Genomic DNA, 57,671 nt, shown 5'->3' with positions numbered 1-57,671 from the left:
TAATCTTGAATCCCGCCCTGCACCCGCAGGCGAAATGACCGTCGTTTTGGGCAACGGCTGGCCGGGTGTGTTGTTGCACGAAGCCGTCGGACATGGCTTGGAAGGCGATTTCAACCGCAAAGAAACCAGCGTCTTCTCAGGTAGGATCGGCGAGCGCGTTGCCGCCAAAGGCGTTACCGTCGTTGACCAAGGCGACATTGCTGACAGGCGCGGCTCGCTCAATATCGACGACGAAGGCAACGAAACGCGCCGCACCGTATTGATTGAAGACGGCATCTTGGTCGGTTATATGCAGGACGAAACCAATGCCCGCCTGATGGGTACGCAATCCACCGGCAACGGTCGCCGCGAAAGTTACGCCTCCGCCCCTATGCCGCGCATGACCAATACTTTTATGGAAAACGGCGGCTACGAACCCGACGAAATCATCGCGTCCATCGATAAAGGCATTTACGCCGTCAACTTCGGCGGCGGACAGGTGGACATCACCAGCGGCAAATTCGTCTTCAGCGCATCCGAAGCGTGGTGGGTCGAAGGTGGCAAACTGCAATATCCCGTCAAAGGCGCAACCATCATCGGCAACGGCCCTGAAGTGTTGAAACATGTTTCCATGATAGGCAACGATACTGCGTTGGATAGCGGTGTCGGCGTGTGCGGTAAAGACGGGCAGAGCGTTCCTGTCGGCGTCGGACAACCGACCTTGCGGATTGATTCGGGACTGACCGTCGGTGGTAGCGAGATTTAAGGCAGGCAGAAAAGTCAAACGTCGTCTGAAAACTGTATTGAGGGTTTTCAGACGACGTTTTGTTTTCAGAAGGTTCAGGACTAAGCTTCATATTCAAAACACAATCTTCGCCTCCGCCCTCCTCTGCCATTGATATAATAATCACTTTTTCAGACGACCTTTCCCCATGAACATCACCCAAATCCTTTCTCAAGAACTCTCCGCCACCGCCGCGCAAATCACCGCAGCCGTTTCTCTTTTGGACGACGGCGCGACTGTGCCGTTTATCGCGCGTTACCGTAAAGAAGCTACAGGCGGGTTGGACGATACGCAGCTGCGTCAGCTTGCCGAGCGGCTGCAATATCTGCGCGAGTTGGAAGAGCGTAAAGCCGTTGTTTTAAAAAGCATTGAAGAGCAAGGCAAGCTTTCAGACGACCTCAGGGCGCAAATCGAAGCCGCCGACAACAAAACCGCGCTGGAAGACCTGTATCTGCCCTACAAGCCCAAACGCCGCACCAAAGCACAAATCGCGCGCGAACACGGTTTGCAGCCGCTGGCGGACGCGCTGCTTGCCGAGCAGCCGCAGGACGTGGAAGCCGCCGCGCAATGCTACCTGAACGAAAACATTCCCGACGCCCAAACCGCATTGGACGGCGCGCGCGCGATTCTGATGGAGCAGTTTGCCGAAGACGCGGAACTCATCGGCACGCTGCGCGACAAGTTGTGGAACGAAGCCGAAATCCACGCGCAAGTCGTTGAAGGCAAAGAAACCGAAGGCGAAAAATTCAGCGATTATTTCGACCACCGCGAACCTATCCGCGCCATGCCCAGCCACCGCGCGCTGGCGGTTTTGCGCGGCCGCAACGAAGGCGTGTTGAACATCGCGCTCAAATACCAGCCCGACGACACGCCGATTACGCAGCAAAGCGAATACGAGCAACTCATCGCTCGCCGCTTCAAGGTTTCAGACGACCACAAATGGCTGCGCGACACCGTGCGCCTGACTTGGCGCGCAAAAATCTTTTTGTCGCTGGAACTCGAAGCCTTAGGCCGTCTGAAAGAAGCCGCCGACACCGACGCCATTACCGTGTTCGCCCGCAATCTCAAAGACTTGCTGCTCGCCGCGCCCGCCGGACGGCTGACCACTTTGGGTCTCGACCCCGGCTACCGCAACGGCGTGAAATGCGCCGTGGTGGACGACACGGGCAAGCTGCTGGATACGGTCATCGTCTATTTGCATCAAGAAAACAATATGTTGGCAACGCTGTCGCGCCTGATTAAACAACACGGCGTGAAGCTCATCGCCATCGGTAACGGCACCGCCAGCCGCGAAACCGACAAAATCGCGGGCGAACTGGTGCGCGGAATGCCCGAAAGCAGCCTGCACAAAATCGTCGTTTCCGAAGCCGGCGCGTCGATTTATTCCGCGTCCGAACTGGCGGCGCGCGAGTTCCCCGACTTGGACGTTTCCCTGCGCGGCGCGGTATCCATCGCCCGCAGGCTGCAAGACCCGCTTGCCGAGTTGGTCAAAATCGACCCCAAATCCATCGGCGTGGGCCAGTATCAGCACGACGTGAACCAAAGCCAGCTCGCCAAATCGCTGGACGCGGTGGTCGAAGACTGCGTGAACGCCGTCGGCGTGGACGTGAACACCGCTTCCGCCCCTCTCTTGGCGCGGATTTCCGGTTTGAATCAGACCCTTGCCCAAAACATCGTTGCCTACCGCGATGAAAACGGCGCGTTCGACAGCCGCAAAAAATTGCTGAAAGTACCGCGTTTGGGCGAAAAAACCTTCGAGCAGGCGGCAGGCTTTTTGCGGATTAACGGAGGCAAAGAGCCGCTGGACGCGAGTGCCGTCCACCCCGAGGCCTATCCCGTCGTCGCCAAAATGCTGGCTCAACAAGGCATTACCGCCGCCGAACTCATCGGCAACCGCGAGCGCGTGAAGCAAATCAAAGCGTCCGACTTCACCGACGAACGCTTCGGCCTGCCGACCATTCTGGACATCCTGTCCGAGCTGGAAAAACCAGGCCGCGACCCGCGCGGCGAGTTTCAGACGGCCTCATTTGCCGAAGGCATCCACGAAATCAGCGACTTGCAAGTCGGCATGATACTCGAAGGCGTGGTTTCCAACGTCGCCAACTTCGGCGCGTTCGTGGACATCGGCGTCCATCAGGACGGCTTGGTACACATCTCCGCACTGTCCAACAAGTTCGTCCAAGACCCGCGCGAAGTGGTGAAAGCCGGCGACGTGGTGAAAGTGAAAGTGCTGGAAGTCGATGCCGCACGCAAACGCATCGCGCTGACCATGCGGCTGGATGACGAGGCTCGCGGCGCAAGCAAAAGCAACAGGTCGTCTGAAGGCAAACATTCCGAACGCCGCGACCGCAAACCCCAACGCAACGAGCGTGCCCCGACCAATTCGGCGATGGCGGATGCGTTTGCGAAGTTGAAACGGTAAGTTTGGCTTTTTGAGACTCATATTAAAGGTCGTCTGAAAAAGGGATTTTCAGACGACTTTTCTTACCACTGAAATCACCAAAACAGAAATATCCGGCATTTAGAAAATGGCTCCTTCTCTTTCTAACAGAACAGAAAACAAGGCTGCCGTTTCAATAAAAAGAGGTCGTCTGAAACTTAATTCCCGACAGTAAATAGAATTAAACTTACAGGATTTCCGCACTTCCGTCTGACGTGAAGCGCGGCATTACCTACCACTATTCAAATGGCGCAAACACATTTTGTAGTAGACACATACAAACAGGCGTATAGTTCCAAATATTACAAACCCATCATCACCATCCAAGGAGTCCAAACCATGAAACCTGTTTTGTTTGCCGCGCTGATTTCCTGTTTTTCCGTTGCTGCCTATGCGGCCTGTACCGACAGTCAGCAGCAATGCGTGATTTATAAAAATGGTAATGTCGCGGCTGAAGGCGGCTGTTCGATCAACAAGTGTCAGAATGCCGATGCGCAGGTATTGAAATGGAAGCTGAAAAACGGTAAAGGCGTAACCGTGGAGATTGGGAAAAACGGCAAGGTTTTGGTGAACAAAAAACCGGGAGCGAAGGCGAACAACAGCAACGCGGCGGGAATGGGCTTGACGTGTTATGCCGCCGATGCAGACAAGCGTGAGCAGTTCTGCTCGACCAATTATTGATAAAAGCGACATAAAAAAGGTCGTCTGAACATTTTTCAGACGACCTTTCATATTTATACGGACACGCCGACTGCGCGGGCAATTGCCAACCCCTCTTCCGCGCTCATGTAAACAGGGCTTTCAGGGCGGTCGCTGCGGACAATATCACCGTCTCGAAACATAACTAATTCATCAACAGCTAATTGCGACCAAGTTTCGTCTCGGGTCAAGGGCAGTGTGGCGATAACTGAGACTTTGTCATTCGGGGTGGTAACTGCGGAAAAATCAATCATCACGTCATCGTCCAAAAGCCGTGCCTTGCCGAAAGGAGCTTTACGCACGATATAGTGCAGCAGCGTACTGGCATGGGCAAACAGGCAGTCGCCGTTGGACATCACAAAATTGAACAATCCGAAGCGGCGAATTTCGTGAGTTAGCGCGGCAACGGCATCAAACAAAGTATCGGAATCAGGTTTCTCAGCAAAGCGGCTGCGAAGCCGGTTGAGAATATAACAAAATGAGCGTTCGGAGTCGGTCGTACCGACAGCATGGTAATACTCGCCTTGTTCCGGATAAAAATCAATCAAATGCCCGTTATGCGCGAAGAGCCAATATTCGCCCCACATTTCACGCATAAAAGGATGGGTATTGGCCAAAGAGGTCTGCCCTTGCGAGGCTTTACGGATGTGGGCAATGACGTTTTCAGATTTAATTTGATAGGCGCGAACCAGGTCGGCAACCGGAGAATCGGCGCTGGGCTTGTCATCGTGGAACAAGCGTACACCCTTTCCTTCAAAGAAACCGATACCGAATCCATCTGCATGATGGTCGGTAATGCCGCCGCGGCGGCGGAAGCCTTCGAAGGAAAACATGATGTCCGTTGGGGTATTACAGTTCATGCCGAGCAGTTGGCACATGATTTTGACCTTTATTGTTTTAATAGGAATGGAACAATCGGATTATGGTACATTGGACAGTCCGTTTCAATAGACACGATACAGCATCCTCATAAAATCAATATATAGTGGATTAAATTTAAATCAGGACAAGGCGACGAAGCCGCAGACAGTACAGATAGTACGGCAAGGCGAGGCAACGCCGTACTGGTTTAAAGTTAATCCACTATAACTCTTCATAGCAGGACATCCCAATAATAAAAACCGGATTTCAAAATGAAATCCGGCCTACGATATATTCAAATTTAAAAGCATTCATCAAAGGTATTTGGCTGCCAAATATCCCGCCGCCACCAAGCCGAACATAGCCAACACACCCAAAACAGAAACTAGAACAATCATGTTGCGCTTGGAAGTAAGAGCCTCCAGTCTAGGATCCTGTCCCAACTCCTGCCTCAATTTGCTTTCAAGTTCGGCACGGATTTCTTTCCGCATCAACTTCTCTTCCCGCTCTTTTTCAAGTTGCAATTTGTGAGCGATTTCAGCTTGTTTTTTATGTTCGAACGCAACCTTTTCCTGCCATTCTATGCGTTTGCGTTGGATAATTTGTTCGGTTGCACTGGCAAAATGGAAATGGCAGACGGCACATTCATCCGCTGCCACATCCTCAGTAATCGTCATACAAACGGGACATTGCTTTAAAGAGACTTCCTCGTTTTCATCTTCGTCCTCACTTACCTGCAACTCCATGGATTGACGCACAATAACATCAAGTCCCAAGTAGTTGAAATACTGCTGCGCATTCTCGCGCTCGTCCTGTGTACAATTCTCGGCAATAATCGCTTGCGGACGTTCAGAAAGTGCCTGAACCAAATCTTCTGCTTCTTTTTCCGGCAAGTTATCATATAGGCATGCATTGATACGCTCATGATCGACATCTGGCGGATAAGAAACATAAACATCGTAAAGTTTGTCAGAGTTTTTCATTGTTATCCTAGAACAAACCGAACTTTTAATCCCACTCACGGAAACCGGCTTGATTTTCCTATACCATAATACACGGCAGCGATCCGTCAACTTATCATCTGACTTAGACACTACTCCCGAAATTTATTAAATTACTCAAATATCTGATAGTTATCTCTTTAGATAAACATCCTTATCGGCACAAAACCAGATGCAAATCAAGTAACAGACAACATAATAGTACATGAGTAAATATTCCCAAAGGGAATTATAGATTATAAGATAGATGATTTTTATTGAAAAGCAATTACAAACGAAAGGCCGTTTGTATAAACAAACGGCCTTTTTTTATCTCTATGCTACTCAAACTGAGAAGGATGATCCGCAACCGCAAGTCGTTTCCGCATTCGGATTACGAATAACAAATTGCGATCCTTGCAAACTTTCGGTGTAATCAATTTCCGCACCAACCAAATATTGGTAGCTCATCGGATCTACTAAGAAAGTCAGGCCGTTTTTTTGAATTTCAAAATCGTCATCATTTTTGATTTCGTCAAAAGTAAAACCATACTGAAATCCCGAACAACCTCCGCCATTAACAAACACGCGCAGTTTCAAATCGGGATTGTTTTCTTCTGCAATCAAATCGGCAACCTTGGTACAGCAGCTATCAGTGAAAATAATTGGACTTTCGTCTGACATGATGTGTTTCCTTTTATATGAATATTTTCGATATTGTCCTGCAAACCTTAACCTAAAGCAAGTCTGCTCTCAGATTGACCGGCATCAAGAGTTGCAGTTTCACGGACTTCTCCACGAGAGATGGAGTCCACTTCTATATTTATCAATAGAGAAAAACACCATAGGCTACTACTTAACAAGTCGTCTGAAAATACAAGGACTAAAACTATTCAAATATTTCGTCCGAACCACTCGACACGTCCGATAATGGCAACATCGTCCGTCAAATTATTCAAATCAATTTCAAAAGTCGGATAAGCCTCATTGGCGGAAATCACATTCACCACCCCGCCGGGCACCAGCTGTAATCGTTTTACCAACAAATTCTCATTAAGTCTCAAAACGTACAGTCCATCCTTCGGCGCAGTCTCAGCATGATTGATTAAAATAGTATCTCCATCATTCAAAACCCCTTCCATAGAATCCCCCTTTACAGAAATAACGGAAAGGTTTTTAGTATCACGGGTAACATAATTTTCTACCCAATACCGACGGAATGCCATGGTAAAAACAGGTTTTTCATCACCTACTAACCGCCCATGTCCGGCGGCAGCCTGAATATCATAACGAGGAACGAAGACAAACTCGTCGATATCAACCGGATTGCCCAATGTATCATAAGCAACTGCAGTAGAAGACGGAACTTGCGCATTAGGGAACGGACTCCCCTCCCCAGTCAACAGCCAGTCAATACTGCAACCTTTCAGTTGTTTGATTTTTTTTAGAGTTTCCGATTTCGGCAATCCACCTTCGTTCCAAATCCTACTAAATCCCGCAATAGTCATATCAATGTCTGCGGCAATTTTGGCTTGACGCGCCTCGTCTTTCCACAAAAACACCAATCTGTCTTTAAATGTATCCATATCAATCCTCAAGCTGAAATGCGCCTCCTACAATGAAGCACTTGAGTTTATTTTACCTTAGTTTTATTAAAAATGTAAGAAAAATATTAGTTGAATTAAGAAAAAGTATTGCATTTTTTGTTTTTGCTTAGTATGATTCTTCCAACGCTTCAAACAAACCAAACCTTCTTCAGCCATAATCAGGTAAAAACATGGCTCGCATTACGATGATTGTAATCAGATTTTCATGAAGCAAAGACTGTTTGACACAAGCAAGTAAGAAAAATCTTAGTTTTATTTGATTGGAGGATATAATGAACCGTTACCGTAAAAATGCATGGCTCGCCGTTGCTGCCTTCGTTTTAGGATTTTTGGCATTTCCTTTCAGTTATTCAGAAGCCCATCAATCTTCCGAACAAAATCTCTCTGCCGAGATGTGCGACCGCCTTAGCGGAATGGCCTCCGACAAAATGGACGGTATCCAATTATCCGTTGCCCAAGAATGCGATACACTCGAAGCCTCACACGATTGGGAACAACAATACGGCGGACTAAACGAACATGAGATAATTGCAGGCATTGTGTACGAATAACTGTTGCATGTTCGAAACTATGCAGGTTTATAGAATACCGACACCTACTTTTTACAACAAACCAAAGCTTTTCAGACGACCTTCTATGTCATCTGAAAATACTTTCTCCAATCCAACAAAGCATTTACATCCAAACATACGGACACGAAGCTAACAAACCGGTTTGACCCGTACTGAAATACTGACTACTACTGTACATTAAGGGTCGTCTGAAAATTTTCAGACGACCCTTAATGTCTAAAATTCTATAAACTTCCCGCCGATACCCAATCAAAACTCAGTACGAACTGTCCTTCTCTAACAGAAACCCCATTTTTATTTTACAATATCGCCCTTTACCTTTATTTCCAGCTTCCTTATGAGCCAACACGTTTCCGTCCCCTCTCCCGTCGGCGAAGACTATCTGCTATTAGGTCAGTACGCCGAACGCGCCTATCTCGAATACGCCATGAGCGTGGTCAAAGGCCGCGCGCTGCCTGAAGTTTCAGACGGTCAAAAGCCCGTGCAGCGGCGCATTTTGTTTGCCATGCGCGATATGGGTTTGGCGGCGGGGGCGAAGCCGGTGAAATCGGCACGCGTGGTCGGTGAGATTTTGGGTAAATACCACCCACACGGCGACAGTTCCGCCTATGAAGCGATGGTACGCATGGCGCAGGATTTTACCTTGCGCTACCCCTTAATCGACGGCATCGGCAACTTCGGTTCGCGCGACGGCGACGGGGCAGCGGCGATGCGTTACACCGAAGCACGGCTGACGCCGATTGCGGAATTGCTGTTGTCCGAAATCAATCAGGGGACGGTGGATTTCGTGCCGAACTACGACGGCGCGTTTGACGAACCGCTGCACCTGCCCGCCCGCCTGCCTATGGTGTTGCTCAACGGTGCGTCAGGCATCGCGGTGGGCATGGCGACCGAAATTCCGTCGCACAATTTGAACGAAGTGACGCAGGCGGCGATTGCGCTGTTGAAAAAGCCGACACTGGAAACCGCCGACCTGATGCAGTACATCCCCGCTCCCGACTTTGCCGGCGGCGGTCAAATTATCACGCCGGCGGACGAATTGCGCCGGATTTACGAAACCGGCAAGGGCAGCGTGCGCGTGCGTGCGCGTTACGAAATCGAGAAGCTGGCGCGCGGGCAATGGCGCGTGATTGTGACCGAGCTGCCGCCGAACGCCAATTCCGCCAAAATCCTTGCCGAAATCGAAGAGCAGACCAACCCGAAACCGAAAGCGGGTAAAAAGCAGCTGAACCAAGACCAGCTTAATACCAAAAAGCTGATGCTGGATTTAATCGACCGCGTGCGCGACGAGTCCGACGGCGAACATCCCGTGCGCCTTGTGTTTGAACCGAAATCCAGCCGCATCGATACGGATACCTTCATCAACACGCTGATGGCACAGACTTCGCTGGAAGGCAATGTGTCCATGAACTTGGTGATGATGGGGCTGGACAACCGCCCCGCGCAGAAAAACCTGAAAACAATTTTGCAGGAATGGCTGGATTTCCGCGTCGTGACCGTCACACGTCGTCTGAAATTCCGTTTGAACCAAGTGGAAAAACGGCTGCACATCCTTGAGGGTCGTCTGAAAGTCTTTCTGCACATCGACGAAGTGATTAAAGTCATCCGCGAATCAGATGACCCGAAAGCCGACCTGATGGCGGCATTCGGGCTGACCGAAATCCAAGCCGAAGACATTTTGGAAATCCGCCTGCGCCAGTTGGCGCGTTTGGAAGGTTTCAAACTTGAAAAAGAATTGAATGAATTGCGCGAAGAACAAGGTCGTCTGAATATCCTTTTGGGCGACGAAAACGAAAAACGCAAGCTGATTATCAAAGAGATGCAGGCGGACATGAAGCAGTTCGGCGACGCGCGCCGGACGCTGGTGGAGGAGGCCGGACGCGCCGTGTTGACACAAACCACCGCCGACGAACCCATTACGCTGATTCTGTCGGAAAAAGGCTGGATACGCAGCCGTGCCGGACATAATCTCGATTTAAGCCAAACCGCGTTCAAAGAAGGCGACCGCCTCAAACAAACCCTTGAAGGCCGCACCGTTTTACCCGTTGTCATCCTTGATTCATTGGGCAGAACCTACACGCTTGATGCCGCCGAAATCCCCGGCGGACGTGGCGACGGCGTGCCAGTTTCATCATTAATCGAGCTGCAAAACGGCGCAAAACCCGTCGCCATGCTCACCGGCCAGCCCGAGCAGCACTACCTGCTCTCAGGCAGCGGCGGCTACGGCTTCATCGCCAAACTGGGCGATATGGTCGGGCGTGTGAAAGCGGGCAAAGTGGTGATGACCGTAGACAGCGGCGAAACCGTCCTGTCGCCCGTTGCCGTCTATGCCTCCTCGCTCATCAATCCCGACTGCAAAATCGTACTGGCAAGCAGCGACCACCGTCTCTTGGCGTTCTCCATCGGCGAACTCAAAGTCATGCCTAAAGGGCGCGGTTTGCAGTTGATGTCGCTGACCGACGGCGCGTCTTTGGAACACGTCCTCGTGACCACGGCTGCGGAATTCATCGTCGAAACCGTCGGTAAGCGCGGTGCGGCGCATCAGGAAAAATTGCGCATTTGCGACATCGACGGCAAGCGCGGCAAAAAAGGGAAGGTTTTGGACGTATCAGGTCGTCTGAAAACCTTGTCCGCTGCCTCCGCATAAACAACAAAAGGCGCGGTAACACATTGAAAACCTAGAAAACACGGTCGTTTTATGTTATGCTGACAAAATTAAAAAAATATTTACGACCGTCTGCAGAAATATCGCAGAACGATTTTAAAAACAGGTACTAATAATGATAAAAATAAACAAAAAGGGTTGCGGATATGAGTAAATCCGGCTTTCAGGAACTGGGAAACCTGAGTGAGCGGATACCCGGTTTAATCAATATCGCCCGCATTGCCATCGTGCTGCCGCTGTTGGTCATGCATGCTTTCGGCGTTTACAGCAATGGTGCCCACGTCGGCATGTCATTCCCGCCCGTCGAATTTTACAGTTGGGCAGCGCTGTACTCCTTCCTTATCTTGTTGTCCGTCGCTCGTCCGGACTGGCAATGGCAGACTATGGAGCTGCCGAATGCCAGCGCAGTCGTCGATATTTCGATGATGATGATACTGGTGTATATCGCCGGCGGAGTCGATTCGGGCTTCGGCATCCTTGTCCTTCCTTTCGTTGCGACGTCCTGTCTCCTCAGCTACGGGCATTACCCCATGCTGTACGCAGGTTACGCGTCCATGCTGTTTTTCTTCAACCTGTTGCTCGACGGCAGCATCCGCCTACATCCGTTTGATTGGGATACACAGCCTCTGATTACTACGGTCCTGCTTAGCGGCGCGTGTTATCTAGTTGCCATGCTGACTTCGTTCGCCGCCCGTTATTTGGAGCAGGCAACCGAATCCGCCAGCCGCCATCAGCTTGCCTACCGCCGCATCAGCGGATTGAACCGCCTCGTTCTCAACCGCGTGCAGGAAGCCGTTATCGTCATCGACAGCACCCAGCGCGTTTGGCTATTCAACAAACAGGCAAAAACCTATTTCCCCGGCTTGGTGGTTGACCAGCAAGAAGTCGTGTTCGGCGAATTGGTGACACGCTGGCAATATCATCCCGACAAACCGTTTGAAACTGATATCCACATCTTCCAACACGCCATGCACGTCCGTGCCGTCCCTCTGATTCAGGAACAGACGGAACTGCTGATGCTGTATGTCCGTTCGTTGCGCGAAGTGGCGGCAGAAGCCATGTCCACCAAGCTCACCTCGCTCGGACAGCTTACCGCCAACCTCGCCCACGAAATCCGCAATCCGATGTCCGCCATCCGTCACGCCAGCGACTTGCTGCAAGAAAGTGATGACGATGCCGAACCCGATCCCGTTAAAGCCAAGCTTTGCGACATCATCGACAGCAACATCCAGCGCATCGACAAAATGTTGGAAGACATCTCCCTGCTCAACAAACGCGACAACATCAGCCGCGAGCCGATCAACTTGATGAAATTCTGGCTCGACTTCAAACAAGAGTTCACGCTCAACAATTCCGAAGCCATCGGCTGCCTGCGTATGAACATGGACGGCAACAACCTTACCGTCCTCGCTGATGTGATGCACATCCAGCAAATCATGTGGAACCTCTGCAATAACGCTTGGCGGCACAGCCGTCAGGACGAGAATGCGATTACCGTCCTGATCCGCCCCAGCGGCAGGATGCACATTTCCATCGTCGTTGCCGATAACGGCAAAGGCATTTCGCCTGAAGTCCGCAACCATCTCTTCGAACCGTTCTACACCACTGAAAAACAAGGTACGGGATTGGGATTGTACGTTGCCCGCGAACTGGCGCACGCCAATATGGGTCAACTCCATTACCACCCCGAAATGAACGGATTCGAACTGATTTTACCGAGAGAACACAATGAGTAAGCTGCAAGACCCAGTATTGGTCGTCGATGACGAGGCAGACATCCGCGACTTGATGGAAATGACACTGATGAAGATGGGGCTGCGCGTGCAGACCGCCGTCGGCGTAGAAGATGCCAAAGACAAGCTCGACAACAACGACTATTCCCTCGTCTTGACCGATATGCGGATGCCCGACGGCTCCGGTCTCGAAGTCGTCCAATACATAGACGAACTCATGCTCGACACGCCCGTCGCCGTCATTACTGCTTTCGGTAATGCCGACCAGGCGGTCGAAGCCCTTAATGCGGGCGCGTTCGACTACCTGCAAAAACCGATTACCCTTTCACAACTGCGCTCGCTGGTTAAATCCGCCGTTTCCGTTTCCAATAGCACGGACGAGATTGCCCAGCCGCCGATAGAAAAACCATCTGCGCCCGTCGCCGCCGCATTCAACAAACCGAAAACGCCCCCCAAACCGCCCAAGCGCGATTTGAGCGGCTCCGTTACCGTTCCTGAAGGTCTGCGTTCCATGAAAGAACGCTTTGCCACCGGCGAAATCGCCATGCGTGCGAACGAAGACGTGCCCGAATTGGGTGGCGAAGAAGATATGCCGCGGCTGCTCGGCAGTTCGCCCCAAATGGTCGAAGTCCGCCATCTGATCCGCCGCCTCGCCCGCAGCGGCGTGCCCGTTTATATTTCCGGCGAATCGGGTACCGGTAAAGAACAGGCTGCGCGTACCATCCACGAATTGTCCGATCGCGCCGACAAGCCCTTTATCGCGGTCAACTGCGGCGCGATTCCTGAAAACCTGATGGAAAGCGAATTCTTCGGCTACAAAAAAGGCAGCTTTACCGGCGCCGACCAAGACCGTCTCGGCTTCTTCCAACACGCCGACGGCGGCACATTGTTCCTCGACGAAGTTGCCGACTTGCCGCTTGCCATGCAAGTCAAACTCCTGCGCGCAATCCAAGAAAAAGCCGTGCGCCGCATCGGTGATGCCCGCGAAACTTTCGTCGATGTCCGTATCATCTGCGCCACCCATAAAAACCTCGAAGCCCTCGTTGACAGCGGCGCGTTCCGCCAAGACTTATATTACCGCCTCAACGTCGTTACCCTGCACATGCCGCCCCTGCGCGAAATGCGTGAAGACTTGGGCGCGCTGATTCTGTACCTGCTCTACAAACACCGCCACGGTACGCAAACCTACAAACTCAGCCCCAAAGCGCAAGAAGCCCTGCTGCATTACAGCTATCCCGGCAACTTCCGCGAACTTGAAAACATCCTCGAACGCGCCGTCGCCCTGACTGTCGGACAAGTCATCCAACTGGATGACCTACAAATCCAAAATACGCCGACGCCGAGAAACGACCATCCAAACCTCGATCTCGACGACATCGCCGATTCCGAAACACAAAAAGGCGAAACTTTGGATCATCAGCCGCTTCCGCCGTTTGACCCGCGCACCATGCAGATTCAAGACTACCTTGACCAAATCGAGCGCGGCATTATCGAACAAGCGTTGCAGCAAACCCGTTACAACCGCACTCAGGCAGCCAAGCTTTTGGGTATCAGCTTCCGCTCCATGCGCTACCGTATGGAACGTTTGGATATCAATTAAGTCGGTGCTTTGCCGTTGGCTGCATGTTTAGGAAGCAAGACCTAAACGTATGTTTTAGATATAGCAGGTTAAGTTTAAATTAGGGCAAAATCGCGGATAGTATAGGCAGTACGAAACCAGTCTACTTGGTACGCTCATACTTAGAGAGCCATTCTCTCTATACTGGGACATTGCAACGCAATCTTGATTTAAACTTAACCTGCTATATATCTCCATTCAAATCACAAGCATTCAAAACCAACCGGCAACAGCGTGGAACAGATAAGCCATACCGCTCCATGCCCATTTACTTACGGCAACCGTTATCCAACCCATCAACACCAGCACAATCAAACCGAAAAAATCAGGCAGATGCAGATACAACCAAGCAGCAACAGGTTTGCGCCAAAAGTCTGATTTTTGTTGCTTCTTCTCCAAAGCCGCGTGCATAAACGGACGCTCCAAATGCAAGTCATAGTCGATGCCATACTCGCTGCGCACATGTTCATTGATGACCTTCAAAGTACGGCGGCTCGGTTGCAAGAAAATATCAATAAGCGTACCGACAACAGGAATCATGCCAAGCACCATATCGGCAAAAGCAAGATATACGGCAGGACGCATTTTATGTTCCGGCACGCCCAACTCCCGCCCCATACGAAAAGCCTTCATCGTCAAAAAAGCCCGGCAATATCCCCGACAAAAGGAATCAGCGACAATATGGCATCAACGCCGATGCCCTGCTTGGTAAAAGGAATGCAAAACAAACTATCCATAGTATTGGCATATTTAGCCAACTCACGTTCACGCCGGATGATTTCCTGACGTTCATAAGGTATAGGTGTGTGTTTCATAATGATTTTATTGTAGTAGGTTAATAAAAGGGTTTTGACAAACAAAATTTATTTTAATAATTTCTTTTTCAATATTGCCAATAGCATTTTATACAAATTTTCATTCAGGCACGATACAAAATTCGATTGTCTTTTAAGGGGAAGACTTAATTACGGATTTAAGATGGCTGGACTGTTGGGATTCATGCTGCTGAAATTAAATTATAGTAAAACGTTTAAGGTACGCCAAAATAATCATAGAAAATATCTTCATGATATTCTTAGAGTTAAATGAGATGATCTACCGAAATATCAAAATAATGCCGTGATATTAATTGATACTCAAGATACAAAAAATATATATACAGTTATAATTCAAGGCTGTACTGTATCTTAGACCCATCCCATGAAAAAAATCCTCGTTACCGGCGGCGCGGGCTTTATCGGCTCGGCAGTCGTCCGCCATATCATCAAAAATACCCAAGATTCCGTCGTCAACCTTGACAAACTGACCTACGCAGGCAATCTCGAATCACTGACCGACGTAGCCGACAGCCCGCGCTACGCTTTTGAGCAAGTGGACATTTGCGATCGTGCCGAACTTGGCCGCGTGTTTGCACAACACCAGCCTGATGCTGTGATGCACTTGGCTGCGGAGAGTCATGTTGACCGCTCTATCGATTCCGCCGGCGAATTCATACAAACCAACATCGTCGGCACATTCAACCTGCTGGAAGCGGCGCGTACCTATTGGCAGCAAATGTCGTCTGAAAAACAGGCGGCGTTCCGTTTCCACCATATTTCCACCGATGAAGTCTATGGCGACTTACACGGCACGGACGATTTGTTTACCGAAACCACGCCCTACGCCCCGTCCAGCCCCTACTCTGCCTCCAAAGCGTCCAGCGACCATCTTGTGCGTGCATGGCTGCGCACCTACGGTCTGCCGACCATCGTAACCAACTGCTCGAACAACTACGGTCCGTACCATTTCCCCGAAAAACTCATCCCGTTAATGATTCTGAACGCGCTCGACGGCAAACCGCTGCCTGTGTACGGCGACGGGATGCAAATCCGCGACTGGCTGTTTGTCGAAGACCACGCCCGCGCGCTGTATCAGGTTGTTACCGAAGGCGTCGTCGGCGAAACCTACAACATTGGCGGACACAATGAAAAAGCCAATATCGAAGTGGTCAAAACCATCTGCGCCCTGCTGGAAGAACTCGTTCCTGAAAAACCTGCCGGCGTAGCACGGTACGAAGATTTGATTACCTTCGTGCAAGACCGCCCTGGTCATGACGTACGCTATGCCATCGACGCCGCCAAAATCGGCAGGGAACTGGGCTGGAAACCGCAGGAAACGTTTGAATCCGGTATCCGCAAAACAGTGCAATGGTATTTGGACAACAAAACCTGGTGGCAAAACGTATTGAACGGCAACTACCGTTTGGAACGTTTAGGTAAGTTGTAAACTATGCAATCCTTCTATTGAAAACATCAGACTTCATCATACAAAGGAATATCCATGTACTCTCCATTCCGCATTTTCTTATTAGCAACTTTGACCTCCGTCTTGTTTGTTTCTACGCCAATTTCAGCCAAAGAAACACGACATCATGTTGCACAAACGACAGTTCAGAAGACAATAAAAGCCGATGGTAGCTCTATCGAAAGGGCAATTGTCATCATTGAAAATGATACTATGCGTGGCATTGCCGCCGAATACTCCTGGATTGAAGAACACATGCCTGAATATCGTGTAGTCGGACAAGCTCTGTTAAAGAAAAATGACAGCGTCTATGACCGTATTGACGTTCAAAATGAAGCTGGTGACATCCGTTCCATTTACTTCGATATCAAAAGCTTCTTCGGCATGAGAAACGGCAAGCCTCTTTAAGACCGAAGGCCGTCTGAAAATCACGCAAACACACACTACTCAGGAGAAAACCCATGAAAGGCATCATCCTTGCCGGCGGCAGCGGCACACGCCTCTACCCCATCACGCGCGGTGTGTCCAAGCAGCTTCTGCCCGTGTACGACAAACCCATGATTTACTATCCCCTGTCCGTATTGATGCTGGCAGGAATACGTGAAATCTTGGTCATCACCACCCCCGAAGACAATCCCTCTTTCAGACGACTGCTGGGTGACGGCAGCGATTTCGGCATCTCCATCAGCTATGCCGAGCAGCCCAGCCCTGACGGCTTGGCACAAGCATTCATCATCGGCGAAGAATTTATCGGCAACGACAACGTCTGTTTGGTTTTGGGCGACAATATTTTCTACGGCCAATCGTTCACCCAAACCCTGAAACAAGCTGCCTCCAAACAACACGGTGCCACCGTGTTCGGCTACCAAGTCAAAGACCCTGAACGTTTCGGCGTCGTTGAATTTGACGAAAACTTCAACGCCTTATCCATCGAAGAAAAACCGAAGCAGCCCAAATCCGACTGGGCGGTAACAGGCTTATATTTCTACGACAACCGCGTCGTAGAATTTGCCAAACAAGTCAAACCCTCCGCACGCGGCGAACTCGAAATCAGCACACTCAACCAAATGTATCTTGACGATGGTTCATTGTCCGTCCAGCTTTTGGGACGCGGCTTTGCATGGTTGGACACCGGTACGCACGAAAGCCTGCACGAAGCCGCTTCATTCGTCCAAACCGTGCAAAACATCCAAGACCTGCAAGTTGCCTGCCTCGAAGAAATCGCTTGGCGTAACGGCTGGCTTTCAGACGAGCGTTTGGAAGAACTCGCCCGCCCGATGGCAAAAAACCAATACGGTCAATATCTGCTGCACCTGTTGAAAAAATAAAAAAAGGTCGTCTGAAATCGTAAGGGGCAATCATGTACCGACTGATTTCAGACGACCTTTACCACGACATCAAAAAGCCAAGCCGGAACACGCGGGACACCGTATCCCTCCCGGGTATTCCGGCTCGGCTTTTCTATAACAATTTATATCATTCAGTCATGCAGTGTAGCCGCGTGCAAGGTATTTTCCAAAAGCGTCGCAATCGTCATCGGGCCGACGCCGCCGGGAACAGGGGTAATCATGCCGGCCCGTTCTTTTGCCACATCAATCTCCACATCACCGCACAAACTGCCATCTTCCAAACGGTTGATACCGACATCAATCACAACCGCACCGGGCTTAATCCAACTGCCTTTAACAAAATTCGGGATACCCACGCCGACGACCAAAATATCCGCCGCAGCCACTTCATCAGCAAGATTCTGCGTCGCGCTGTGGCATACCGTTACCGTCGCGCGTGCCAACAATAGTTCCAAAGCCTGGGGTCTGCCTACAATATTTGAAGCGCCGACAACAACCGCCTTTTTCCCTTTTGGATCGACCCCGTATTCTTCCAAAAGCGTCATTACGCCTTTGGGCGTACATGGCCGCATCAGCGGCATTTTCACTACCAGCCGTCCTATATTGTAAGGATGGAAGCCGTCCACATCCTTATGTGGAACAATATTTTCCAGAACGGCCTGACTGTCGATATGTGCCGGCAACGGAAGCTGCACCAAAATACCGTCCACAGCATCATCTTCATTTAATCGCCCGACCAAATCCAACAACTCTTCTTGGGAAGTCGATTCGGGCAGCTCATAAGACAAAGAACGGATACCGCATTTTTCGCAAGCCAGCTTTTTATTGCGGACATATACCGCACTGGCAGGATCATTACCCACCAAAATGACCGCCAAACAAGGTTCGCGCAAACCATCTTCCTGACGCTTTACCACCGCTTCGGCAACTTTTGCCAGTCTTTTGAACGACACCTCTTTACCGTTGATTAATTGTGCAGCCATAAACCTTCCTTCCCAATCAAAATGAAACAATATCGGCAATTATCGCATTTTTAAACCGGTTTGACACATCCCGTAAAACCACATTCCTGCACATTCAAACCCCTATTCCCATTCCATTTCCTGGCATACCCATAAAAATAAATCTTAATGAAAAATAAAAAGATAGGACAAGAAATAAAAACAAACTTAAAAATACAGTTGACCTTTTACAAACCTATGTGTATAGTTTCATTCTTCAAGTCGGGGCGTAGCGCAGCCCGGTTAGCGCATCTGCTTTGGGAGCAGAGGGTCGTGAGTTCGAATCCCACCGCCCCGACCAATAATGCTTTAGCACGAATCGGCATGAGCGCCCGTAGCTCAACCGGATAGAGCACCGACCTTCTAAGTCGGGGGTTACAGGTTCGATTCCTGTCGGGCGTGCCAAAATTTTAGTTTTACGGTGGCTGTAGCTCAGTTGGTAGAGCCCTGGATTGTGATTCCAGTTGTCGTGGGTTCGAGCCCCATCAGCCACCCCAAAATAAAAGACCTGCATAAAATATGCAGGTCTTTTACTTTTTATATTGTTCCATTATCTATACCCCTATTTTTCTTTCAAATATACAAAGTTCAAACCCAAAAGCCCAAGCTGCCGTTCCCGCTTGTACGGGAAATAACAACATGGGCTTTTCCATTTCAATCCTAAATACAGACCGATATTCCGGCCTGCTTTAATCATCTATATCAGATTAGCGGTTTTTCAAAAACCGTGTATAAACCGCCAAAATGATTACGGCAAAAATGGTTGAGGCAATCCATCCGGCAGGTTCACCCACGTGATACCAACCTAATTTTTGCCCCACAAATCCTGCCAACGCAGACCCGCCAATACCCAACAGAGTCGTCATAATGAATCCGAAATTTTCCTTACCCGGATGCAGGAATTTTGCCAAAGCACCAACGATGAAACCGATAATAATCGTAACGATCCATCCCATAGTATTACCTCCGTGTGATATGTAAGTTGTTTTAATTGGCTCTTCTTATAAGAGCCTTTGTATAATACAGAACAGTTTGACCGACCGTCTTACCTTTCCCACTTGTTTTTCTTAAAATAAACAGACTTTAAGTACTTTTACCGTTTTGATGCAGCATATACACAAACAACCTCTTCCCAAAGTCGTCTGAAAGGAAATCCAAATGAACACGGAAAATACGCTTTGCCTGATTGTCGATATTCAAGAACGCCTGCTGCCCGCATTGCACGGCAGTGAACAAATGGTCGAACATTGCCGCATCCTGCTGCAAGGCTTGTCGGCTCTAAACATACCGTTTGCAGCAACGGAACAATATCCGAAGGGTTTGGGTAAAACGGTTCCCGCCATATCCCTGCTTTTGCACAATACGCCGATATTCGAAAAAACCCGTTTTTCTGCCGCATCACCCGAAGTCATGGCCATTCTGAAAGAGAAACAAATCGAAAACATCATCTTAATCGGTGCGGAAGCGCACATCTGTATGCTTCAGACGACCTTGGACTTGCTCAAGCACAATATCCGCGTCCACATTCCTTACGAATGTACCACCTCCAGAAACCCGCTTAACAAAGACAATGCCTTGCAGCAGATGCTTACTGCCGGAGCTGCCGTATCCAACGTTGAGAGTCTATTATTCAACCTGATGGGTGATGCGAAACATCCTGCCTTTAAAACCATTTCCAAACTCATCCAATAGTCGGCAGGTCGTCTGAAAATGGAATACACGATTACTCTGGCGAAAACAGAAGACCTGCCCGACATTGTCGAAATCTACAACAGTACGATTGAAGCGCGCCAATCCACCGCCGATTTATCGCCCGTCAGCATCGAAACCCGCAAGCCTTGGTTTGAAGCACATTCCGGCAAACGCCCGCTTTATGTCTTGAAAAACCATAGCGGCGAATTGCTGGCATGGGGCAGCTTCAGCGATTATTATCCGCGCCACGCGTATCATATCAGCGCGGAAATCAGTATTTATGTCCGACACAATATGCGCGGGGTCGGCGTCGGTAAAATCCTGCTGCGCAATATGCTGGAGCGTGCACCCTCCTTGGGTATTAAAAACGTTTTGGCCGTGATTTTCGGACACAACCACCCCAGCCTGCATCTTTTTCACTCGTTCGGTTTTCAAGAATGGGGCAGATTGCCCGCAGTGTGCGATTTGGAAACAGCGGATGTGGTCATCTTGGGCAAACGGATAACGTAATCCTCCCCAAAGAACCCAACCTGAAAGATCATGCGTATCAGTAAAAAGGTCGTCTGAAATCTACTTTCAGACGACCTTTCGTTTTATTTGACGAACTTCAATACCTTGCCCGACTTGGCAGGCTCGCCGTCACTCGGCTTATCTGCCGCCGGCTCCTGCTGCGCCTCATTACCGGAAGCATCTGCTTCGTAAGGCTCGACTTCGAACCCCATCCCCTCCCCGCTTTCTCGGGAGAAGATACTGATAACATGGCCGACGGGAATCCAAATATCGTGCGCCACCCCGCCGAAACGGGCGGAAAAGCTGATCCAATCGTTATCGATATTCAGATTATGGCTGGCGGTCGGGCCGATATTCAGTACGATTTCATTGTCGCGGACATATTGCATAGGTACGCGGGTATGTTCGTTAACCCAAACGACCAGATGCGGCGTTTGGCCATTGTCCGTACACCATTCATATAAGGCACGAAGCAGATAGGGTTTGGTCGAAGTCGTCATGGTATCTCCTTTCGGAAGCTTATCGGCGCATGGCTTTCTCGGCGGGCGTCAGCGCTTCGATGAAAGCCTCGCGTTGGAAAATGCGCTCGGCGTATTTCAACAAAGGTGCGGCGGATTTGCCGAGTTTGATGTCGTAATGATCAAGCCGCCACAACAAGGGAGACAGCGCTACGTCAATCATAGAAAAATCTTCGCCGAGGATGTATTTGCTCTTCGCAAAAGCAGGAGCCAGCATTGTCAGCCCGTTACCGATGGCTTCGCGCGCTTTGGCCTGTTCTTTGTTGGTCGCGTTGGGGTTTTCCAAAACATGGACGAAGTTGAACAATTCTTTTTCCATGCGGAACAATACCAAACGCCCGCGTCCGCGCATCACGGGATCGCCGGGCATCAGTTGCGGATGCGGGAAACGTTCGTCGATATACTCGTTGATGATGTTGGACTCGTGCAAGATGAGGTCGCGTTCAACCAAAACAGGTACTTGATTGTACGGATTCATGACGGCAAGGTCTTCGGGTTTGTTGAAAATATCGACATCTTTGATTTCAAAATCCATGCCTTTTTCGTACAACACGAAACGGCAGCGTTGGCTGAACGGGCAGGTAATGCCTGAATATAAGGTCATCATGGTAATTGGGCTCCTGTATCCGGTTTCAGACGGCCTGCGTCTGATACGACCGTTAAACAAATTAATCGCAAAATTATACGCGATTGCATACAACAATTCTAGAAAAACAGGATAATATATTGTTTTAAATTATATTTTTCTACTTCTCCATTTCAAGCCATACAACGCAATATCGCCACATACCGTAAACAAAGAGGTCGTCTGAAAACCCGGAATCCGGTTTTCAGACGACCTCTTTCCATTCAAACAAGGGGAAACCGTTTGCCTGAAGCACATTTATGTTTTGCGCTGTTTCAGACGACCTCTCCCCTTTTTTGTTCTCCGATTAAATACCGCGCAGCAATTCGTTGACGCTGGTTTTGGCGCGGGTTTGCGCGTCCACGCGTTTGACGATGACGGCGCAGTAGAGGCTGTGGCTGCCGTCTTTCGAAGGCATGCTGCCGGACACGACAACCGAGCCTGCCGGTACGCGGCCTTGATAGATTTCGCCGGTGGTGCGGTCGAAGATTTTGGTGGATTGTCCGATGAACACGCCCATAGAAATCACGCTGCCTTCTTCGACAATCACGCCTTCGACGATTTCAGAACGCGCGCCGATGAAGCAGTTGTCTTCAATGATGGTCGGGCTGGCTTGCAGGGGTTCGAGTACGCCGCCGATACCGACGCCGCCGCTCAAGTGGACGTTTTTACCGATTTGCGCGCAAGAGCCGACAGTCGCCCAAGTATCGACCATCGCGCCTTCGTCAACGTATGCGCCGATGTTGACATAAGACGGCATCAATACGACGTTTTTAGCAACAAAGCTGCCGCGGCGCGCAACGGCACCGGGTACGGCGCGGAAACCGGCGGCGCGGAACTCGTCTTCAGACCAATCGGCAAACTTGGTAGGCACTTTGTCGAAGTATTTGTTCACGCCGTCGTTGAGGACTTCGTTGTCTTGGATGCGGAACGACAGCAACACGGCTTTTTTCGCCCATTCGTTGACTTTCCATTCGCCCACGCCCAAACGTTCGGCAACGCGCAGTTTGCCTGAATCGAGTTGGCGGATGGTTTCCAACACTGCTTCTTTAACTTCGGGGGTAACGGTGGTCGGGGTGATGTCCGCACGGTTTTCAAAGGCGGTTTCGATGATGTTTTGCAAAGACATGGGGATTCCTTTTGAAGAGGGTAAAAGGTCGTCTGAAAAATTCGGATGACCTGCAAACAAGCGGTATTTTGCCATGTAAACGCTTTGCCGTCAGCTTTTGCAAAGGTCGTCTGAAAGGTGTTTTGCTGTTTCAGATGACCTCCAAGATTGCTATGATATAGTGCCTTGACTTTAAACCAATACGGCATTGCCTCGCCTCGCCCTGATTTAAAGTTAATCCACTATCCCATTCCCGCCATCCTTCCAAACGGAATCCGAAATGTCCGACAACCGCCTCGACACCGCCCGCCGCCATTCCCTGTTCCTTGCCCGCCAGCTCGACAACGGCAAACTCAAGCCCGAAATTTTCCTGCCCATGCTGGACAAGGTGTTGACCGAAGCGGATTTCCAAGCCTTTGCCGACTGGGACAAAATCCGCGCGGAAGAAAACGAGGAAGAATTGGCGCGGCAGCTGCGCGAGTTGCGCCGTTATGTGGTGTCGCAGATTATCGTGCGCGATATAAACCGCATCAGCGATTTGAACGAAGTAACCCGCACGATTACGCTGTTTGCCGATTTTGCCGTCAATACCGCGCTGGATTTCGCCTACGCCTATTATCGGGACATGTACGGCACGCCGATCGGGCGCTATACGAAATCGCCGCAGCATTTGAGCGTGGTGGCGATGGGCAAGGCGGGCGGCTATGAATTGAACGTATCTTCCGACATCGATTTGATTTTCGTCTATCCCGAATCGGGCGACACCGACGGCAGGCGCGAACGCGGCAATCAGGAGTTTTTCACCAAAGTCGGGCAGAAACTGATTGCGTTGCTGAATGACATTACCGCCGACGGGCAGGTGTTCCGCGTCGATATGCGGCTGCGGCCGGACGGCGATTCCGGCGCGCTGGTATTGAGCGAAACCGCGCTGGAGCAATACCTGATTACGCAGGGGCGCGAATGGGAACGCTACGCATGGTGCAAAGGCCGCGTGGTTACACCGTATCCGAACGACATCAAATCGCTGGTGCGCCCTTTCGTATTCCGCAAATATCTTGATTACAGCGCGTATGAAGCGATGCGTAACCTGCACCGCCAAATCCGCAGCGAAGTCAGCAAAAAAGGCATGGCAGACAACATCAAACTCGGCGCAGGCGGCATCCGCGAAGTCGAATTCATCGCCCAGATTTTCCAGATGATACGCGGCGGACAAATGCGCGCGCTGCAACTGAAAGGCACGCAGGAAACGCTGAAGAAACTTGCCGAGTTGGGCATCATGCCGTCTGAAAACGTCGAAACCCTGCTTGCCGCCTACCGCTTCCTGCGCGACGTCGAACACCGCCTGCAATACTGGGACGACCAGCAAACCCAAACCCTGCCCGCCTCGCCCGAACAGCAGCAACTGCTCGCCGAAAGCATGGGTTTCGACAGCTACGCCGCCTTTTCAGACGACCTCAACGCCCACCGCGCCAAGGTCAATCAGTTGTTCAACGAAATTTTGAGCGAACCCGAAGAGCAAACACAGGACAACAGCGAATGGCAGTGGGCATGGCAGGAAAAGCCCGACGAAGAAGAGCGGCAAGGCCGTCTGAAAGAACACGGGTTCGATGCCGAAACCATCGCCGCAAGGCTCGACCAAATCCGGCACGGTCATAAATACCGCCATCTCTCCGCACACGCCCAGCCGCGTTTTGACGCGATTGTGCCGCTGTTCGTACAGGCGGCGGTCGAGCAACCCAATCCGACCGATACGCTGATGCGGCTGTTTGACTTCCTCGAAAACATCAGCCGCCGCTCCGCCTATCTCGCCTTTCTCAACGAGCATCCGCAGACCTTGGCGCAACTGGCGCAGATTATGAGCCAAAGCTCATGGGGGGCGGCGTATCTGAGCAAATATCCGATTCTGCTGGACGAACTCATCAGCGCGCAGCTTTTAGATACCGCGTTCGACTGGCAAGCCCTCGCCGCAGCCCTTTCAGACGACCTCAAAGCCTGCGGCGGCGACACCGAAGCGCAAATGGACACCCTGCGCCGCTTCCAGCACGCCCAAGTCTTCCGCCTCGCCGTCCAAGACCTCGCCGGACTGTGGACGGTAGAATCCCTCTCCGACCAACTCTCCGCCCTCGCCGACACCATCCTCGCCGCAGCCCTGCCGTGCGCGTGGGCGGACATGCCCAAAAAACACCGCGACACCCCGCAATTCGCCGTCGTCGGCTACGGCAAACTCGGCGGCAAAGAACTCGGCTACGCCTCCGACCTCGACCTCGTCTATCTCTACGACGACCCCCATCCCGACGCAGGCGACGCGTACAGCCGCCTCGCCCGCCGCCTGACCAACTGGCTTTCCGCCGCCACCGGCGCAGGCAGCCTCTACGAAACCGACCTGCGCCTGCGCCCCAACGGCGACGCCGGCTTCCTCGCCCACAGCATCGCCGCCTTCGAAAAATACCAGCGCGAAAACGCCTGGACGTGGGAACATCAGTCCCTCACCCGCGCCCGCTTCATCTGCGGCACACCCGAAATTCAGACGGCCTTCGACCGCATCCGCACCGAAATCCTCACCGCCGAACGCGACCAAACCGCCTTGGCAGGAGAAATCATCGAAATGCGCGAAAAAATGTTCCCCACCCATCCGCCGGTCGACAGCAACGTCAAATACGCACGCGGCGGCGTGGTCGACGTCGAATTTATCGTCCAATACCTCATCCTTGCCCATGCCCGAAAATATCCGCAACTCCTCGACAACTACGGCAACATCGCCCTCTTAAACATCGCCGCCGACTGCGGCCTCATCGACAAAACCCTCGCCGAACAAAGCCGCACCGCCTACCGCTTCTACCGCCAGCAGCAACACAACACCAAACTGCGCGACGCGGAAAAAACCGAAGTAACCGACGAATTGCTGTCCCATTACGGCAATGTCAGGAAATTGTGGCGGGAAGTGTTCGGCGAAGAAGCAAAGCTCGGATAAAGCAGGTATTACGAAGGGGAATTAAGTCATTAACCGCATAGCGTGAGTTCCACCTACGAATCACTGCAAACCCGTAGCGTGGGCTCTGCCCACGAACCACACCCCAAATTTCAGACGACCTCTTTTACCCATTATTCTCGTGGGCAAAGCCCACGCTACCATCCACACGGATAAGACAAAAGGTCGTCTGAAAACGCTTTTCAGACGACCTTATGTTTGAACCGGCTATTGTTTGTGAGGGGTGTAGCATCCATGACGTAGGTTCTACCTACGAAGATAATTGACGGACAGGTGTTTGAAATTTTGAGTAGCTCGCTGGCAAAACCCACGCTACGGTGTCTGCTGATGACACAAGCGCCGTAGCGTGGAATCCGTCCACAAAAATGATTAAAAAAGTCGTCTGAAAACTCAAACACCAGGTTTTCAGACGACCTTTCACATTTTTTCAACCATGCCCGGGAGACTCCGGCGCACCTGCGGGCTGTTTGTAGCGGTTGTACATAAACAGATACTGCGTCGGGAACCGGCGTATCCAATATTCCGTATTTTCATTGATTACCCGCGCATCGTGTTCTTTATCGCCGTTCAGTTCGCCGCGTAAGGGTTCGATGTGCAGGACAAACCCGCGTCCTTTCGGCAGGCGTTCTCCGCAGAAAAACAATGCCTTAACCCCTTTTACCTGCGCGAGCTTGCCTGCCAGCGTCATGGTAAAAGCCGGTTTACCGAAAAACTCTGCCCACACACCGTCTCCGCCTTCTTCTGGCGCAGGGACATGGTCGGGTAAAACGATGGTGGCTTCGCCCGCACGCAAGGCTTTGATGACCTGCTTAACGCCTTGAATACTGGTCGGCGCGGTTTTACCTTTACCGCGTACGCGCCCCGCCTGCATGACTTCATCCATCGCTTTGAGCTTCGGCGGTTTGTACATCGCCGTAAGCGGAAACGGAAGCTGTTGGCTGATATATCGTCCGGCAAGGTCGTAGCTGCCGATGTGCGGGGTAATAAACAACAATCCTTCGCCCGCATCCAACGCAGCCTGTACATGCTCCCAACCGCGTACTTCTACAAACAATTTTTCTATGCTCTCAGGTCGTCTGAAAAAAGCCACGGGCAATTCCAACCCGCCTTTGACGGTTTCGCGGAACACAGTCTTGACCGCCGCCTCATCGGGCTGCAAACCGGCCGTCCGCATATTGTCAAATACGCGTTCGCGATCCTCACGGCGCAGATAATAAACCACACCGCCCAACACGCCCGCCAATGCGTGCAACAGGCGCAGCGGCATGGCAGCGAAGAGTTTGAAAAAAAAGGTAATCAGAATATACATAAAGGTATACCAAAGAAAGGTGGTCGGATTGTATAGCCGAATACGCAGGCAGTCGATACCTCTTTGACTGCCTGCACGCCGTTTCCATCAAGATGCTCCTTCAAACTAAATAACAAAATTGATAGTAACTGTTGTAAAATTTTTACAGACTGAAAACGTACAGACGAGACTTTCCCTAAAACTTCGTTAATTTTCAAAACAGCTATCTGCTATCAATAAAAATATCGGAAAAACAGCTTTGCTTTTTATATTTATCTGTTTATAAATTATTTTTTAAATTTCAACCCAAATCTACACTTCTGCCTTTTCATTTCCCTATAAATTAAACCTTGTTTTTCATTTCTAAAAAATCGTCTTTTTTGCTCGTTTTAAAATACATTGGGATTTGATCAAACAACAATTATTTACGGCAAATTTAAACGCAAATGCTCTCTTTTGCGCCTGATTGATGTACACTTACGAACGTAAGCATTTGAAATTTATCAAAAATATAAGAAGAATCACAATCATCTTCTTTTTGTAATGCTTCTCAAATCAAACTACACGAACAGAAAGGCATACACCATGGAAACCAAACGTCTCTCTTCTCTTCTCAAACTCATCGCCAACCCCGAACGCATGACCATTTTGTTCATGTTGATGGACAGCGAACGCAGCATCGCTGAGTTATCCGAAGCACTCGGACAGCCTGCGACTGCTGTTTCCAACCATCTCGCGCGTTTGCGCTCCGAAGGTTTGATCGATTTCACCCGCTACCACCGCGTCATCGAATACCGACTGGTATCCGAAGAAGCCGCCGTCATTCTCAATACGCTGCGCCATTTGGAAAACCGTAAAGCCGCCTAAAGGCTGTTGAGCGTTGTTTTTTCAAACGGATTTTTGTTTCAAAACCGGCAGCCGCCAAAATCCCCTGATGTTACAATAACGTCCCGTTTACCCAACAAAGCGGTTTTGCATGAACCGCTTTTGTTTTGTCCTTATTTTGCCCGAAAAGCCCGAAACGCTTTTCAGACGACCCTCACACACGGAATCCGCATGAAAATCACCACTTGGAACGTCAATTCCCTCAACGTGCGCCTGCCACAGGTGCAAAACTGGCTTGCCGACCATCAGCCCGATGTCCTCGTTTTGCAAGAACTCAAGCTCGACCAAGACAAATTTCCCGCCGCCGCCCTGCAAATGATGGGCTGGCACAGCGTTTGGAGCGGACAAAAAACCTACAACGGCGTCGCCATCATCAGCCGCAGCGAACCGCAAGACGTACACGTCGGTCTGCCCGCCCTGCCCGACGACCCTCAACGCCGTGTCATCGCCGCAACCGTCAACGGCGTGCGCGTCATCAATGTCTATTGCGTCAACGGCGAAGCTCTCGACAGCCCGAAATTCCAATATAAAGAACAATGGTTTGCCGCATTGACCGAATTTGTCCGCGACGAAATGACACGCCACGAAAAACTGGTCTTGCTCGGCGACTTCAATATCGCGCCTGCCGATGCCGACTGCTACGACCCCGAAAAATGGCATGAAAAAATCCACTGCTCATCCATTGAGAGACAGTGGTTCAAAAATCTGTTGGATTTGGGCTTGACCGACAGCCTGCGCCAAATCCACCCCGAAGGCGCGTTTTACACTTGGTTTGACTATCGCGGCGCGATGTTCCAACGCAAACTCGGACTGCGCATCGACCATCAGCTTATCAGCCCCGCCCTGTCTGCCGTGTTGAAAGACGTTTATGTCGATTTGGATGCGCGCGCGCAAGAACGCCCGAGCGACCATGCGCCAGTCGTGGCTGAATTTGATTTGTAAGGCGTAATCTTTAAAAAAGGTCGTCTGAAAACCAAAAATTGGGTTTTCAGACGACTTGAGACCTTTGTAATAACATAGGTTACTAAAATTTTATGCTCAATCTCATTTTCAAAATGCAAAACTTTTCTGATTTTCCTACTTTTTTGCTCAATATTAGGAAGGTTTTAGGTAATTGAAAGTTTTTTGGCGCATTTTTATGCGTCAAATTTCGTTAACAGACTATTTTTGCAAAGGTCTCGACTTTTTTAAATTCCGGGCTGTATTGGCGTGTACGGGTTTGACGTTTGGTTTTTTATTATTCAAACCACCAAAACTCTTATTCAATATGTCGCCTGACGCCCAAAGTCAGCCTATCTAAACCGGCCAAATCCTGTCGGGTTTCAATCTCTGTAAAACCATTTTCCGACAAAATCTGCCGTACTGCCCCACCTTGGTTATATCCATGTTCCAACAGCAACCACCCGCCCTCTTTCAAAAATTCAGGCGCACGCTGTGCCAGCTCCCGAATACAGGTCAAGCCGTCGGCAAAATCGGTCAATGCCGTCTGAGGCTCAAAACGCAAATCTCCTTGGTTCAAATGGCTGTCATCTGCCTCAATATAAGGAGGGTTGGAAACAATAACATCAAAACGGTATTTGTCTTCAGACGAGGTTTTATCTGTATCGAACCATGATCCTGATGCAAACTCAACTGCTGCACCCAAATTTTCTGCGTTTCGACGGGCAACAACCAAAGCCTGCCTGCTAATATCAGACGCGCGTACTTCTGCGTCCTTCCGTTCCAATGCCACCGTAACGGCAACCGCCCCGCTACCGGTACCCAAATCCCAAACCCGTCCGTTTTTCGGAAGATGTTCGATAACCGCTTCAACCAAATGCTCGGTTTCCGGACGGGGAATCAAAACATCAGGGCAGACTTCAAACCAACGGCCATAAAACTCCCGACCACCCATGATATAAGCTATTGGCTCACCATTCAGACGACGCTCCACCAAACTATCCAGCCGAGCGAAAATATCTGCCGGAATCGCTTCTGCTCCCTGCGTTATTAATTGAACACGGCTGTAACCTCCCGCCTTTTGCAAAAGCATACGTGCCTCTATGCGCGGTAGTGGAGACTGCCGTATCCAATCATCTAATGTCATCATTCTTCCTTCATTCATTTCCATCTCATTATCCATCAGCTCTGCCTGCTAAAACATAAAATACTTCCAAGATTTCCTTGGATTTGCCGACATTTAATTTTCCAAGTAGCTTTTTTGCTCATCAAGCAACAGGATTAAGATGGGAAACATAACAATGCTGGAGGCTTTGTGAGGATTTCCCTATAGAAGATGTCGTTTGATGAAAAAACACAAAAACTATTGAAGGTCGTATCCCTTAATACCGCTTTAAAACTACTACACATTTATCCTATACCCTATATATTTTCTTGTATTTAATAAATGAACACATCTGATAAAAAGCAACCAGGTAAAAACAGTACAAGCATCATAATCAAACGCTAAACGTTCTTAAACCACCATTTCCCTTAAGTAAGCAAGGATTAGGCTGTGTATTCCTGATTGGAAAGTTTTCTATAAATAAGGATGCGTCGTATTTAAAACATCATAAAAGCTGAGAGGTCGTCTGAAATATTTCAGACGACCTCTCAGTGAATAAGGCAAAAGCCTGAAATAATCAGGCTTTTATATTTGGCTCCCCGACCTGGGCTCGAACCAGGGACCTGCGGATTAACAGTCCGTCGCTCTACCGACTGAGCTATCGGGGAAAGATTTCGAATTATAGAGAAAGAAGTAACTTACGTCAACACTATTTTAAAAAATACAATGGTGTAAGTTCCTAAAATACGGATAAATACCGGAATTTATAGAATTTCAGCAATATGCTTCGCAGCACGCTTGGCATCCAACAAAATCAAGCCCAGCTTACCGCTTTCTCTTGCCATCAAAGCCAAAACCGCGTTTTCTCCTGCCTGACTCAGCAAAATATAACCAGTCTTCCCTTTCACCATAACCTGATCAAGCTCACCGCAAGCCAACTCATGGACGGAGCGGTTACCCAATGCCAACAATGTTGCTGACATCGCACCAACACGGTCTGCATTTAAATGCGACGGCAACATGGTTGCAATAGGCAAACCGTCAGTAGAAATAACGGCTGAAGCAGTAATATCAGGAGAGGTATTATTCAAATCGCTTAATACAGAAATCAATAATTGTTGCATACATATTCCATTCTAAAATAATAATCGGTATATAGTGTGTTAACGGCTTCCATAGCGGTGGTATAAAACTTTGACCAAGGTTACAAATGCCTCCTTGTTCAAATCAGGCATACCGCCGATAACCAAAATCAACTTGGTATTACCGATATATAAAGGGAAGAAAGTCAACTCACTTTGTCCTGAAGGATCGCAAATACCCCATGCATTATTATTAATATGCAGATTATTACGGATTAATAGGCGATGGCTACTGTCCATCTTCGTTACTTCACTGGCCAAAAGCCCCAACTCTTCGGCAGCCTCGTGATGGAAATTCGCATTTGCAAAATACAATCCGTTCTCATCTGCCAATAATGCCTTACCTGAGCTTGAAAGTTGCTCCAATACAGAAGGCAATTGCTCGTCAGTAAGATGTATATCCTCATTACTGACATTTTCATCACCATACAGAAACTCAAGGCGTTGCAGGCGGTACAGTAAATTCAAAGCGGTATCAATATCACTGGTATCTGCCCATGCCAAAATTTTCTCACTGCTGATAACCTCTGTCGGACTTGCCTTCAGCAAGCTATATAACAAAGTGCGGCTGGCACTGGGAGTATCACTCGTCACCGCATAATATGCCCCTGCCGGTGTAACTTTAGGATATAAATTTGATTGTAAAGAAAGAGTCGATTCCATTTATTTTATACCTCTAAACCCGGGTCGATTGAGAACAACATTGCACTTACCAATTGTTTTACATCATCTTCTCTTCGAGCATCAATCTCAAATACCGGCACATTAAAATTATTTTGAGCCAAGTATTTCTGATAAACGTCAACGCTTGGCAGTGATCGAATATCCATCTTAGTAACACCGACAACTAGCGGGGCTTTTTTCAATAATTCACGAAAAGCCTCTAAGAAAAATTGCAGGTCTTTTAGTGGGTTAGTACGGGTATTATCCAAAAGCAGAACCAAACCCATACTACCTTGACTTAAAATTTCCCACATAAAATTAAAGCGTTCCTGCCCTGGTGTACCATAAAGGTGGACTTTCACCTCTTCATCCAAATGAATAACTCCATAATCCATTGCTACAGTAGTATAACCTTTTCGCACCAACGTCATATCGGAAGCTGATGCGTCCGTTTGTACAGGAGGTTCATCCGACAAAGCTGAAATAGCTGTTGTTTTACCCACTCCGACCGGACCGGTAAAGATAATCTTATTTTCCTTCATTACATGTCCTTCTTATCGTTTTCCCAATAACTTACGCATCAATCGTTGCAGCAGTCCGCGTGGTTGTTCTTGCGACGGCCCTGCAATTTTCTCGGCATCTTTTACCATCTGACTATCAGGCACATTGCTATTTACATCAACTTGTTCGGAAACATTGGTCTGATTGTGTGCGTATTCAGTGTCCGTTGCCAAGAAACCGGTTACAGAGGTAGCTGCAAGATAATTCAATATATCGGGCATCTCCAACGGCATAACCTTATAGAGAATATTCAGATTAACCGATGTTTTAGTCAGAAAGGCGGACAGCCTCATAGATTCAGGCACAGGAGCCAGCCTGGTCAGATTGGGCCAACGTTTCAATGTAAAAATAGTTTGAGGCGTCATCGGATAAATCAGACGACCTTGTGCGGTCCAAATCGCCATCTGCCACAGACAAGACATAATGGTAACTTTGGCTTTTTCCTTCCATTGAGGATTGTCAGGCACTACTTTGCATACCACAGAAAGATTGTCGTCTTTGCAAAGGCTCTCCAAATCATGTGCATTAACAGTCAACAAAACACGCTGAATACTTGGGAAAACTATCAATACCGGCTTACCTTCATGTAAAACAGCAATATCCTGATGGCCTTGACTAGCGAATTTCAATGCTCCCAACAATCCTTTATTCGGGTTAAACCGTTTGATTGTTGCTTTTCGCCCTCCTTCGGCACCACCATTACCCTGGGGATTTTGTTTTGCTGTCTCACTATCAGCAGGATTAAAAACATTGCCTCCTTGAGCTAAACTTCTCAATACAGGAAACAAGGTATCGAATTTGACCGGCTTAGAGAGATATGGCGTCTCCACAGAAGGTTCTTGTGAGGAAAACATCGCAACTGGAATATCGGAATATTCGATTTTCAACGTTTTCCAAGTCTCAATGCCGTCAGCCGTATCTGTATCTACCAGAACCAAATCCGGCTTTTCAACAGAATCCGTACCGATGATTTGATAATTCGTCGTATTGTGCATTTTGAAAGCCATACGGAATACAGCTTCCTGCTGCTCATTCATATCCCGAAGCATAACCCGTATGGTTTTAATTTTAGGTAACAGATTGTCCATAGATGGTACTCTCTAAATGTTATTTTATTTTTTTGAATATTGATTTACGCGTTGAAGCAAGCGGCTCATAGCCAAAATAACCTCTTCCGGCAAACTGACAACCCGTTCACGCAAGATACGTAAGAACTGTTCCAAACGTGCCCAGTCTTCAACTCTTTCGTAAAGATCAAACAACATGATATATAACTGAGACTCTTGCGGATATTGCAGTACAGCCTGCTCCAAAGTATCAACAGCCAAATCCAACTGACCATACATCAATAAGGACTCGACTTCTTTTAGAGCCTCATCAGCAGGTGATGAATTCATGCTGATAACGGACGAGTCTTTTTGTACCAAATCTCGGTATTTCGCTTTCATTTGCAAAGAAGTGGGCTGCAAATAACCTCTGGCCAAACCAATTTCTTTCACGCGATTCTCATTTGGTCCCTTTTCCAAATCATCAAAAACCTCATGGTAACCTAGACTATATCCCCAGCCGAGCATCCGTTCTTTCACTTGGCGGCCATATTGTCCGAGTGAGTGATAAAGCTTCCATAAATGTTGCGCGAACTGACCAATTTCTTCATTTTGGTAGTCCAACTTCAAAGCATCAATAATTAAGCTGGCAGGTTTTGGAGAGGTTTGAATAGCACGGTTGTATTGTTGTACTGCCGTTTTATAATCAACCTTATCCTTCAAAATTTTTGCACCATGCTCAGGCTTAACAAATCCAATGACTGCACCCATTTCCTCGGGTGTGATGTCATTAAATTCTTTTTTCCCTAACACAATTAAAGAACGTTTTGAAGCTTGAGAAGTTGGAGAAGTGTGCTGAACATCATCTGAAGAAGTTGAATCCGATTCTGAAGAATCTTCGATTCCTGAAGGTTCACCAATTCTGCGCTCAATTTCCTGCAAGCTCCATCCCAAACGCTCCTCAGCCAAAACACGCAGGCGCAAATGCGTCGGCTCAGTCATTAAACCAACCTTAACGTATTCAGCCAAACTCTCCTCGGACAAAACCAATCCGTGTTTTTCCAACGCATCAGCCAACATGTCGACATTGCCTACGCGGAGGCTCAACCCGATTAATTCATGAACCAGCTTTTCGGGAGCCCCATCGCCCAACCCGTTCAGATACCCTGCCAAAGACTCCGCAGCCTTGCTTTCATAACCGAACTGTTTGTACACCTGATATTCAGTCAGAGGATCGACTTCCTGAGCAGATACTGATGCCGTTGAACCCGAGGTCTCTCCACCACCCCATTCCCAATCCTGTTGTTCAGTATCAGAAACAGACTGATTGACCTGATCCATCCAATCCGGAGTAACAGCATCCTCATCTTTTTGATTTGGTTTGTTATGATGTATTGATGATTTGGCAACCTTAGTTGTTTTTTTATGTGTCGTTCCGCTTTGCTTGAAACGGACAAACAACAATACAACCAACAAAAGCGCCAACAATACGATTAAAAGTGAATAATCCAAGAACACCTCCCGTTACTGTGGAGCAGCAAACAAACTATATTTTATATTCATATCCGGCAACCATCAAAATTGCCGAATCATCTTATTTTCTGAGTGAATTATGATAACATGATTCAACCGATAATTACATAAAAAACCATTTTGCAAATACCTATATACCATTTTCCAAATCGAAGACACCTATAGATTCGACATGCGAAGTCTGTGCAAACATATTCATTACGCCTACAAATTTCAGCCTATAACCCTTATTTACCAATACTTCCGTATCTCTGGCAAAGGTTGCCGGATTGCAAGAAACATATACTATCTTTACCGGCAAATACGGAACATGTAGTGATTTGACAACAGCATAGGCACCACTTCTCGGGGGATCAAGCAACATCTTGTCGAATTGACCCCATGACGCTAACACAGTCTCATCTGTTTCAAACAAATCCGCTTCAGAGAAGGATACCCTATCGAAACAACCGTTAGCCGAAGCATTATTTCGGGCCCGCTCAACTAACGAACCCTCACCTTCGATTCCAACCACTTCAGCCCCGCTTTTTGCCATAGGGATACTGAAGTTTCCAAGCCCGCAAAACAAATCTGCAATACGCTCGTTTTTCTGAATGTCCAGAAGTTTCAAAGCCCTGCCAACCATCACTCCATTTAAACCTGCATTAATCTGGGTAAAATCCCCGGGTTTGTACGGCATTTCAACCTCAAACTCAGGCAAAGCATATCCCAAAGGCTGACAATCTTTTGGATAAAATGGCTGAGCCTCCTGTCTTCCGGCTTGCAGCCAAATCTGCCACTGCTTTTTCTCACAACCTAGTATCGTATCAAACCATTTTTCAAGTTGTCTCAATTTTTGACTAGGCGGTTTTTTTCTGGAACAAATGTTCAAAACCGTTAGTTTTTCACTATTGAAAAACTCAATAAATAGCAAATCCAAATCTATCAAACTTTGCAACATTTGCTTTATTTTTGGCAACTTCTCAGAAATATGAGCCGGCAACACCATGCATGAATCGACATCAATCACTTCATGGCTCTTTTTTGCCTTAAAACCGATTTTCAGACGACCACCCGCATCCTTTGAAATACTCAGTCTGGCACGATCCCGATAATGCCATGGCGTTCCATATATAGCAGGGAGAATCTGCTCAGGTCGAATTTTGCCGATGCGTTCCAACTGTTCTTCCATAATGCGCTGCTTAAATGCAATCTGGGCTGTCGGATCAATGTGCTGTATTGAGCAACCGCCACATGTATCAAAATGCCTACACTTTGGTTTAACTCGATTTTCCGAATATCGGATGATGTCAATTACCCGTGCTTCATCAAATTGTTTTTTCGAACGGATGATTTCAAACCGTACCCGTTCTCCTGGCATCGCTCCCTCAATAAACAATGCCTTACCATCAACGCGCGCAACACCTCTTCCTTCATAATCCAAAGAAAAAACATCTGCCTCACCATCATATCGCCTGTTATCTGTTAGCATCTTCATCAAGAAAATCCATTTTGCCCGACAGGGCATATTTCGTTTGCAAAAACGTGTATTTTCGCACAAAACCCAAAAGATTCAGGTATGATTGCCCGAAATATTTCCACCTCGTTTTTAAATTTTAAAACATGAAAAAAATTCTCTTCAGTACAAGCCTCGCGGCTCTGACCGCCTACGCAACTGCCAACACTCCCGTTCCTGATGTTTCGCCCGTCTCACAAGGTCAACATGTTGTCATCAACATTCCGCAACAGCGTCTGTTCCTCTATACCGACGGACAACTAACAAAAATTTATCCTGTTGCTGTCGGCAAAGCCATGACCCAAACCAACCTTGGGGAACACAAAATCGGAGCCAAAGCTTTTAATCCTACTTGGCACATTCCGAAATCTATTCAAAAAGAACGCGGAGACGGCGTCAAATCCGTACCGCCCGGCCCCAATAATCCTCTGGGTCCTGTTTTTGTCCGTTTGGGCGACCCGAAATTCAGTTTGGGCATTCACGGCACGAACGCGCCTGCCAGCGTACCGGGCGTCCGCAGCCACGGTTGTGTGCGCATGAAGTCTCCGGATGCGCTTGAATTTGCAAAAACCATCGCAACCGGCGCCCCTGCTTCCGTTATTTACCAACTTGCCAGCCTCAACGAAGATGCCAATAAAAATCTTTGGCTGGCTGCATATCGCGATCCTTACAATAAAAAGAACCTCGATACCGATGCACTGAAAAAAAGTATTGCCGCCTGGGCTAAGGCGCACGGCAAAACGATTAATGCCACCCGTATCGATGCAATTTTGAAGGCGCGTACCGGAGCGGCAAACTGTTTGACCTGTGCCAAAGGCGTCAAATTGAAAACCCCGCTGAAATCCTTGGCATGGATGAGCGGCTCCAGTGCCTTCAGCAAACCGAAAGTCATGCCGAAACCCGCCCCTGTGAAAGATGAAGTATTACCCGCCGGTTCTGAAATCGAAATAGATGCCGAAGATACTCCGACTCCGAAAGCAGCTTCGGAATACTCACCGAGAAAACCCAAAGCTGCCGAATACACCCCTCCACCGGCAGCTTCTACACCTTCCTATCCAAAATATGATCTGCCGGCAGACGGAGATCCTACTTCATTGCTGTTTTAAGTAGAGATTGCCCTATAACTGTTTAAAATAGAATAGGTTGCTCACCATTTATTCTGCATGAACAGGAATAACCGTTAGGTAAGTTGCCTTTATAAGGTCGTCTGAAAACTTGTTTTCCATGTTTTCAGACGACTTTTATTTTATATATGTCAGTACCGTTTCGTATTACTCATAGTGGCTGTTTCCACTATACATCACCGTTCCTCTATAATGGGCCACAGTATTCGAACGAAGTCGATACCGGCAAATCTGCCTACATCTAAAAATTACTCTTGGAGAAATCTATGAATTCGAAAATCAAAGTCGGCATCGTCGGTGCAACAGGCTACACCGGCGTAGAGCTTTTACGGCTTCTCAGCAGTCATCCGAATATTGAAATTACAACGGTAACCAGCCGCAGCGAGTCAGGTAAAGCAGTTTCTGATTACTTTCCCAGTCTGAGGGGAATCTACGATCTGACCTTTCAAACACCCGAACACGCCGGTTTGGAAAAATGCGATATTGTCTTTTTCGCCACCCCAAATGGAATCGCCATGAACGATGCTCCCCGTCTTTTGGAAAAAGGTATCCGCATCGTCGACTTATCCGCTGACTTTCGTATACAGAATATTTCCACATGGGAACATTGGTACAAAATGAAGCACGTCAGCCCCGATATTGTTCCTCAAGCGGTGTACGGATTAAGTGAATTAAACCGAGATGCCATCGCGTCTGCACAAATCGTTGCCAACCCCGGCTGTTATCCGACCTGCGTTTCACTGCCTTTACTGCCCTTGCTGAAAGAAGGTCGTCTGAAACCGCATATGCCGCTGATTGCAGACTGTAAATCAGGCGTATCCGGCGCAGGTCGGAAAGCCAATATCGGCTCGCTGCTTTGTGAAGCCGGGGATAATTTTAAAGCCTACGGCATTGCGGGACACCGACACCAACCCGAAATTCAGCAAACCATCGCCACATTGCAACCAGAAATTGCCAAACATTTCATCTTCGTTCCTCATCTGACACCCATGATCCGTGGTATGCACGCCACTTTATACCTGCATCTTGAGGACGGATGCAATCCGGAAGCGGTTTTACGCGAATTTTATCGGGACAGTCCTTTTGTGGACATCATGCCGGCCGGTTCAACACCAGAAACCCGCAGCGTGCGCGGGGCAAACCTTTGCCGTGTCAGCATCCAAAAATCTTCGTCTGACAATGTATGGATCGCTCTGTCCGTCATCGACAACTTAGTTAAAGGGGCGGCAGGACAAGCTGTTCAAAATATGAATATCATGTTCGGCTTTGATGAAAAACTCGGTTTGATACAAACTCCACTCCTACCTTAATCATATAAAAAGGTCGTCTGAAAACTTTTCAGACGACCTTTCTCTATTTTTGACTCATGCGACAATGAATATGCACGGCACATTTACTGGAATGCGCATTACAAATACGGCTGCAAAGTCCGCTTTAAAATATCAATATCGCTAACTTCAGTAATATTGGCTTCCCCCAAACGGTTCAGCCCGATAAAGCGCATCACGCCGCTACTGACCTTTTTATCATGACTCATATGGCTGATCCATTTTTCAAACGGGAATTTAGGCGGCAATGACGGCAATCCTGCAGCCTCCATTAAAACAGCGATTCGACGTGTGTCCGCATCGGAAATTTTACCCAATGCTTCGGATAATCTACCTGCCAGCACGCAACCCGCTGCCACTGCCTCACCATGCAACCATACTCCGTAACCCATTTCCGCCTCGATAGCGTGTCCGAAAGTATGACCAAGATTAAGCCACGCGCGGATACCTTGTTCGGTTTCATCTTTGGCAACAATGTCGGCTTTCATTTTGCAGCAGTGATATACCGCCTGCGTCAATTTCTCTTGGTTTTGTACCATCAAATCCGCAATGTTTTGTTCCAACCACTCAAAGAAATCAACATCGCCAAGTGCACCATATTTAATAACTTCCGCCATGCCTGCCGATAATTCTCGGCGCGGCAAGGTCTTCAATGTTTCCAAATCAGCCAAGACCGCCTGCGGTTGGTAAAACGCACCAATCATATTTTTTCCAAGCGGATGGTTGATGCCCGTCTTCCCACCTACGGATGAATCCACTTGACTCAACAGAGTTGTCGGGATTTGGATAAACGGCGCACCTCGTTGATACGTTGCAGCGGCAAAGCCGACCATATCGCCGATTACCCCGCCACCCAATGCAATTAGTGTGGTTTTCCGTTCGGCCCTGTTTTCCATCAATCCGTCAAAAATAAGGTTCAATGTCTGCCAGTTTTTATATTTTTCGCCATCCGGCAAGATAATGCTGAAATGCCTGATACCGATTCTGTCCAAACTCATTTGAAGACTTTTCAGATATAAAGGCGCAACAGTCTCGTTGGTTATGATTGCGGCTGTTTTATTCAAATAAGGCTTGAGTAAACTATCAGCCTGACCGATAAGGTCGTACCCGATAAAAATAGGATATTGATGAGACGGAGTTTGAACAGTCAAAGTACGCATAGGAGAAGACTCCTTGTCAAAATAAATCATGTGAGAACAACGCAAAATAATATACGCTTGCCGTTCTGTTGAAAACTGACTAGATAAAGAACGTTTTATCAAGCAAAACCAATAGGGCTGCAAGCGCATAACTAAAAGTCGTCTGAAACCGTTTTTATTACATTTCAGACGACCTAATCAACAAAGGCAACACCTTCAATCATCATATTCAATGAATTGTCGCTCATCCAAACATTCAACCAATTTTCGAAGGGTTTTAGCACAACTCTCAGACTCTATAACGATATGCGCAGTCTCACGATAAATCGGATCCCGAACCGTATACAATCCGCGTAATTTCTTTAAAGGATCGTCCGTTTTTAAAAGCGGGCGGCTGCTATCATAACGTGTACGCTCCAACAGCACTTCAGGTAATGCATGCAAATAAACTACCGTACCATGCTCACGCAAGAAACGTCGATTTTCTTCACGCAAAACCGAGCCACCTCCCGTCGACAACACAATACCGTTTAATGCCGACAGCTTTTTCAGCATCAAAGTCTCACGGTGGCGGAATCCTTCCTCTCCTTCCATCTCAAAGATAGTGGAAATAGAAACACCTGACGCTGAGCAAATTTCCAAATCACTATCATAAAACGGGCAATCGTAAATTTGAGCAAACTGCCTTCCCAGCGTTGTTTTTCCTGCTCCCATCAATCCGATGAGAATTAAATTACCATTGAGCTTTTCCATGAAGGTGTTCATCCGATACAAGATTTATGAATACTGCCGAGCATGCGTTAGTGCTTATTTATACTTAGTTTCCAACAGTACCGATTATATCGTGTTTAACCCTGCTTACCTAAGACCATGGATGGTATAAAGATTAAAGTGATGTTTTCAGACGACCTCTCTATAGTAATAGTAGCTTCATCCCCACTCATTTGTCACAAACAATTTATAGTGGATTAACTTTAAACCAGTACGGCGTTGCCTCGCCTTGCCGTACTATCTGTACTGTCTGCGGCTTCGCCGCCTTGTCCTGATTTAAATTTAATCCACTATAGAATGAAAGTAGCCATCAGTGTATAAAAAACTCAATATCTCTTACTATGTGGTGAAGTCTAGATTAAACTCCTCAACAAATAGAAATACATCAATCATCAAATATAGCTATTACCATTTATGGATATTTCACCATATTCCTTCCGAAATAAACAAAAATCCCTAAAATTCCCTATCTAATTTGTGCCAATTAAAAAGGCATATACCCTTCCGAGTATATGCCTTTTCCAATTTTAGTAGCGGAGATTGCTGCCTACACCATCCATAATTCGCGGGGTGATGAAAACCAGCAATTCGCGACGCTCTTCTTTTTTCGCACGGGATTTGAACAAATTGCCTACCACTGGCAAATCGCCCAATAATGGTACTTTGTTAATCGTATCGCTATTATCTTCTTCATAGATACCGCCAACAATCAACGTGCCACCATCTTCAACCATTGCCTGAGTATTCAAGTTTTTAGTCTGAATACATTTGGTAATCAAAGAGTCCACTGTACAGTCTTGCGGCGTATCTTTGGTAATTTTTACAGTCATGATAACTTGACCATCAGGCGTTACATTCGGCGTTACCGTTAAGCCCAACACGGCTTTTTTGAACGAAACCGAAGTTGCACCACTGGAAGAAGCCTCCTGATACGGTATTTCGGTACCGGACTCAATAGTAGCTTCTCTACGGTCTTGAGTCAGGACACGCGGATTAGAAATGGTCTTACTTTTACCGGTAGCTTCCGAAGCAGAAATTTCCAAACCCAATGCACCTGATGACAAAGCTCGTACCAGAGCAATATTATTAGTCGCTGCTGCTGCAGGCAGGCTAATATTCGGTTGTAAAGACCATGTACGGTAATTTGCATCACCTCGCAAAACAGCCGAATTAGTATTATGGTTATCTTGCGCATTACTCCAAGAGTTACCCCAAGCGTTGCGTCCTTTGGAACCTGCGACACCGAATTTCACCCCCAAATCACGCGAAAAACCGTCTTTTGCTTCAACAATACGGGCTTCAACCATGACTTGACGAGTCGGCACATCCAACTCCTCAATTAACTTACGGAATTTTTCTACAACATTTCGATTATCTGTAATAATCAAAGTATTCGTTGCAGGATCAATCAGCGCACTACCACGGCCACTCAACAAGGTATTTCTACCATTGGAGTTTCCACTATTGTTGTCGTCCAAACGTAAAATTTTCCGGAACTCTTCTACATTCTTATATTTCAATTGGAAGGTTTGAGAATATAAAGGCCCCAACTCAGCAATTTCTTTCTCTGCCTGTAAGAAAGCCTTATCTTTGGCCAACAATTCATCACGAGGTGCAATATTGATGATATTACCTTGTCGGCGCATATCCAAATTACGCGCCTGCATAACCAAATCCAAAGCCTGATCCCAAGGCACATCTTTCAAAGAAAGTGTCATTTTACCATTCACGGAATCACTGGCCACGATATTAACCCCGGACTCCTTCGCAAGGATTTGTAAAATGGTACGTACTTCAACATCTTGGAAGTCTAGGGAAATTTTACGGCCGCGGAAAGATTTATTTGGATTTGCATTCAATCCACTTGATTCCGTACTAGCGGACTTAGGCATTACTTCAAAAGCAAATTGACCATTTGCAGCCTTGGTATTGAAATCCCAATTACCATTATTACGAATAATGAGTTGGGCATCATTTCCAATACGTTTTAACGTAATATTTTTAACCGGTGTACTGAAATCGGCAACATCCAAACTGCGTTGCGCTTGTGTTGGCAACGGATAATTTTTCAGAGTAATAATAACTCGATCACGTTGTTGCTTCACTTCAGGCTTTCCTGTAAAAGCAGGCGCATTCAATTCCACAATACCAGAGTTATGTGCACCTTTTCTGAAGTCAATATTAGCTGAATTTACAGTTTGTTTGACTGTTTCAGACGAGCTTACTTTCTGATGTGCATTTCCATTATTTGAAATAGCTGCAGAAGTTATGGTTCGATCAGATGATTCTGTAACAAATACCCATACTTCATTACCATGGACTTCAGTATTATATTGCGCTGCTTTATTCAATCCCAAAACAATACGAGATCGGTCATTATTCTGAGCCGCAGTAATTTGATTTAACAAAGGATCTGCGTATTCCAATACAGGTTGAGCCAATTGAATATTTGTTTTGGCAAAATCCAAGGCAATTCGGGACGGAGTGGATGTAACAAAACCGCTCGGGCTAATCACATCCCGATCAAAACGAATTTTGATAATTTTTTGACTATCCGGCAAAGTTGATACATTAATATCAGTAATATTACCTGCCAACGCAATTTGTGCTGCCGCAATCATACTGATGCCGGCAAATAATTTCGTCATATTTTTAGTTTTCATGAAGTGAGACCCCTTAAATTAGTTTGAATTCGTTGCTGAAGCATTACCGACATCATTTGAACTATTTTCAGCATTATTACTTAATGACAATTCCGCCTTTCGATAAATCCAATTGCCCGAACTATCCTCAACCAATTCTGTCAAAACAATCAAATCCTCAGTAATGCTTTGGATTTTTCCATAATTTTGTCCGATGTAATTCCCCGGATAAACTGTATAGACATGTCCATTTACATCAATAAAACCGGCAGTTTTACTGCCATTACTCAGCATCCCTACGTACCGCATATTTTCTAAACTGAATGCTTCCAATGCTTCTTTTGGACGATTAGGATTTGGAGCGTTATTACCTTTAGGGGCATTATCCAACCGTCGAAAATCGAATGCATTTAAACCACTATAAGCCGGTGGATTATAAACAGCTGGAGGGTTCACTACCGGAGCCTCAAATGGAATGATATGAGACTTAGCATCCTGACGTGTCTTAGTCATCCACTCATTCAAATCGTCATATGCCGGTGTACACCCCGTCAATGACAGGATACTTGTAAGTAAGAAAATTTTATTTTTCATGATTTTCCTATCATTTATTATTTTTGTTCAGAATTGGCTTGGCCATTTTCTGAATCCCCCTGTGCCTGACTCTGCTGAGCGGCAAGTTCTGCTGCTACTTCATCTGCTGGACGGGCTTTATATGTCGTCGCAATTGCTCTAAGCGTTAAAATATCATTTTTACTATCTTTGCTATTTTTACTATCTGAAACATGCGATATTTTTAACGACTCCAATGTAATTATCCGCGATAAACCACCAACATCTCTAGCAAATTGGTTAATCTGATTATATTTGCCCGTAATCGATATTTCATACGGTAACTTCTGTATTGGTCCATCATTGACCGGAACCTGTGGAACTACACTATCTAAGCGAAGACCGTTTGCTGAACCTGCCTGGTGCAGTTCTTGAATCAAAGTAGGAATTTCAGCATCAGTAGGTAGCTGTTTTAACAAGATGTCAAATGAAGAACGAATAGAGGCCAATTCGGCTTTCAAGTTATCCAAACTTGCAGCCTCAATACTCTTTTTCGTATATGTTTCCTTTAACTCTGCCTCCTTTGCCTCTTGGGTTGAAAGTGTTTCCAGCTGATCACGAAATACTATTCCATAGCCAACTGCCAATACTCCTGCAACTGCTAATGCAGCTAATACAAACTTTGCAGCAGGATTCAACAAATATAAATTCTGAATATCCAAATTTTTTACTTTTGCTGAGGCCATTTATTTTTCCTCCCCGTTCTGTGCTTTCGTCGGATCATCATTAATTGCTTCTCTCTCAGACTTGACTGGAATACTCGCAGAACCAATCATAGATTTAATATTAAATTCTTGATAATTATCAATTTTCTTAATTTCCAAAAGTTCTGGCTGCGTAAAAATACCTGTACTTGGCAAAGACCGCATAAACATGGCAATTTTATTATCGCTAATCGCTCGACCTGTAATCTTATAAGAAGTCGGATTTTCTGCATCAAGAGAAGTGATATAAGTATTATCTGGAATAACCACATTCAAACTATCGATGATATATGCAGCTTGGGAACGTTTTTCTTGCAACTCCTCAACTTTTTGCTTTTTAGCCAAGAAGTTTTCTTTTTCCTGCTGTAATTTTTTTATTTCTCCTAAATCATTATCCAACTTGGTAATTTCTGCTTCCAAAAATGTATTCCTACTTTCTTGATCACTAATAGCATTATTGATCGCTAAATAAGCTATTGCAGATAAACCAACTCCTATTAATAACGAAGAAAGCATCAAAATTTTAAATTGCTGTCTTTTACGTTGCTTAATTTCTTCTCTATATGGGAGAAGGTTAATTTTAATTAATTCAGTCATATTACAATCCCCTTAATGCTAATCCAAATGCAAGTGTCAAAGCAGAAGCATCAACTTGTAACTGTGACAAATCGACCTTACCGCCTCGCTCCACGTATGTAACTGGCTGAATACATTGTGTTGCTGTATTTGTCTGCGAAAAAATGCTTTCAGCCAAACCAGTCTGTTGCGATGCAGAGCCAGTTAATAAAATATGCTTCACATTTGAAAAAGCATCTGTCGGCTGTGTTGTGTAATAAAACTGTAATACTCTTTGCACCTCCTGAGCCACTTGAACATTAAAACGGTCTGCAATTTGTGCTTGATAATCAGTTGGTTTACTCGTAGATACCATCATTTGGGCAGCTTTTTCTTCCGTAACCTGATATGTACGTTGAATCAACTGGTTCAATTGCTCAGTACTTACAGGCATTTCCTGCTTGTATAGAATTTGCCCATTCTGAATAATCAACGCATACATCTGTGTTGCATAAATTCCAAATATAGCAACTTTTTCATTTGTTAATTCAGGAGCGTACTGGTTAATCCAAAATACGAAGGCATTACGCTGCGCCAATAAATCCAAATCTAACGCCGATAGGGACAATCCTGCCCCCTCAAACATTTCGATCATAGGTTCAACGTCATCCTTACGCGCTGCAACCGTCAAAATCTGCTGCCCTGCTGGAATAACAGACGCACCGACGACTTGATAATCATAATTTATTTCATCGATAGGTCCGATTGAGGAGATTTCGGATTCTGCAAATTCATCCAAATCCAACTCAGTATCCTTTTGTGAATAAACCACTTGCTCAATTGTCGCTAATCCTTGAGGGATAGCTGCAATAATATTCTTACAAGAACTGCGCAATTGTGAATATGCGTGTTGCAAATAAGTAACAAGTTGGTCGTAGTCTTGAATTTTGTTACCTTTTACAATATTTTTAGGTAATTTAGTAATAACGTATTTTTCCAACTGAATTTGGTTTAAACTACGCCCTGACAGCTGAACCATCTTGATGGCATGCTGACTAATATCGATGCCGATGGCAGAACGGTTGCTTAACCCTGAAGAGGACTTGCCAGCCTTACTAGTTGTATTTTTAGGGTTTTTTGATAAGCCAATCATAAGATTTCCCTGTATTATTAGGAGTGAGTAACTGTTTCGATATCCGTAAAGGACTTGCTCTTTACACGAGAAATGCCGTGTTTTATAGAAATCGATATCTATTTTACTTTATTTAATACCAATAATGGCAAAATTATTACCTAGTCATGATTAAAAAGATTATAACAACCTGTATCGGTTTGATGTTGGGCCTAGCAATTTTTACTACTGGATTGATTGCTATAGCAATTTTAGTAACCTACCCCAAACTCCCTCCCTTAGACTCCTTACAACACTACCAACCCAAAATGCCATTGACTATTTACTCGGCAGATGGGCAAATTATTGGCGTCTATGGTGAGCAACGGCGTGAATTTACCAAAATCAACGATTTCCCCGATATTCTCAAGAACGCGGTTATTGCCGCAGAAGACAAACGCTTTTACGAACATTGGGGCGTAGATGTTTGGGGTATTGCTCGAGCAGCGATTAGTAATATCGTTGCAGGAGGCGTTCAATCTGGTGCAAGCACTATCACTCAACAAGTTGCCAAAAACTTCTATTTAAGCAGTGAACGTACATTTACCCGAAAATTTAACGAAGCACTTTTAGCCTATAAAATTGAACAATCCTTGAGCAAGGATAAGATTTTAGAGCTATATTTCAACCAGATTTACTTGGGACAACGCGCTTATGGGTTTGCTTCGGCAGCGCAGATTTATTTCAATAAAAATGTTAAAGATTTGACTTTGGCCGAGGCTGCCATGTTGGCCGGACTACCTAAGGCTCCTTCTGCATACAATCCCATTGTGAATCCAGAACGCGCCAAACTGCGACAAACTTATATCCTGAATAATATGCTGGAAGAAGGGATGATCACTTCTCAGCAACGTGACGATGCATTAAAAGAAGAATTACATTACGAGCGGTTTGTACAAAAAATTGATCAAAACGCGTTGTATGTAGCAGAAATGGTTCGTCAAGAACTATATGAAAAATATGGTGAAGAAGCCTACACCCAAGGCTTTCATGTTTATACAACCGTAAATACCGAAAATCAGCGTGTTGCTACCGAAGCATTGCGTAAGGTCTTAAGAAACTTTGACCGAGGCAGTAGCTACAGAGGAGCAGAAAACTACATTGACCTCAGCAAAACAGATGATGTTGAAGAAACAGTCAGCCAATATTTATCTACTTTATATACCGTGGATAAAATGGTTCCTGCGGTTGTCTTAGAAGCCTCTCGAAAAGCGGTACAAATCCAACTACCCAACGGTCGTAAAATTACCCTTGATACTAAATCGTTAGGTTTTGCAGCTAAAGCAGTTAATAATGAAAAGATGGGGGAAGACCGTATCCGACGCGGTTCAGTCATCAGAGTGAAAAATATTGGCAATGGCTGGACCGTTGTACAAGAACCTTTACTACAAGGTGCACTTGTTTCTTTAGATGCCAAAACCGGGGCTGTTCAAGCATTAGTTGGTGGCTATGACTACCATAGCAAAACTTTTAACCGTGCAACTCAGGCAATGCGCCAACCTGGTTCAACATTCAAGCCTTTCGTATATTCTGCTGCACTAGCTAAAGGTATGACAGCCTCAACCATGATAAATGATGCCCCAATATCCCTACCAGGAAAAGGAGCAAATGGTGGTGTGTGGTCCCCAAAAAATTCAGATGGGCGTTATTCTGGTTACATTACATTGCGCCAAGCATTAACTGCATCGAAAAATATGGTCTCTATCCGCATCCTGATGTCTATCGGAATCGGATACACCCAACAATATGCTCAGCGTTTTGGTTTTAAACCGTCTGAGCTTCCCACAAGTTTATCGATGGCTTTGGGTACCGGAGAAACTACTCCACTCCGTATTGCAGAGGCATATAGTGTTTTTGCCAATGGTGGTTATAAAATCTCAGCTTATGTTATCGACAAAATCTACGATAGCCAAGGTCGTCTGAAAGCACAGATGCAACCCTTAGTTGCAGGAGAAAATGCTCCTCAGGCGATTGATCCTCGAAACGCATATATCATGTATAAAATTATGCAAGACGTAGTCCGTGCTGGTACTGCTCGAGGTGCAACAGCATTAGGTCGAAGCGACATTGCCGGTAAAACCGGAACGACCAATGACAACAAGGATGCATGGTTTGTCGGCTTTAATCCCAAAGTGGTAACTGCTGTTTATGTTGGTTTTGACAAACCCCGCAGTATGGGGCGTGCAGGTTATGGTGGAACGATTGCAGTTCCGGTATGGGTGGATTATATGCGTTACGCTCTCAAAGGCACTGAGATCAAGGGAATGAAAGCACCTGAAGGCATAGTTTCTAATGGTGGCGAGTATTATATGAAGGAACGACTGACTACCAGTTCTGACTTGGCCTTGGAAAACGGTGGAGTAGCACCACGCCCGATCCCTCAATCATCTAGACGTACTCGTCAACCTTCTGACGACAATGTGTCTGATGCCCAAAACTCTAACCGCCCTGGACGCCAAGAGTTACAAGAGGAACCGGTTGTACCAAGCAATACCGGCAATAATAAACAGTTAGACTCTTTATTCTAAAGCCAAAATTTTAAATTATTGAAAATAAAGCGGTCTTGCTATTAAAGTAGCAAGATCGCTTTATTTTAACCAATGGCTGCTCAGAATATCTTATTCAAACACTAATAAAATCAGTTAGATACTTAATATTTTCATTTTTTACTTTAGCCTTCACTCAAATTTAAAAAATAATTTTCATATCTTTCAGAAAGTTATCTTGAATTTAAAAATTTGTTATTGATAATAATTACTATTATTATATAATAGCAATCACTCGGATGCCGTCCTGCTTCGAGTCATTAAACAACGATTCTCCCCTCTTCATTTTTTTATCTCATCGGAGTGCGCATATACGAGACATACCGTTCCCCTTATATCAGATACTCAAAACCGAAAAACACAAAACCCGCTGCTTTTTAAGTAACGGGTTTTGTGTTTTTCTCAAGCAAAACATTATTTGAAATCTAGTCATCGCTCCTAAACAGTCAGCCCCTATTATTCAAATACACCAAAGGGAAAACTAAAATAGTAAGTTGATTGAAGATCATATTGGCATTTCTATAAAATTTTCTTTACATTCCCTAATTGTTACTAGTCCACTTATACCCTATCAGCAATCAACAGAGAGCAAAATGGCAGCTTGATTAACAAGCCGCCATTGTTTTCCTCAGCGTACTTTTTTACCTGTACTTTTTTTTGAGACATTTCGTTCCAAAGGCTCAAGCTTAAACCCTCCGCCCAATTGGGTATTTAAATTGCTCCATGCAATCAATGACTCGGCTTGATATTGTGCTTTCTGCATTTTTAATTGGAGAAGTTCGTTCTGTTTTTGTAGAGCAGATAGACCATTATCTAATCCCGCATTGACACGACTATTCGCGTTACGGACCGTTTTCTCAGCAGTTTCCTGCATTTTTTCCCAAACGCTTTGTCGTTTCTGCATATTTTGATAGTCAACAACTGCATCAGCAGCAGCACGCATAGCATTTAAAACAGTACGGTCATAAAGGGCTACCTGTTCGTTATATTCAGCACGCCGCCCTGCCAACTTAGATTGTAATGCTCCTGAAGTAAAAATTGGCAGGTTTAAGGCAGGAAGTACGCCGATCATACCCGATGTGCGTCCTCGTACAACATTAAAAGCATCAATATGTGCCAGACCTGCCAAAACTTTGAGTTCTATATTGGGGTAAAACTCAGCTTCTGTTGCTTTAACCGTATTGAACCGAGATTCCAACATAGCTTTTTGTGCAGCAATATCCGGGCGGGCGCCCAATAAATCTGCATGAATTTTATTGACTGGAACAACGGGAACTGCCGCCATTTTTTCAGGCATATACAAAGATAAACCATCAGGGGTTGTCCCGCTTAATATTGCTAAAGCATGACGCACTTTAGCAATTCGGCGCTCTAACTCCAGCTTTTCCAACTGCATACTTTGCTGTTGCATTTCAACCGGATAAAGCGATTCTGCAGAAGCCAAGCGGGCATTAATCCTTCTGCGCATCAGTTGCTGCATCTTGTCTACGGTTTCGATACGCTCGGATAATAGATTTTGTTGTATTAACAACATCTGCCATGTGAAATATTGTGATGCAACCGCATTAGCGATATCAATGCGCGTTTGATGAGCCTCGTACAGAATGGCCTTACGCTTTCCTAATATGGACGCAGCCTGTTTCCGGTTCTTACCCCAAAAATCAAACGACCAAGTACCCTGTAAAGCAGTATTTGCCAATAATAAGGTATGGTCAGTATCAATATGACCGGATGGAGGCTTAGGAGCAACATATGCTCCCGCCCCTCGCGCGGACAACCCGATTTGCATTTTGCTTGCAGCTTCAGTTATTCCCAGCTGCGCTTGTGCTTGTTCGAAGCGTGCCTTAGCAATACGCAAATCGGGAGCATTACGGATAGAGAGTGCAACTAATTGGTTAAGTTTTTGGTCGTTCAGTTGCATCCACCACGCATCTTGAACTATGGCTGCTGACCTACCCTCAGATAGCCCGTAATTGGTAGGTTCTTCCAAAGGAGCCTGTTTACCGAATTGAGCGCAGGCAGAAAGTAGAATGGCGGTAGCGATACAGATTCCCTGTTTGTAGGGATTGGCTTTCATGGAATACTCCGTTTTATCATCGGTATCCGCCACATCCTGCATCCGCTTTATTAGCCCTCCAGCCGGCGCAGCAGCTTACCCAACAAATATTGCAACTGGTTATAATCTTCATCGGTGAAATCTTTCCAAGCCTCTTGGCTCGTACTGGAAACCTGCGGCCATACTTTTTGGATAAAAACCTCACCTTCGGGGGTCAATTTTAGCACAATCTGACGGCGGTCCTGCTGGTTGATATAGCGTGCAACCCAGCCTCGGCTAACCATTTCGTCCGACAATCTGGTTGCGCTGGTACGGGTCAGATCCATCAAATCACTCAAGCGTGATGGCAAAATTTCACTGTTCGGGCTGACGTAAACAGCCATCAAGGCAAACCAGAGGTTTTCATTGATGCCATATACTTTCAGATTATCATTCAGATGCGAACTGAGGCGTTCGGTTACGACCCGCAACATCCGCCCAGCCCTGGTCTGCTGCTCGGAAAATTGAGGCAGGCGGTCAGATAGGGTTTTTAATGCCGTGGTCAAATCGGTTTGTGAAAAACTCATGGTTTATTCCTCTTAATTACCAACTTCAATCGCCACCCCCTCCGATGAGAGCAACGATGAAAAAATCATTGAATCAAAATACCAAATATTTATTTTATGTGAACATACTAATCTAATTGACTATTCTTCTGATGAAAATCTGACAATCGGTTAAAGTTGATAACGAGTGGTACTTTTTATGCATAAAACATTATTTGCATTCGAGCGAACTACCAACTTTTGTCTTCCATCAAACCGACTCTTAGAACTTTCAGATACCTGCTTAGTTCTTACCACATAGCCTCATTTACCCGCAATTGACAGAAATAAGCTGAAAATAAAGCAATCATTTGAAAAATTACATTTTTAATCATTTTTTAAAATTGCGGTTACAATTCAAATCGTTTAATTGCGAATATCTTCAGACGATCTCCGATGCTGCATAAAGGTTACACATCACCCCTGCCTTATATTACAATCCACCCTTCGTGGTTCGAAAACCTCCCACATTAAAAAACTAAGGAAACCCTCATGTCCCGCAATACCGAAGAGCTGCAAGGCATCTCGCTTTTGGGCAATCAAAAAACCCAATATCCGACCGGCTACGCTCCCGAAATTCTCGAAGCATTCGACAACAAACATCCCGACAACGACTATTTCGTCAAGTTCGTCTGTCCCGAATTCACCAGCCTCTGCCCCATGACCGGGCAGCCCGACTTTGCCACCATCTACATCCGCTACATCCCGCACATCAAAATGGTGGAAAGCAAATCCCTGAAACTCTACCTCTTCAGCTTCCGCAACCACGGCGATTTCCATGAAGACTGCGTCAACATCATCATGAAAGACCTGATTGCCCTGATGGATCCGAAATACATCGAAGTTTTCGGCGAATTTACACCGCGCGGCGGCATCGCCATTCATCCCTTTGCCAATTACGGCAAAGCAGGTACCGAGTTTGAAACACTGGCACGCAAACGCCTGTTCGAACACGACAGACAATAATCCATCCCCTTTTACGCATTTTCAGACGACCTTTTTCATGAGAAGGTCGTCTGAAAGCCTTTCCGAAAGATTTCCATGTACGAATTTACAACAGCGCAACAACAGAAGGCACTCTTCTGGCTGGTGCTTTTCCATATCCTCATCATCGCTACCAGCAACTATTTGGTGCAGTTCCCCTTCCAAATTTTCGGCATCCACACCACTTGGGGCGCGTTTTCCTTTCCCTTCATTTTCCTTGCCACCGACCTGACCGTCCGCATTTTCGGTTCGCACTTGGCACGGCGGATTATCTTTTGGGTCATGTTCCCCGCCCTTTTGCTTTCCTACATCTTTTCCGTTTTGTTCCACGACGGCAGTTGGACGGGCTTAGGCGCGCTATTCGAATTCAATACCTTTGTCGGACGCATCGCCTTAGCCAGCTTTGCCGCTTACGCACTCGGACAAATCCTTGATATTTTTGTGTTCAACAAATTACGTCGTCTGAAAGCGTGGTGGATCGCCCCGACCGCATCAACCGTCATCGGCAACGCCCTGGATACATTGGTATTTTTCGCCATTGCCTTTTACGCAAGCAGCGATGAATTTATGGCAGCAAACTGGCAGGGCATCGCTTTTGTCGATTACCTGTTCAAACTCACCATCTGCACCCTCTTCTTCCTGCCTGCCTATGGCGTGATTTTGAATATCTTGACGAAGAAGCTGACTGCACTGCATCCTGCTCCCCCTACCAAACAGACGGTTTCTTTACAAGAAAACTGAAAGAAACGCTAAAAACTGCACACCCTTATCAAAAACGAAAAGGTCGTCTGAAACCTCAAATTCGGTTTCAGACGACCTTTTTTGATAACAAGTCTCTTATGGCAATCACACAACATAACACATAAAATAAAAACGTTACCTGCCGTTCTTGCTCAAAAACGAACGTACTTCCCGCCATGAAGACATGTTTCAAAATGACAACAAATACGTATCTCTACATCTCTCTCGCATAAATAACCGACTGATATTTCCGTTTAAATTTCCTATCAATTTATCATTGAGATTCTGGGTCATTCTGTTATTTGAAAGTCACTCCCAAGCAACTTGCCTCAAGCCGTATGAACTGGAAAAAGTTTTCGTATCCATTCCAATGCGAAAGGCCGTCCGAAAACCTTAAACCTGGTTTTCAGACGACCTTTTAAAGCATACCCCAATACTATATGGGCAGCCTGATTAATCCAATTGTGCCACAGAAACAGGCAGCCCGCGGACAGAGGCAAGTATGGTATTTGCCGATTTCTGCTGCTGACGGAACGCAGCCATGTTGGTTGGTGTCAGCTTAGGTGTCGGCAGGGCAACCGTAGTCGGGTTGACAGGCTGACTGTTCACGCGTGCTTCATAGTGCAGGTGCGGACCGGTAGAACGTCCCGTCGTACCGACGAATCCGATCACTTCGCCTGCACGCACCGTACCTTGGGCAGGCGTAAACGCGCTCATATGCCCGTATAAGGTTTCAACGCCGTTAGAATGGCGGATCATAACGGTATTACCGTAGCCGCCCTTCCAGCCTTTGAAGGTAATCACACCGTCAGCGGTCGCTTTAATCGGCGTACCGGAAGGAGCTGCGTAGTCAATACCGGTATGCATACGGACGGTATGCAAAACGGGGTGGACTCGGTAACCGAATGGGGATGAAATGCGCGTATAGACGACAGGCTCAATGTTGAAGCCCGCTTTTTGCTGGAGCGATTTGCCGCTTTGATCATAATAGCTGCCGCTCTCTTCGTCGCCTTTACCCTGGCTGTAGTAATAGGCTTGATGGCTTTTACCGCCTTTGACGATTTCAGCCGCCAGAATATTACCCGTACCCATCTGCTGTCCGCGGAAATACATGCTGTCATACAGCAATCGTATTACATCGCCTTCTTTCAAGTCCTCCAAGCTCAGTACGTCGGAGAAAATTTCGCTCAGTGACTCGCGGATTTCGACAGGAATTTCCGCCTGCGCCATTGCACCGCGTGCGGAAGTGCGGACAACGACGGAACGCAGGGTCGGCATGGTCTTCATATCCACTTCTGAAGTAGAAGCCTGCCATTTGCCTTTGACTTTTTCCAAAGCGACAAGGTTGCGCTCAAGCTCTTCATCCGTGAAAAACTGTACGTCGGTAACTTGTCCCGAAGCATCGATGCGGATATTGACAGACTGATTGGCGCGCAAATGTTGCATATCGCGTTCCGCACTGTTTTTCGCCATGATTTGCTTGATGTCGGTTTGGGGCACACCCATGCGGGTAAGCACATCGGCGAGGGAGTCGCCCTGCTGAACAACTTCTTGCGCCCAGTAACTGGACTGAAAATTACCGGTTTCAACATAAACTGCCGGCAATTCTTCAGAAACGCGCTCGACTTTGAATCCTTGATACTCGGGAACAGGTTCGGTTACTGCATAGGCAGTCATCGCGCCGGAAACGGGCAAAAGGATGCCCAACAGAGACCAGCGGATAGGTTTGTTGTGCCAAAATCGGCGCAATAAGGGAAATCGGGTTGTTTCGATCACGAATTATCCTTTTAATGCGGCGGTGCGGCTGCTTTATCAATCCGCACGGGCAATGTGATTTTCATTTAAAAGAAGACTGTCTGCTATTTATCCGTCTTTCAGACGACCTTTTTCATAGTTCGGCAAACAGCACAATGGGGAACCAAGGGCGTATTATCAAGGCTATTGTTTTGATTTACACCCGTTTTTTCTGAAATTTACGTCCGTAATTATATCACAATCGCGTATATTGCTTCAAACGCCCTATCCCATAGCCATTTGGGAATGGCCGGTATTCTCCCTTAAAATGATGCTTTTTCCCAACCTGCTGCCTGCCATGAACCTGACCCTTGCCATTCCGTCGCTGAACCGCCAAAGCGACGAATCCGTCCCATCTCTTACCCTGCCCGCCTTCAACCGTCTGCTGCGCTTCGGACATTTACACAAACAAGCAGTTGAAACATCAGAATTTTACGGGCGTTATTTATGGGACGGCAGTCTGCTCGAACACGCAAAAACTGCTGCAAACGTTCCACAGCAACAACCTGCCGCACTGGCTTCCCCGCTATGGCAGCAGATGGGTTTGCACCAAGTCAGCGTCGTTGGTGGCGAATATATCGGTATTGCTACTGACGAGGCAGATGAATTATGTCGCGAACTGTCTGATTTTTATCAGGACGAGGGTTGGCGGTTCGTCTCTGTTCGCCCCGATTTGTGGCTTGTCTTATTACCCAATCCGCAAGACTGGCAAATTAAGCCTGCATTAGATATTTACGGACAAATGGGGTCGTCTGAACAAGCATCAGGCAAAGATAGCGGACAATGGTTGGCCAAGCAGACGGAAATCCAAATGTGGCTGCACCAACACCCGATCAACAACATTCGCAACCAACTCGGAACACCGCCGATAAACGGTCTGTGGCTGTGGCACGATATTCAAGGGACGCAGCAATCACCCTCCCTATTCTCCGACAGCCCGTGGGCGCAATTTGCCTCCGGCCGCATAGATGCACCATACGACTTTCGCGCCTTTGCCTCTTGGATGCAAGAAACAAGAACAGACACTGCCGTCATTTTTATGGATGATTTGGCCGTTACCGGATTGACGGCAGACGTACTGACCTACCAAGATATTTTGCAGGATTGGGAACAACGCTGGTTCGACCCGATTTGGCAGGCGCTGCACACAGGTCGTCTGAAAAACCTGACCTTGACGACCGATGGGGAAAACGGCGGCGTATTAACACTCACACCCAAATCTCGTTGGAAATTTTGGCGGGCGGAAAAAATATTTACAGGGATTTGGTAAATTGAATCACCAAAGGTCGTCTGAAAAAGTCGTGATGTTGCTTTAGATTTCAGAAGAAAAACTTCCTTCATCCTTCCAGCCATGAATTTCAAATAAAACTAATTTATCCCCTACAAAATATAAAAAAGGTCGTCTGAAACCCTGTTTGGATTTCAGACGACCTTTGCTTTGCTTCAGCTAAGAGCCGTTAGCTTACCACTGGTACAACGCACCTGCTCCGACACCGACGTGGCCGTCTGTGTTGGCGGAGAAGTTGCCTTTAACAACCCAGTTACCGCCGTCGCTCATCGCAGACACGCCGATTGCCATGGCGGATTGACCACCGTAGTAGCCGCTACCCACGCCGATACCGGTCGCACCCGGACGGGTTACTTGCGGAATCGAGCCTTGTGCAATCGCACCCGCTACACCTGCGTAGGCTTTTTTGCCGACGCGTTCGATGTTGTTTTGCAGAGCATTACCCATGCCGGCAAGCTGGTTCAGGTTGACAGCATCCGTACCTTCTTTCGCCGGAGCGACGTTGGTGATGCGTTGTCCGCCGTTGTTCAGACCAATCGGGCTGAGGCTGACGGTATTCGCCGGATTATGGGCGGTCGGAGCAGCGATGCTGACACCTTGCGCGTTAACGGTTACACCGCCTGCGGTCACGCTGGTTACGTCGAGTTTATCGGTAGTCGCAACGTTGTACACGGTCTGACCGCTGTTGCCGGTCGTTTGGTTAACAACGACATTCTTACCTGCGGTAACTTCGGTTTTCGCCGCTGTCGCTTGTGTCGCTACGTTGGCAATCGCCTGGTTGGTGTAATACAACTGGCTGCCGTTGATCGCATCGGTAGAATCCGCCGATACCACACCTGCCGCCACACCTTGTACCTGACGGGTCTCGTCCGTGCCGTTGCCGACGGTAACGACGCCGGCGACTTTGTTCGCGGCGGCAGCCGAACCTGCTTTGCCTGCCACGGCTTTGTCGTTCAGGCCGC

Annotated in this window: 49 protein-coding genes, 4 tRNA genes, 1 pseudogene and 1 riboswitch (1 of these 55 running past the window's edge); of the genes and pseudogenes, 24 read left to right on the top strand and 30 right to left on the bottom strand. The window is 47.1% G+C overall.

Going from position 1 to position 57,671, the window contains the following annotated elements:
- The 3 genes from tldD to DBY90_RS04295 form a co-directional block, all read left to right on the top strand.
- Window positions 1–745, top strand: the 3' end of a protein-coding gene (gene tldD, locus DBY90_RS04305) for a metalloprotease TldD (RefSeq protein ID WP_199904692.1). 752 nt of this gene lie to the left of the window's left edge; the window shows 745 of its 1,497 coding nt (coding positions 753–1,497); its start codon lies beyond the left edge, outside the window; it ends in the stop codon at window positions 743–745.
- A 166-nt stretch (window positions 746–911) separates the two neighbouring features.
- A complete protein-coding gene (locus tag DBY90_RS04300) occupies window positions 912–3,185 on the top strand; it encodes a Tex family protein (RefSeq protein ID WP_070493401.1) in 2,274 nt (757 codons plus the stop codon).
- A gap of 357 nt (window positions 3,186–3,542) precedes the next feature.
- A complete protein-coding gene (locus DBY90_RS04295) occupies window positions 3,543–3,884 on the top strand; it encodes a hypothetical protein (RefSeq protein ID WP_039856154.1) in 342 nt (113 codons plus the stop codon).
- Between the two features lie 53 nt (window positions 3,885–3,937).
- On the opposite strand, the gene DBY90_RS04290 is transcribed toward DBY90_RS04295, so the two are convergent.
- The 4 genes from DBY90_RS04290 to DBY90_RS04275 form a co-directional block, all read right to left on the bottom strand.
- A complete protein-coding gene (locus tag DBY90_RS04290; RefSeq protein ID WP_039856155.1) occupies window positions 3,938–4,780 on the bottom strand; it encodes a class II glutamine amidotransferase in 843 nt (280 codons plus the stop codon).
- A gap of 297 nt (window positions 4,781–5,077) precedes the next feature.
- Window positions 5,078–5,746 (bottom strand): hypothetical protein, encoded by a 669-nt coding sequence (locus tag DBY90_RS04285; RefSeq protein ID WP_003743689.1) that lies wholly within the window; start codon window positions 5,744–5,746, stop codon window positions 5,078–5,080.
- A gap of 342 nt (window positions 5,747–6,088) precedes the next feature.
- Window positions 6,089–6,427, bottom strand: coding sequence for an iron-sulfur cluster insertion protein ErpA (erpA, locus tag DBY90_RS04280; protein WP_003680162.1), 339 nt, complete (start codon window positions 6,425–6,427; stop codon window positions 6,089–6,091).
- 209 nt (window positions 6,428–6,636) lie between these two features.
- Window positions 6,637–7,329 (bottom strand): S24 family peptidase, encoded by a 693-nt coding sequence (locus tag DBY90_RS04275; RefSeq protein WP_003743691.1) that lies wholly within the window; start codon window positions 7,327–7,329, stop codon window positions 6,637–6,639.
- A gap of 293 nt (window positions 7,330–7,622) precedes the next feature.
- Here DBY90_RS04275 and DBY90_RS04270 point away from each other — a divergent pair, with 293 nt between their 5' ends.
- From DBY90_RS04270 to DBY90_RS04255, 4 genes are all read left to right on the top strand, one after another.
- Complete coding sequence (locus DBY90_RS04270; RefSeq protein WP_003743692.1) at window positions 7,623–7,901, top strand: hypothetical protein; 279 nt, start codon at window positions 7,623–7,625, stop codon at window positions 7,899–7,901.
- A gap of 358 nt (window positions 7,902–8,259) precedes the next feature.
- Window positions 8,260–10,569, top strand: a complete 2,310-nt coding sequence (gene parC / locus DBY90_RS04265) for a DNA topoisomerase IV subunit A (protein ID WP_070493397.1) — start codon at window positions 8,260–8,262, stop codon at window positions 10,567–10,569.
- 164 nt (window positions 10,570–10,733) lie between these two features.
- Window positions 10,734–12,323, top strand: a complete 1,590-nt coding sequence (locus tag DBY90_RS04260; RefSeq protein WP_107986579.1) for a sensor histidine kinase — start codon at window positions 10,734–10,736, stop codon at window positions 12,321–12,323.
- Entirely contained in the window at window positions 12,316–13,920 is a 1,605-nt protein-coding gene (locus DBY90_RS04255) for a sigma-54-dependent transcriptional regulator (RefSeq protein WP_003743698.1), read from the top strand. The genes DBY90_RS04260 and DBY90_RS04255 overlap by 8 nt, the downstream gene beginning before the upstream one ends.
- A 231-nt stretch (window positions 13,921–14,151) precedes the next feature.
- On the opposite strand, the pseudogene DBY90_RS04250 reads toward DBY90_RS04255, so the two are convergent.
- A pseudogene (locus DBY90_RS04250) lies at window positions 14,152–14,675 on the bottom strand (DUF4112 domain-containing protein).
- A 463-nt stretch (window positions 14,676–15,138) separates the two neighbouring features.
- Here DBY90_RS04250 and rfbB point away from each other — a divergent pair.
- From rfbB to rfbA, 3 genes are read left to right on the top strand one after another with little or no spacing between them, the layout of a single operon-like run.
- Complete coding sequence (gene rfbB / locus DBY90_RS04245) at window positions 15,139–16,203, top strand: dTDP-glucose 4,6-dehydratase (protein WP_070493391.1); 1,065 nt, start codon at window positions 15,139–15,141, stop codon at window positions 16,201–16,203.
- A gap of 54 nt (window positions 16,204–16,257) precedes the next feature.
- Window positions 16,258–16,629 carry a hypothetical protein gene (locus DBY90_RS04240; protein ID WP_003743707.1) on the top strand — a complete coding sequence of 124 codons (372 nt, stop codon included), beginning with the start codon at window positions 16,258–16,260 and terminating at the stop codon, window positions 16,627–16,629.
- A 53-nt stretch (window positions 16,630–16,682) separates the two neighbouring features.
- A complete protein-coding gene (gene rfbA / locus DBY90_RS04235) occupies window positions 16,683–17,549 on the top strand; it encodes a glucose-1-phosphate thymidylyltransferase RfbA (RefSeq protein ID WP_003743708.1) in 867 nt (288 codons plus the stop codon).
- A 152-nt stretch (window positions 17,550–17,701) separates the two neighbouring features.
- Here the strand turns inward: rfbA and folD are convergent, their stop codons facing one another.
- The gene (folD, locus tag DBY90_RS04230) at window positions 17,702–18,553 is read right to left on the bottom strand and encodes a bifunctional methylenetetrahydrofolate dehydrogenase/methenyltetrahydrofolate cyclohydrolase FolD (RefSeq protein WP_070493387.1); all 852 of its coding nucleotides are present in this window, start codon (window positions 18,551–18,553) and stop codon (window positions 17,702–17,704) included.
- A 241-nt stretch (window positions 18,554–18,794) separates the two neighbouring features.
- Between folD and DBY90_RS04225 the strand changes: the two genes are divergently transcribed.
- The 3 genes from DBY90_RS04225 (at window position 18,795) to DBY90_RS04215 (ending at window position 19,068) form a co-directional block, all read left to right on the top strand.
- Window positions 18,795–18,872: transfer RNA gene (locus tag DBY90_RS04225), tRNA-Pro, on the top strand.
- 27 nt (window positions 18,873–18,899) lie between these two features.
- A tRNA-Arg gene (locus DBY90_RS04220) sits at window positions 18,900–18,976 on the top strand.
- A gap of 16 nt (window positions 18,977–18,992) precedes the next feature.
- A tRNA-His gene (locus tag DBY90_RS04215) sits at window positions 18,993–19,068 on the top strand.
- A 210-nt stretch (window positions 19,069–19,278) separates the two neighbouring features.
- Here DBY90_RS04215 and DBY90_RS04210 read toward each other — a convergent pair.
- Entirely contained in the window at window positions 19,279–19,527 is a 249-nt protein-coding gene (locus tag DBY90_RS04210) for a GlsB/YeaQ/YmgE family stress response membrane protein (RefSeq protein WP_003743713.1), read from the bottom strand.
- A gap of 202 nt (window positions 19,528–19,729) precedes the next feature.
- On the opposite strand from DBY90_RS04210, the gene DBY90_RS04205 reads away from it, so the two are divergent.
- Window positions 19,730–20,263, top strand: a complete 534-nt coding sequence (locus DBY90_RS04205) for an isochorismatase family protein (RefSeq protein WP_003743714.1) — start codon at window positions 19,730–19,732, stop codon at window positions 20,261–20,263.
- A gap of 18 nt (window positions 20,264–20,281) precedes the next feature.
- A complete protein-coding gene (locus tag DBY90_RS04200) occupies window positions 20,282–20,773 on the top strand; it encodes a GNAT family N-acetyltransferase (RefSeq protein WP_070493383.1) in 492 nt (163 codons plus the stop codon).
- Between the two features lie 83 nt (window positions 20,774–20,856).
- Here DBY90_RS04200 and DBY90_RS04195 read toward each other — a convergent pair whose 3' ends face one another.
- From DBY90_RS04195 to dapD, 3 genes are all read right to left on the bottom strand, one after another.
- Window positions 20,857–21,273 carry a ClpXP protease specificity-enhancing factor gene (locus DBY90_RS04195; RefSeq protein WP_107986577.1) on the bottom strand — a complete coding sequence of 139 codons (417 nt, stop codon included), beginning with the start codon at window positions 21,271–21,273 and terminating at the stop codon, window positions 20,857–20,859.
- A gap of 19 nt (window positions 21,274–21,292) precedes the next feature.
- On the bottom strand, window positions 21,293–21,898 hold the full coding sequence (locus tag DBY90_RS04190; protein WP_016686519.1) for a glutathione S-transferase N-terminal domain-containing protein: 606 nt from the start codon (window positions 21,896–21,898) through the stop codon (window positions 21,293–21,295).
- A 325-nt stretch (window positions 21,899–22,223) separates the two neighbouring features.
- Entirely contained in the window at window positions 22,224–23,045 is an 822-nt protein-coding gene (gene dapD, locus DBY90_RS04185) for a 2,3,4,5-tetrahydropyridine-2,6-dicarboxylate N-succinyltransferase (protein WP_036491649.1), read from the bottom strand.
- A 259-nt stretch (window positions 23,046–23,304) separates the two neighbouring features.
- On the opposite strand from dapD, the gene glnE reads away from it, so the two are divergent.
- Complete coding sequence (glnE, locus tag DBY90_RS04180) at window positions 23,305–25,995, top strand: bifunctional [glutamate--ammonia ligase]-adenylyl-L-tyrosine phosphorylase/[glutamate--ammonia-ligase] adenylyltransferase (RefSeq protein ID WP_107986575.1); 2,691 nt, start codon at window positions 23,305–23,307, stop codon at window positions 25,993–25,995.
- A 445-nt stretch (window positions 25,996–26,440) separates the two neighbouring features.
- On the opposite strand, the gene DBY90_RS04175 is transcribed toward glnE, so the two are convergent.
- A complete protein-coding gene (locus tag DBY90_RS04175; RefSeq protein WP_107986573.1) occupies window positions 26,441–27,322 on the bottom strand; it encodes a lysophospholipid acyltransferase family protein in 882 nt (293 codons plus the stop codon).
- A gap of 564 nt (window positions 27,323–27,886) precedes the next feature.
- Between DBY90_RS04175 and DBY90_RS04170 the strand changes: the two genes are divergently transcribed.
- Complete coding sequence (locus DBY90_RS04170) at window positions 27,887–28,168, top strand: ArsR/SmtB family transcription factor (RefSeq protein ID WP_107986571.1); 282 nt, start codon at window positions 27,887–27,889, stop codon at window positions 28,166–28,168.
- A 189-nt stretch (window positions 28,169–28,357) separates the two neighbouring features.
- Window positions 28,358–29,128: an exodeoxyribonuclease III gene (gene xth / locus DBY90_RS04165; protein ID WP_070493371.1), complete on the top strand. Its 771-nt coding sequence runs from the start codon at window positions 28,358–28,360 to the stop codon at window positions 29,126–29,128.
- A gap of 316 nt (window positions 29,129–29,444) precedes the next feature.
- Here xth and prmC read toward each other — a convergent pair whose 3' ends face one another.
- The 8 genes from prmC to rlmD all read right to left on the bottom strand — a co-directional run bounded on the left by prmC (window position 29,445) and on the right by rlmD (window position 36,682).
- On the bottom strand, window positions 29,445–30,272 hold the full coding sequence (gene prmC / locus DBY90_RS04150) for a peptide chain release factor N(5)-glutamine methyltransferase (RefSeq protein WP_070493511.1): 828 nt from the start codon (window positions 30,270–30,272) through the stop codon (window positions 29,445–29,447).
- Between the two features lie 550 nt (window positions 30,273–30,822).
- Window positions 30,823–30,898, bottom strand: a tRNA-Asn gene (locus DBY90_RS04145).
- A 96-nt stretch (window positions 30,899–30,994) separates the two neighbouring features.
- The gene (locus DBY90_RS04140) at window positions 30,995–31,354 is read right to left on the bottom strand and encodes a roadblock/LC7 domain-containing protein (RefSeq protein ID WP_003743735.1); all 360 of its coding nucleotides are present in this window, start codon (window positions 31,352–31,354) and stop codon (window positions 30,995–30,997) included.
- A 39-nt stretch (window positions 31,355–31,393) separates the two neighbouring features.
- Window positions 31,394–32,035 (bottom strand): peptidase M23, encoded by a 642-nt coding sequence (locus tag DBY90_RS04135; RefSeq protein WP_070493368.1) that lies wholly within the window; start codon window positions 32,033–32,035, stop codon window positions 31,394–31,396.
- Window positions 32,036–32,040: 5 nt separating this feature from the next.
- Window positions 32,041–32,577: a GTP-binding protein gene (locus DBY90_RS04130; protein WP_003743737.1), complete on the bottom strand. Its 537-nt coding sequence runs from the start codon at window positions 32,575–32,577 to the stop codon at window positions 32,041–32,043.
- A gap of 12 nt (window positions 32,578–32,589) precedes the next feature.
- A complete protein-coding gene (locus DBY90_RS04125) occupies window positions 32,590–33,684 on the bottom strand; it encodes a response regulator (RefSeq protein WP_070493365.1) in 1,095 nt (364 codons plus the stop codon).
- Window positions 33,685–33,708: 24 nt separating this feature from the next.
- The gene (locus DBY90_RS04120) at window positions 33,709–35,160 is read right to left on the bottom strand and encodes a tetratricopeptide repeat protein (RefSeq protein WP_070865221.1); all 1,452 of its coding nucleotides are present in this window, start codon (window positions 35,158–35,160) and stop codon (window positions 33,709–33,711) included.
- Between the two features lie 145 nt (window positions 35,161–35,305).
- The gene (gene rlmD / locus DBY90_RS04115) at window positions 35,306–36,682 is read right to left on the bottom strand and encodes a 23S rRNA (uracil(1939)-C(5))-methyltransferase RlmD (RefSeq protein ID WP_070493362.1); all 1,377 of its coding nucleotides are present in this window, start codon (window positions 36,680–36,682) and stop codon (window positions 35,306–35,308) included.
- A 95-nt stretch (window positions 36,683–36,777) separates the two neighbouring features.
- Between rlmD and DBY90_RS04110 the strand changes: the two genes are divergently transcribed.
- Together DBY90_RS04110 and argC are read left to right on the top strand one after the other, a co-directional pair.
- The gene (locus DBY90_RS04110; RefSeq protein WP_070493359.1) at window positions 36,778–37,776 is read left to right on the top strand and encodes a L,D-transpeptidase; all 999 of its coding nucleotides are present in this window, start codon (window positions 36,778–36,780) and stop codon (window positions 37,774–37,776) included.
- Window positions 37,777–38,060: 284 nt separating this feature from the next.
- Complete coding sequence (gene argC, locus DBY90_RS04105; RefSeq protein ID WP_003743745.1) at window positions 38,061–39,104, top strand: N-acetyl-gamma-glutamyl-phosphate reductase; 1,044 nt, start codon at window positions 38,061–38,063, stop codon at window positions 39,102–39,104.
- A gap of 98 nt (window positions 39,105–39,202) precedes the next feature.
- Here the strand turns inward: argC and aroB are convergent, their stop codons facing one another.
- The 7 genes from aroB to pilM form a co-directional block, all read right to left on the bottom strand.
- Window positions 39,203–40,282 carry a 3-dehydroquinate synthase gene (gene aroB, locus DBY90_RS04100; RefSeq protein WP_039856166.1) on the bottom strand — a complete coding sequence of 360 codons (1,080 nt, stop codon included), beginning with the start codon at window positions 40,280–40,282 and terminating at the stop codon, window positions 39,203–39,205.
- 195 nt (window positions 40,283–40,477) lie between these two features.
- Window positions 40,478–41,014: a shikimate kinase gene (locus DBY90_RS04095; protein ID WP_232501975.1), complete on the bottom strand. Its 537-nt coding sequence runs from the start codon at window positions 41,012–41,014 to the stop codon at window positions 40,478–40,480.
- Between the two features lie 545 nt (window positions 41,015–41,559).
- Complete coding sequence (pilQ, locus tag DBY90_RS04085; RefSeq protein ID WP_016686778.1) at window positions 41,560–43,695, bottom strand: type IV pilus secretin PilQ; 2,136 nt, start codon at window positions 43,693–43,695, stop codon at window positions 41,560–41,562.
- Window positions 43,696–43,713: 18 nt separating this feature from the next.
- A complete protein-coding gene (locus DBY90_RS04080; protein WP_003743750.1) occupies window positions 43,714–44,268 on the bottom strand; it encodes a pilus assembly protein PilP in 555 nt (184 codons plus the stop codon).
- 17 nt (window positions 44,269–44,285) lie between these two features.
- Window positions 44,286–44,972: a type IV pilus inner membrane component PilO gene (locus DBY90_RS04075; RefSeq protein WP_003743751.1), complete on the bottom strand. Its 687-nt coding sequence runs from the start codon at window positions 44,970–44,972 to the stop codon at window positions 44,286–44,288.
- Window positions 44,973–45,587, bottom strand: coding sequence for a PilN domain-containing protein (locus DBY90_RS04070; protein ID WP_003743753.1), 615 nt, complete (start codon window positions 45,585–45,587; stop codon window positions 44,973–44,975).
- Between the two features lies 1 nt (window position 45,588).
- The gene (pilM, locus tag DBY90_RS04065; RefSeq protein ID WP_003743755.1) at window positions 45,589–46,698 is read right to left on the bottom strand and encodes a type IV pilus assembly protein PilM; all 1,110 of its coding nucleotides are present in this window, start codon (window positions 46,696–46,698) and stop codon (window positions 45,589–45,591) included.
- A 146-nt stretch (window positions 46,699–46,844) separates the two neighbouring features.
- Between pilM and DBY90_RS04060 the strand changes: the two genes are divergently transcribed.
- Complete coding sequence (locus DBY90_RS04060) at window positions 46,845–49,244, top strand: penicillin-binding protein 1A (protein ID WP_107986565.1); 2,400 nt, start codon at window positions 46,845–46,847, stop codon at window positions 49,242–49,244.
- Between the two features lie 646 nt (window positions 49,245–49,890).
- Here DBY90_RS04060 and DBY90_RS04055 read toward each other — a convergent pair.
- Together DBY90_RS04055 and DBY90_RS04050 are read right to left on the bottom strand one after the other, a co-directional pair.
- Complete coding sequence (locus DBY90_RS04055) at window positions 49,891–51,339, bottom strand: efflux transporter outer membrane subunit (RefSeq protein ID WP_039856168.1); 1,449 nt, start codon at window positions 51,337–51,339, stop codon at window positions 49,891–49,893.
- 50 nt (window positions 51,340–51,389) lie between these two features.
- The gene (locus tag DBY90_RS04050) at window positions 51,390–51,884 is read right to left on the bottom strand and encodes a MarR family transcriptional regulator (protein WP_003743760.1); all 495 of its coding nucleotides are present in this window, start codon (window positions 51,882–51,884) and stop codon (window positions 51,390–51,392) included.
- A gap of 461 nt (window positions 51,885–52,345) precedes the next feature.
- Window positions 52,346–52,390, top strand: a riboswitch (PreQ1 riboswitch).
- Window positions 52,391–52,394: 4 nt separating this feature from the next.
- Here DBY90_RS04050 and queF point away from each other — a divergent pair.
- Complete coding sequence (gene queF / locus DBY90_RS04045; protein WP_070492514.1) at window positions 52,395–52,868, top strand: preQ(1) synthase; 474 nt, start codon at window positions 52,395–52,397, stop codon at window positions 52,866–52,868.
- A 75-nt stretch (window positions 52,869–52,943) separates the two neighbouring features.
- Complete coding sequence (locus DBY90_RS04040; RefSeq protein WP_070492513.1) at window positions 52,944–53,627, top strand: 7-cyano-7-deazaguanine/7-aminomethyl-7-deazaguanine transporter; 684 nt, start codon at window positions 52,944–52,946, stop codon at window positions 53,625–53,627.
- 453 nt (window positions 53,628–54,080) lie between these two features.
- On the opposite strand, the gene DBY90_RS04035 is transcribed toward DBY90_RS04040, so the two are convergent.
- Window positions 54,081–55,376, bottom strand: coding sequence for a M23 family metallopeptidase (locus DBY90_RS04035; RefSeq protein ID WP_070492583.1), 1,296 nt, complete (start codon window positions 55,374–55,376; stop codon window positions 54,081–54,083).
- Between the two features lie 313 nt (window positions 55,377–55,689).
- On the opposite strand from DBY90_RS04035, the gene DBY90_RS04030 reads away from it, so the two are divergent.
- On the top strand, window positions 55,690–56,691 hold the full coding sequence (locus DBY90_RS04030) for a hypothetical protein (RefSeq protein WP_083286735.1): 1,002 nt from the start codon (window positions 55,690–55,692) through the stop codon (window positions 56,689–56,691).
- A gap of 192 nt (window positions 56,692–56,883) precedes the next feature.
- On the opposite strand, the gene DBY90_RS04025 is transcribed toward DBY90_RS04030, so the two are convergent.
- The coding region (locus DBY90_RS04025; protein ID WP_234405098.1) for a YadA family autotransporter adhesin at window positions 56,884–57,671 on the bottom strand (788 nt) is incomplete at its 5' end.

Origin of the sequence: Neisseria mucosa, from assembly GCF_003044445.1 — a bacterium.
GTDB classification, from domain to species: Bacteria; Pseudomonadota; Gammaproteobacteria; order Burkholderiales; family Neisseriaceae; genus Neisseria; species Neisseria mucosa_A.
The sequence above is the reverse complement of the archived record's forward strand: the minus strand, read 5'-3'. Positions and strand labels throughout refer to the sequence as shown.

Coding starts and splice junctions, on each gene's coding strand:
- DBY90_RS04300 (WP_070493401.1), top strand. CDS start 912: ATGAACATCACCCAAATCCTTTCTCAAGAACTCTCCGCCACCGCCGCG.
- DBY90_RS04295 (WP_039856154.1), top strand. CDS start 3,543: ATGAAACCTGTTTTGTTTGCCGCGCTGATTTCCTGTTTTTCCGTTGCT.
- DBY90_RS04290 (WP_039856155.1), bottom strand. CDS start 4,780: ATGTGCCAACTGCTCGGCATGAACTGTAATACCCCAACGGACATCATG.
- DBY90_RS04285 (WP_003743689.1), bottom strand. CDS start 5,746: ATGAAAAACTCTGACAAACTTTACGATGTTTATGTTTCTTATCCGCCA.
- erpA (WP_003680162.1), bottom strand. CDS start 6,427: ATGTCAGACGAAAGTCCAATTATTTTCACTGATAGCTGCTGTACCAAG.
- DBY90_RS04275 (WP_003743691.1), bottom strand. CDS start 7,329: ATGGATACATTTAAAGACAGATTGGTGTTTTTGTGGAAAGACGAGGCG.
- DBY90_RS04270 (WP_003743692.1), top strand. CDS start 7,623: ATGAACCGTTACCGTAAAAATGCATGGCTCGCCGTTGCTGCCTTCGTT.
- parC (WP_070493397.1), top strand. CDS start 8,260: ATGAGCCAACACGTTTCCGTCCCCTCTCCCGTCGGCGAAGACTATCTG.
- DBY90_RS04260 (WP_107986579.1), top strand. CDS start 10,734: ATGAGTAAATCCGGCTTTCAGGAACTGGGAAACCTGAGTGAGCGGATA.
- DBY90_RS04255 (WP_003743698.1), top strand. CDS start 12,316: ATGAGTAAGCTGCAAGACCCAGTATTGGTCGTCGATGACGAGGCAGAC.
- rfbB (WP_070493391.1), top strand. CDS start 15,139: ATGAAAAAAATCCTCGTTACCGGCGGCGCGGGCTTTATCGGCTCGGCA.
- DBY90_RS04240 (WP_003743707.1), top strand. CDS start 16,258: ATGTACTCTCCATTCCGCATTTTCTTATTAGCAACTTTGACCTCCGTC.
- rfbA (WP_003743708.1), top strand. CDS start 16,683: ATGAAAGGCATCATCCTTGCCGGCGGCAGCGGCACACGCCTCTACCCC.
- folD (WP_070493387.1), bottom strand. CDS start 18,553: ATGGCTGCACAATTAATCAACGGTAAAGAGGTGTCGTTCAAAAGACTG.
- DBY90_RS04210 (WP_003743713.1), bottom strand. CDS start 19,527: ATGGGATGGATCGTTACGATTATTATCGGTTTCATCGTTGGTGCTTTG.
- DBY90_RS04205 (WP_003743714.1), top strand. CDS start 19,730: ATGAACACGGAAAATACGCTTTGCCTGATTGTCGATATTCAAGAACGC.
- DBY90_RS04200 (WP_070493383.1), top strand. CDS start 20,282: ATGGAATACACGATTACTCTGGCGAAAACAGAAGACCTGCCCGACATT.
- DBY90_RS04195 (WP_107986577.1), bottom strand. CDS start 21,273: ATGACGACTTCGACCAAACCCTATCTGCTTCGTGCCTTATATGAATGG.
- DBY90_RS04190 (WP_016686519.1), bottom strand. CDS start 21,898: ATGATGACCTTATATTCAGGCATTACCTGCCCGTTCAGCCAACGCTGC.
- dapD (WP_036491649.1), bottom strand. CDS start 23,045: ATGTCTTTGCAAAACATCATCGAAACCGCCTTTGAAAACCGTGCGGAC.
- glnE (WP_107986575.1), top strand. CDS start 23,305: ATGTCCGACAACCGCCTCGACACCGCCCGCCGCCATTCCCTGTTCCTT.
- DBY90_RS04175 (WP_107986573.1), bottom strand. CDS start 27,322: ATGTATATTCTGATTACCTTTTTTTTCAAACTCTTCGCTGCCATGCCG.
- DBY90_RS04170 (WP_107986571.1), top strand. CDS start 27,887: ATGGAAACCAAACGTCTCTCTTCTCTTCTCAAACTCATCGCCAACCCC.
- xth (WP_070493371.1), top strand. CDS start 28,358: ATGAAAATCACCACTTGGAACGTCAATTCCCTCAACGTGCGCCTGCCA.
- prmC (WP_070493511.1), bottom strand. CDS start 30,272: ATGACATTAGATGATTGGATACGGCAGTCTCCACTACCGCGCATAGAG.
- DBY90_RS04140 (WP_003743735.1), bottom strand. CDS start 31,354: ATGCAACAATTATTGATTTCTGTATTAAGCGATTTGAATAATACCTCT.
- DBY90_RS04135 (WP_070493368.1), bottom strand. CDS start 32,035: ATGGAATCGACTCTTTCTTTACAATCAAATTTATATCCTAAAGTTACA.
- DBY90_RS04130 (WP_003743737.1), bottom strand. CDS start 32,577: ATGAAGGAAAATAAGATTATCTTTACCGGTCCGGTCGGAGTGGGTAAA.
- DBY90_RS04125 (WP_070493365.1), bottom strand. CDS start 33,684: ATGGACAATCTGTTACCTAAAATTAAAACCATACGGGTTATGCTTCGG.
- rlmD (WP_070493362.1), bottom strand. CDS start 36,682: ATGCCCTGTCGGGCAAAATGGATTTTCTTGATGAAGATGCTAACAGAT.
- DBY90_RS04110 (WP_070493359.1), top strand. CDS start 36,778: ATGAAAAAAATTCTCTTCAGTACAAGCCTCGCGGCTCTGACCGCCTAC.
- argC (WP_003743745.1), top strand. CDS start 38,061: ATGAATTCGAAAATCAAAGTCGGCATCGTCGGTGCAACAGGCTACACC.
- aroB (WP_039856166.1), bottom strand. CDS start 40,282: ATGCGTACTTTGACTGTTCAAACTCCGTCTCATCAATATCCTATTTTT.
- DBY90_RS04095 (WP_232501975.1), bottom strand. CDS start 41,014: ATGGAAAAGCTCAATGGTAATTTAATTCTCATCGGATTGATGGGAGCA.
- pilQ (WP_016686778.1), bottom strand. CDS start 43,695: ATGAAAACTAAAAATATGACGAAATTATTTGCCGGCATCAGTATGATT.
- DBY90_RS04080 (WP_003743750.1), bottom strand. CDS start 44,268: ATGAAAAATAAAATTTTCTTACTTACAAGTATCCTGTCATTGACGGGG.
- DBY90_RS04075 (WP_003743751.1), bottom strand. CDS start 44,972: ATGGCCTCAGCAAAAGTAAAAAATTTGGATATTCAGAATTTATATTTG.
- DBY90_RS04070 (WP_003743753.1), bottom strand. CDS start 45,587: ATGACTGAATTAATTAAAATTAACCTTCTCCCATATAGAGAAGAAATT.
- pilM (WP_003743755.1), bottom strand. CDS start 46,698: ATGATTGGCTTATCAAAAAACCCTAAAAATACAACTAGTAAGGCTGGC.
- DBY90_RS04060 (WP_107986565.1), top strand. CDS start 46,845: ATGATTAAAAAGATTATAACAACCTGTATCGGTTTGATGTTGGGCCTA.
- DBY90_RS04055 (WP_039856168.1), bottom strand. CDS start 51,339: ATGAAAGCCAATCCCTACAAACAGGGAATCTGTATCGCTACCGCCATT.
- DBY90_RS04050 (WP_003743760.1), bottom strand. CDS start 51,884: ATGAGTTTTTCACAAACCGATTTGACCACGGCATTAAAAACCCTATCT.
- queF (WP_070492514.1), top strand. CDS start 52,395: ATGTCCCGCAATACCGAAGAGCTGCAAGGCATCTCGCTTTTGGGCAAT.
- DBY90_RS04040 (WP_070492513.1), top strand. CDS start 52,944: ATGTACGAATTTACAACAGCGCAACAACAGAAGGCACTCTTCTGGCTG.
- DBY90_RS04030 (WP_083286735.1), top strand. CDS start 55,690: ATGATGCTTTTTCCCAACCTGCTGCCTGCCATGAACCTGACCCTTGCC.